Here is a 55,809-nt window from a genome sequence, read left to right as displayed (position 1 = left end):
TATGGGACTTTTTGTGTACACTTAAAAAGCTCTATAATCTCTACAGTGGTTTTACCCACTACAGAAATTATAGAGCCCTTTTTTTGTACCTTAAAGAAAAAATCTGACAAATATCAATTTTAAGTTAGAAACCCTGAAAAAGCTATTGTATCAATCTTTCTAGCGATCTCCTTGAAAAAAGTTTTAGCTATCAAACAATATGAAAATGAGAATTGAAAACCTATGAAATAGGCGTGTTACAAAATATTTCTAATGTTACTGTTATGTTAAAGATATTTTATGAAAAAACAATTAATTCGAGAAATAGTTAGAAAATAATGATATAATGTAATTGTTTGAAATCGGATAGATTTCAGTCTGATTTTGACAAATAAAATCACGGGGAAAATTATAATGGAAAAAAAGGTACACTATAAGCTTCATAAAGTTAAGAAGCAATGGGTTACAATTGCAGTTGCATCTGCAGCGCTCGCTACTGTCGTAGGGGGCTTTTCTGCAACAACATCTTCAGTTTCAGCGGATGAGACACAAGACAAGACTGTAACGCAACCAAATTCAGATACAACAGCAGACTTAGTTTCGTCTACTGAAGTAACTTCAACAGAAGCAACAAAAGAAGTCGCTAAACATACTAATACAAAAGAAGCAGATATTTTAATACCTGCAAAAGAAACAAATGCAGTAGAAGCAGGGGCTACAACTAACGTACAAGCAACAGCTGATGTAGCTACAACAGCAACAACTACTACTGATGTAGCAGTGGCAGCTGTTCCAAATAAAGAAGCAGTTGTAACAACAGATGCACCAGCTGTAACAACTGAAAAAGCAGCAGAACAGCCAGCTACCGTCAAGGCTGAAGTCGTCAATACAGAAGTTAAAGCTCCTCAAGCTGCTTTGAAAGATTCAGAAGTGGAAGCAGCACTTTCTTTGAAAAACATCAAATACACTGATGGTAAATATTACTATGTTAATGAAGATGGTTCACACAAAGAAAACTTTGCCATTACTGTAAATGGTCAATTGCTTTACTTCGGCAAAGATGGCGCCCTTACAAGTTCATCAACACACTCTTTCACACCTGGAACAACAAATATTGTTGATGGTTTCTCAATCAATAACCGTTCCTACGATTCATCTGAAGCAAGTTTTGAATTGATTAATGGTTATTTGACTGCTGATAGCTGGTACCGTCCAGTTTCTATCATCAAAGATGGTGTGACTTGGCAAGCATCAACTGCAGAAGATTTCCGTCCACTTTTGATGGCTTGGTGGCCAAATGTAGATACGCAAGTTAATTACTTGAACTACATGTCTAAAGTCTTCAACTTGGAGGCTAAGTACACAAGCACAGATAAGCAAGCAGACTTAAATCGTGCTGCTAAGGATATCCAAGTTAAGATTGAACAAAAGATTCAGGCTGAAAAATCAACACAATGGTTGCGTGAAACTATCTCTGCCTTTGTTAAGACACAACCACAGTGGAACAAAGAAACTGAAAACTATTCAAAAGGTGGAGGAGAGGATCACCTTCAAGGTGGAGCCCTTCTTTATGTGAATGACTCACGTACACCATGGGCAAATTCTAACTATCGTCTTTTGAACCGTACGGCTACTAACCAGACTGGTACGATTAATAAGTCAGTTCTTGATGAGCAGTCTGACCCAAACCACATGGGTGGCTTCGACTTCTTGCTTGCTAATGACGTAGACTTATCTAACCCAGTTGTTCAAGCGGAACAATTGAACCAAATTCACTACCTTATGAACTGGGGTTCAATTGTTATGGGTGACAAGGATGCTAACTTCGATGGTATCCGTGTCGATGCGGTAGATAATGTCAATGCTGACATGCTTCAACTCTACACAAACTATTTCCGTGAGTACTATGGTGTAAATAAATCTGAGGCGCAAGCTCTTGCTCATATCTCAGTTCTTGAAGCGTGGAGTCTTAACGACAACCATTACAATGACAAGACTGATGGTGCTGCGCTTGCCATGGAAAATAAACAACGTTTGGCCCTCCTTTTCTCATTGGCTAAACCAATTAAGGATCGTACACCAGCTGTAAGTCCTTTGTATAACAATACTTTCAATACGACTCAACGCGATTTTAAGACTGACTGGATTAACAAAGATGGAAGCACTGCCTACAACGAAGACGGTACAGCTAAACAGTCTACAATTGGTAAATACAATGAGAAATACGGAGACGCGTCAGGAAACTACGTCTTTATCCGTGCCCATGATAACAACGTTCAAGATATTATTGCTGAAATCATTAAGAAAGAAATCAATAAAAAATCAGATGGTTTCACTATCTCTGATTCTGAAATGAAGCAAGCATTTGAAATTTACAACAAAGACATGCTCAGCAGCAATAAGAAATATACCTTGAATAACATCCCTGCAGCTTATGCTGTAATGTTGCAGAACATGGAAACGATCACTCGTGTCTACTATGGAGACCTTTATACAGATGACGGTCACTATATGGAAACTAAATCACCATATCACGACACCATCGTTAACTTGATGAAGAACCGTATCAAGTATGTATCTGGTGGACAAGCGCAACGTTCTTACTGGTTGCCAACTGATGGTAAGATGGACAATTCAGATGTTGAACTTTACCGCACAAGTGAAGTCTACACTTCAGTACGTTATGGTAAAGACATCATGACAGCTGACGATACAGAAGGTTCTAAATACAGCCGTACCTCTGGTCAGGTAACTCTTGTAGTGAATAATCCAAAATTGACTTTGCATGAGTCAGCTAAACTTAATGTTGAAATGGGTAAAATCCATGCCAACCAGAAATACCGTGCTTTGATTGTTGGTACAGCTGATGGTATCAAGAACTTTACATCTGATGCAGAGGCAATCGCAGCAGGTTACGTGAAAGAAACAGACAGCAATGGTGTCTTGACTTTCGGCGCTAATGACATCAAGGGTTATGAAACATTTGATATGTCAGGTTTCGTAGCAGTTTGGGTTCCAGTCGGAGCTTCAGATGATCAAGATATCCGTGTAGCACCTTCAACAGAAGCTAAAAAAGAAGGCGAATTGACCCTTAAAGCGACTGAGGCTTATGATTCACAATTGATCTACGAAGGATTCTCAAACTTCCAAACTATCCCGGATGGTTCAGATCCTTCAGTCTATACTAACCGTAAGATTGCTGAAAATGTTGATTTGTTCAAATCATGGGGCGTAACATCATTTGAAATGGCACCACAATTTGTATCTGCCGATGACGGTACCTTCCTTGACTCAGTTATCCAAAATGGTTATGCCTTTGCAGATCGTTATGATCTTGCCATGAGTAAGAACAATAAATATGGTTCTAAAGAAGATCTTCGTGATGCTCTTAAAGCCCTTCACAAAGCGGGTATCCAAGCAATCGCTGACTGGGTTCCAGACCAAATTTACCAATTGCCAGGTAAAGAAGTCGTAACAGCGACTCGTACTGACGGTGCAGGACGTAAGATTGCAGATGCTATCATTGATCACTCACTTTATGTAGCTAACTCTAAGTCATCAGGTAGGGATTACCAAGCTCAATATGGTGGCGAATTCTTAGCTGAACTTAAAGCTAAGTACCCTAAAATGTTCACGGAAAACATGATCTCAACTGGTAAACCAATTGATGATTCTGTTAAATTGAAACAATGGAAGGCTAAATACTTCAACGGAACAAACGTTCTTGACCGCGGTGTTGGCTATGTACTTAGCGATGAAGCAACTGGTAAATATTTCACTGTCACTAAAGAAGGTAACTTCATTCCTCTTCAATTGACAGGAAATGAAAAGGCTGTTACTGGGTTCTCAAATGATGGTAAGGGAATCACTTACTTCGGTACAAGTGGTAATCAAGCTAAATCTGCCTTTGTTACTTTCAATGGAAATACCTATTACTTTGATGCACGTGGTCACATGGTTACAAATGGTGAATACTCACCAAATGGTAAAGATGTTTATCGTTTCTTGCCAAATGGTATCATGTTGAGCAATGCCTTCTATGTTGATGCTAACGGTAATACTTACCTTTATAACTATAAAGGTCAAATGTACAAGGGTGGTTACACTAAATTTGATGTAACTGAAACTGATAAAGATGGTAATGAATCTAAGGTTGTGAAATTCCGTTACTTCACTAATGAAGGTGTCATGGCTAAAGGTCTTACTGTTATCGATGGTTCCACACAATACTTTGGTGAAGATGGTTTCCAAACTAAAGATAAGTTAGCAACCTATAAAGGTAAGACTTATTACTTCGAAGCTCATACTGGTAATGCTATCAAGAACACTTGGAGGAACATCGATGGTAAATGGTACCACTTCGATGAAAATGGTGTTGCCGCTACAGGTGCTCAAGTTATCAATGGTCAAAAACTTTACTTTAATGAAGATGGAAGTCAAGTTAAAGGTGGCGTTGTTAAGAATGCAGATGGTACTTATAGTAAGTACAAAGAAGGTTCTGGAGAATTAGTTACTAACGAATTCTTCACAACTGATGGAAATGTATGGTACTATGCAGGCGCTGACGGTAAGACTGTTACAGGTGCTCAAGTTATCAATGGACAACACCTCTACTTTAAAGAAGATGGAAGCCAAGTTAAAGGTGGCGTTGTTAAGAATGCAGATGGTACCTATAGCAAGTACGATGCTGCAACAGGTGAACGTTTGACTAATGAATTCTTCACAACAGGTGATAACAATTGGTATTATATTGGTTCTAATGGTAAGACAGTAACTGGTGAAGTTAAAATCGGTGCTGATACCTATTACTTCGCTAAAGATGGTAAACAAGTAAAAGGACAAACGGTAACTGCTGGCAATGGTCGTATTAGCTATTACTATGGTGATAGTGGTAAGAAAGCCATCAGCACATGGATAGAAATCCAACCAGGAATCTACGTTTACTTTGATAAGACTGGTATTGCTTACCCACCTAGAGTGTTAAACTAATAGAATAAAATAAAAAGGAGAACTTCGGTTCTCTTTTTCTACCATTTGCCAAGTCTATCAAGGCTTTAAGTAAAAAAAGAGATAAGATAGTGGCTATTCTGAGGTTACTGTCTTATTTTTAACACTTTTTGATCCATAAATGGGCATGCTAAAAAAACACCTCATCTGGTATTTTTTGAAACAAGGTGTTACCATAATACGGCATAGACAGCCTTATCGATTTTGGGTCAAAGAGTAATCGTAAAGTTTGTTATGCGTAATGAGGTAATACATTGTTCGAATGAGACGATGTATAGAGGAAATCGTATGTGGCTTAGTTGAAGCTATTGTCGATTGTCTGTTTCGTTTCTCATAGAAATCTGCGATATGACAAGGATTGGTATGGCTAGCTGAAGCGATATTGCGAATAGATTTGTACAGAATTTTTCTTGCACAAGGATTCCCACGCTTAGTAATATGCTCTTGACCTAGGAAATCTCCCGACTCATAGTGTTTGAGATCAATACCGATAAAAGCGTTGATTTGATTAGCAGACGTAAAGCGACGAATGTCTCCTAATTCGCCAATAACGCTTGTACCCGTTGTCTCTGCGATGCCAGGAATAGAGAGAAGAATCACATATTCAGGTAGAGGTTTAGCTAACTCTATCAACTGTTCTAAAACTTGTTCTCGACGGCTTGTCAACCTTATAAGTTTCTGTGCATTATACTTAACCTCTTCTATTATAGGAGAGGTTTTTGAAATGGCAGAATAAGATTGCTTTACCAGTCCAACTAGCTTCTCAGCCAAGTTACCTACTCTGTTCTCTGAAATGCGTTTAGAGGTTGACTGGCGAATAGTCTCTTTCAACTCAACTTCCGATAATTCCAGCACCTAATGCTTTGTTGGGAAGATGGACACGAGATTCTAATATTGCTCACCTGCAGGAGTAGATAGTAGAATCTCGATTTCTGGGAAGGCGACTTGAAGAACTTTGTGCAGCCTATTCTTCGTCCTTACGATATCCTCTGTCAGATTTTGGTAGAACCGGCTAAGATCATGCAAGTTTTGATAGACTTTTTCTTGAACATAAATTGGCTTACGGTTTAAAACGAATTGTGACGAAGCTAGTTTCCCTGCGTCAATTTTATCGGTTTTCCGGACTCGTAAGCTGTCAAGTTGCTTTTTAGCTTCCAAAGGATTAAGACGTGTATAGTCATAGCTGTTTTCTTCTAGAAAAGCCTGAAGTCGACAAGAGTAGACACCATTAGCTTCGAAAATAATTTCGGGGTTTCTCACGGTCTTTAGTCCTTCAGTAGACGAGAAAATCCGATAATGTCATTAGACATAGTATAGCCATGAACCCTTTCACCATTCACAAGAATAGCGACTTCTGAGCTTGCTTTACTCACATCAATTCCAAAAACTGTCCGCATTATGTTTACCTCTTTGTCTTGAATGATTCCTTATTTTAGTGATTTCATTTTCAATACTCGACGTCTAGCGTCCAACATACTTTGATAAAATTCCATCTAAAACAGGTGTCTTGCCAGTTTTTTTACGGCGTCTAGCGCCAAAAGAAGCCACGACTTCACAAGACACCTCTACTTTAACACAAAGAAAAAGTAGTGAGTACTCACTCCCGTCGGAGATTTCTTCACTACTAATCTTAGTATGTTTTCTACAGGCGGCAGGTCTAGTTGATGACCATGAGAATGATTGTGAATGGAAAAGCGGAAGTTAGTGAGTGCAGCGTTTAATTATCTGAGAATAGAGAAAAAGCTGAGAAACTCATCTCAGCTTTTTATACATACTATTAAATTTGTTAAAGTGAAGTCAAAAAAGTGAGTCCACCCAAAATCACACCAGCTGAGTTTGGAATAATTAGTATCCAATCTTTCTTGGGTTCTTTTGTCCATCCATAAAGAACCCAAATTAAACAAGATACTGCTGCGGATAAAGGCTGGAATGGTTGAGCTTTGTTGCCTTGTAAATTGGCAAAAATTTGTGGGATGTAGGCGATAAATACAATAATCCCGATAAAGGCCCCAATGGAACCGACAATTTGATTTATTTTTTGTTTAGTCATATATACCTCCAATTGTAGAGTATCAAAATGATTGAAAATAGGCAAGGAATATGGTCATTTGTTGTTATTTTCTGTACAAAATAGAATAAAATGTTTATATCTATATTTTGCAGAGGATAGTATACAATATGTTCTGTAAACACAAAAAGGAATAAATCCGTTATAGTAGAGTTGCGAAACATTACTAGAAAGAGATTTATTCCTATGACTCAGTTTAGCACAGAACTACTTAACTTCTTAGCCCAAAAGCAAGATATTGATGAATTTTTCCGTACTTCTCTTGAAACGGCGATGAATGATCCGCTTCAAGCAGAATTGTCAGCCCTTTTAGGGTATGAGCCTTACGATAAAGTAGGCTATAATTCTGGTAATAGTCGTAATGGAAACTTTAGTCCAGCTTTGATCCCCTCTTATGGACGTCGAGATGACCACTTGGAAGAGATGGTTATCAAACTCTATCAAACCAGCGTAACGACTCGAGAAATTAGCGACATCATCGAGCGAATGGATGGTCATCACTATAGTCCTGCCACAATTTCTAATATCTCAAAAACAACTCAGGAGAATGTCTCTGCTTTTCATGAGAGAAGCTTAGAAGCCAATTACTCTGTTTTATTTCTTGATGGAACCTATCTTCCATTAAGACGTGGAGCCGTTAATAAAGAATGTATTCATATCGCACTTGGCATTACACCAGAAGGACAGAAGGTTGTTCTTGGATATGAAATCGCCCCAAATGAAAACAATGATTCATGGTCCACCCTGTTAGATAAGCTTCAAAAACAAGGCATTCAACAGGTTTCTCATGTAGCGACCGATTGCTTCAAGGGGCTTGAGCAGATGATCAGTCAGGCTTACCCATTAGCTAAACAACAACGTTGCTTAATTCATATTAGTCGAAATCTAGCTAGTAAAGTGAAACGAGCAGATAGAGCGGTTATTTTGAAGCAATTTAAAACGATTTATCGTACTGAAAATTTAGAAATAGCAGTCCTAGCTTTGGAGGACTTTATCGCTGAATGGAAACCAAAGTATAGGAAAGTCATGGAAAGTCTGGAGAATACGGATAATCTTTTAACTTTTTATCAGTTTCCCTACCAGATTTGGCACAGCATTTATTCGACAAACCTCATTGAGTCTCTTAACAAAGAAATCAAACGTCAAACGAGGCTGGGACAATAGTCCTAGCCTCTTAATTGTCTTTGGATTGTCGAGCAAGACGCAGTGGTTGAGTGGGCTCTACTACGCTGATTTCATCAGTTTTTACAGCCCTACTCAACTGTGCGGAGGTGTGACGACGAAATCGACTTCTAACGAATTACCGATTTCTGTCCCACTCTCCTAACGAGGAGGCTCTGGAACGTTATTTAGTTACTTTGTTTGAAAATTATAATTTCAAGCAAAGTCAACGTATCCACAAAGGGTTTGGCCAATGTGCTGACACACTTGAAAGCTTATTTGATTAACATTCTTCAACTCTACTTGAGTGTTTACACAAAATTATTGACAGTATCCAATTCGATTACATGACAATTATTTAATCTTTCATTAAGATAGTAAAAAACTCGTTAAAATAAGATTTATCAAGTTTTTTTGGCGCTAAAAAATGATATAATGAATGAGTCTTTAAGGTGTAGATTTTTAGACAAAAAATATATTGGGGAAAAATTGAATATGGAAAATAAAGTACGCTATAAACTGCACAAAGTGAAGAAGCAATGGGTTACTTTAGCGGTTGCTTCAGTAGCCTTGGCTACCATTGTTGGTGCTAGTGTTACCACGTCTTCACTTGTTTCGGCAGAAGAAATAAATAATACTAATGGATCACCTTCAACAACTACAGTCGGGGAAAATACAAATCCTGTGGTTGAAAAAGAGGTAGGCACAACAACAGAGGTGGCAAATACTTCAAATGCCACAACAACAGACCGAGCAGCAGTTACTGCTGATAAACCAGCTGAAACGACAGTTCAACCAAATTCAGGAGCAACTAGTGATAGAGCTGCAGCAGTAGAGGTTGAAGCCAAACCTGAAACGACTGCTAAGCCAGAAGTAGCCGCTAAACCAGAAACAGCTACAACATCTGAAGTAGCTGCAAATGCTGGAGTAGCCGCTCCAACGACTGAGAAGTCTAAAGAGCTTTCTGAAGCTGAAATTAAAGCTGCAGTCTCACTCGATAATATTAAAAAAGAAAAAGATGGTAAATATTACTATCTTTTAGAAGATGGATCACATAAGAAAAACTTTGCCATTACTGTAAATGGTCAGGTCCTTTATTTTGATGAGAATGGTGTCCTTTCAAGCACATCAACTTATTCATTCACACAAGAAACAACAAATCTTGTCACTGATTTTACTAAAAACAATGCTGCTTACGATTCAACAAAAGCAAGCTTTGAACTTGTTGATGGTTATTTGACAGCTGATAGTTGGTACCGTCCAAAAGAAATCCTTGAAGCAGGAACAACTTGGAAAGCGTCAACTGAAAAAGATTTTCGCCCACTTTTGATGTCTTGGTGGCCTGATAAGGATACTCAAGTAGCTTACTTGAACTACATGACTAAGGCTCTTAGCAATGGTGAAGAAACAAAAGATGTCTTTACGATTGAAAATTCTCAAGCTAGCTTGAATGCCGCTGCTCAAATCATTCAACGTAAGATTGAGGTTAAGATTGCTGCTAATAAGTCAACAGACTGGTTGCGTCAGTCAATCGAGGCCTTTGTTAAAGACCAAGATAAATGGGACATTAACTCTGAATCTCCAGGTAAAGAACACTTCCAAAAAGGGGCTCTCCTCTTTGTTAATAGTGATTTAACGAAGTGGGCTAACTCAGACTACCGTAAACTTGACCAAACGGCAACAAGTCGTTTGGCAAACGATAAGATCAAGAGTGGTAGTGATGCTGGTTATGAGTTCTTGCTATCAAGCGATATCGACAACTCAAACCCAATTGTGCAAGCTGAAATGCTTAACCAATTGTATTACTTCATGAACTGGGGACAAATCGTCTTTGGTGACAAGGACAAAGATGCTCACTTTGATGGTATCCGTGTTGATGCTGTGGACAATGTCAGCATCGATATGCTTCAATTAGTGTCTTCATACATGAAGGCTGCTTACAAGGTCAATGAGTCTGAAGCACGTGCCCTTGCTAATATCTCAATTCTTGAAGCTTGGTCTCAAAACGACCCATATTATGTGGACGAACATAATACAGCTGCCCTTTCTATGGATAATGGTCTCCGTTTGTCTATTGTTCATGGATTGACTCGTCCAGTAACTAATAAAGGTACAGGTGCTCGTAATGCATCAATGAAGGACCTTATTAACGGTGGTTATTTCGGTCTTTCAAACCGTGCGGAAGTTACATCATATGATCAACTTGGTTTTGCAACCTATCTCTTTGTTCGTGCACACGACTCAGAAGTTCAAACGGTTATCGCAGACATTATCAGCAAAAAAATTGATCCTACAACAGATGGATTTACTTTTACATTAGATCAATTGAAACAAGCTTTTGACATTTATAATGCTGATATGTTGAAAGTGGATAAGGAATATACGCATTCAAATATTCCTGGAGCTTATGCTTTGATGCTTCAAACAATGGGTGCAGCAACACGTGTTTATTATGGAGACTTGTATACTGATAATGGTCAGTACATGGCTAAGAAATCACCATACTTTGATCAAATCACAACTCTTCTTAAAGCGCGTCCTAAATATGTAGCTGGTGGACAAACATCTTATATCCACAATCTTGCTGGAGATGGCGTATCGTCTGCTAAAGACAATAAAGAAGTTTTGGTTTCTGTCCGTTATGGTCAAGATTTGATGTCTAAGACTGATACAGAAGGTGGAAAATACGGTCGTAATTCTGGTATGTTGACCCTCATTGCTAATAACCCAGATTTGAAATTAGCAGATGGTGAAACAATTACTGTAAATATGGGTGCAGCCCACAAGAACCAAGCCTACCGTCCACTCTTGCTTGGTACGGATAAAGGTATCGTGTCCTCATTGAATGATTCAGATACTAAGATTGTTAAATACACAGATGCACAAGGAAATCTTGTCTTCACAGCTGATGAAATCAAAGGCTTTAAGACTGTTGATATGAGTGGTTACCTTTCAGTTTGGGTACCAGTAGGTGCGACTGACGATCAAAACGTTCTTGCCAAACCATCAACAAAAGCCTACAAAGAAGGGGATAAGGTTTATAGCTCTTCTGCAGCACTTGAAGCACAAGTGATTTACGAAGGTTTCTCAAACTTCCAAGACTTTGTCAAAGAGGATAGTCAATATACTAACAAATTGATTGCAGCTAACGCAGACCTCTTCAAGTCATGGGGTATTACGTCATTTGAGATTGCACCTCAATATGTCTCATCTAAGGATGGCACTTTCCTTGATTCTATTATTGAAAATGGTTATGCCTTCACAGACCGTTACGACTTTGCCATGAGCAAAAATAATAAATATGGTTCAAAAGAAGATCTTCGTGATGCCCTCAAGGCTCTTCACAAACAAGGTATTCAAGTCATTGCTGACTGGGTTCCAGACCAATTGTATACTCTCCCAGGTAAAGAAGTAGTGACAGCTACTCGTACAGATACGCATGGTAAGGTGCTTGATGATACTAGCTTGGTTAATAAGCTCTATGTGACAAATACCAAGTCATCAGGAAATGATTTCCAAGCACAGTATGGTGGGGCCTTCCTCGACAAACTTCAAAAACTTTATCCAGAAATCTTCAAAGAAGTTATGGAAGCGTCAGGTAAGACAATTGATCCATCTGTGAAGATTAAACAATGGGAAGCTAAGTACTTTAACGGTACAAACATCCAAAAACGTGGTTCAGACTACGTTCTCAGCGATGGTAAATTGTACTTCACCGTTAACGATAAAGGTACCTTCCTTCCAGCTGCCTTGACTGGTGATACAAAAGCTAAAACTGGATTTGCTTATGATGGTACAGGGGTAACTTATTATACAACATCTGGTACTCAAGCTAAGAGTCAATTTGTGACATATAATGGCAAACAGTACTACTTTAACGATAAGGGTTACCTTGTAACTGGTGAACAAGCTATCGACGGTTCAAACTATTTCTTCTTGCCAAATGGTGTTATGTTTACTGATGGTGTTATTAAAAATGCCAAAGGTCAATCATTGGTTTATGGTAAGTCAGGTAAATTGACGACTCAAACTGGTTGGAAAGAAGTTACTGTTAAAGATGATAGTGGTAAGGAAGAGAAATTCTACCAATACTTCTTCAAAGGTGGCATCATGGCTACTGGTTTGACTGAAGTAGAAGGTAAGGAAAAATACTTCTATGACAATGGTTACCAAGCTAAAGGCATCTTCATTCCTACAAAAGACGGCCACTTGATGTTCTTCTGTGGCGATTCAGGTGAACGTAAGTACTCAGGCTTCTTTGAACAAGATGGTAACTGGTACTACGCTAATGATAAGGGCTATGTTGCCACTGGATTTACTAAGGTAGGTAAACAAAACCTTTACTTCAATGAAAAAGGTGTTCAAGTTAAGAATCGCTTCTTCCAAGTTGGTGATGCCACTTACTATGCAAATAACGAAGGTGATGTTCTTCGTGGTGCGCAAACCATCAATGGTGACGAGCTCTACTTTGATGAGTCAGGTAAACAAGTTAAAGGTGAGTTTGTGAACAATCCTGATGGTACGACTTCATACTACGATGCCATTACAGGTGTGAAACTTGTGGATACATCACTAGTAGTTAATGGTCAAACCTTTAATATCGATGCTAAGGGTGTTGTGACTAAGGCACATACACCAGGCTTCTATACTACTGGGGACAACAACTGGTTCTATGCAGACTCACATGGACGTAATGTCACAGGTGCTCAGGTCATCAATGGTCAACACCTCTACTTTGATGCAAATGGTCGTCAAGTTAAGGGTGGCTTCGTAACGAACACTGACGGTAGTCGTTCATTCTACCATTGGAATACTGGTGATAAATTGGTATCAACCTTCTTCACTACCGGTCATGATAGATGGTATTATGCTGATGATAAGGGAAATGTCGTTACAGGAGCTCAAGTGATTAACGGTCAAAAACTCTTCTTTGCTACTGATGGTAAACAGGTTAAAGGTGACTTTGCAACAAATGCGAATGGCAGCCGTTCATACTACCATGGAGCTACTGGTAATAAGTTAGTCTCAACCTTCTTCACTACTGGAGACAACAACTGGTACTATGCTGATGCCAAAGGTGAACTTGTTGTTGGCGAACAGACGATCAACGGCCAAAACCTTTACTTTGACCAAACTGGTAAGCAAGTGAAAGGTGCAACAGCTGCGAATCCTGATGGCTCAATCTCTTACTATGATGTTCATACAGGGGAAAAGGCTATTAATCGTTGGGTTAAAATTCCTTCAGGGCAATGGGTATACTTTAACGCTCAAGGAAAAGGCTACGTGTCAAATTAAGATTAATGAATGAAAGAAGTCAATCACTTTTTGTGGTTGCTTTTTTCGTAAAAAATTGTCAAACTTTTATACATTCAGGTCATTTGTCTGGCCAAAAAGTGGTATAATAACTCTTGCTAAATCTTTATTTTGGAGTACACATGGCTAAGTCAAAAAATACTATTGAAAGTCGGATAGATTACTCGATTCTCTTGCCAGTCCTTATTCTACTACTGGTTGGTCTGGTCTCGGTATTTATCGCGACAAATTTTGATTACCCAAAGAATCTTGTGCAAGTCATGTCTCAGCAAGTACTATGGATTTTTCTAGGTTCAGTACTTGCTTTTGTTGTCATGTTATTTAATACAGAGTTTCTTTGGAAGGCAACCCCCTGGCTCTATATTTTTGGCCTGGGACTTATGGTTCTACCTCTCGTTTTCTATTCACCTGCTTTGGTTGCCTCGACAGGGGCAAAAAACTGGGTCAGCATTGGATCAGTCACCCTTTTCCAACCATCAGAATTTATGAAGATATCCTACATCCTTTTTCTTTCGAGAATAGGTGTTTGGGCTAAACAAGGAAAGGAAGTAACTGAACTTCAAGATGACTGGTTGCTACTTTTCCAATATGTAGCGGTCACGCTTCCTGTCCTAGGTTTACTGGTTCTTCAAGGTGATATGGGGACAGCCTTAGTCTTCCTCGCTATTTTAGCAGGTATAATAGTTGTTTCGGGGATATCCTGGCGTATTATCTTGCCGGTAGTTCTAGCTTTTGCAGTGGGATTAGGCTTGTTTGTAATGGTATTTACCACAGATTGGGGTAAGGAAGCCATGCTCAAGATGGGGGTGCAAACCTACCAGATTAACCGTATCTCAGCTTGGTTGGATCCTTTCACTTATGCAGATGGTATCGCCTTTCAACAGACACAGGGGATGATTTCGATTGGTACTGGAGGAATCTATGGTAAAGGCTTTAATCATCTGGAGTTGAACGTACCGGTTCGTGAGAGTGACATGATTTTCACAGTTATTGCGGAAGACTTTGGTTTGGTAGGTGGTGGATTGGTTCTTCTAACCTATCTCTTCCTTATTTATCGCATGTTGCGGGTGACATTCAGGTCTAACAATCGTTTCTATACCTTTATTTCGACAGGTTTTATCATGATGATTGTCTTCCATATTTTTGAAAATATTGGGGCAGCAGTGGGAATTCTTCCTTTGACAGGTATTCCTTTGCCCTTTATTTCTCAAGGGGGGTCATCACTCATCTCTAACTTGATTGGTGTTGGTTTGGTGCTTTCAATGGCTTATCAAACCAACCTCAACGAGGAAAATAAAATTCTCCTGGCTATGTCTCGTCGTATGCGTACGTCTGGAACTAGTCAAGTGAAACCTGTTTCTAAGAGCAAGTCTAAGAAAAATAAGCCTTCGAAGAGTGTTACTAAGGCCTCTCAAGAATTGGTCAAGGCTAAAGATAAGGTTGATAAGGCCACTGAGAAAATGCGTCAAACCATTTCTCAAAATACGCCAAGCATTCATCAAGGCAAGCGTCGTAAGGGTTCGAAAAAGAAACCGACACGTAAACATTAAGAGAAAACAAGTTGGTTAATCCAACTTGTTTTTCTTTGAAAAAAATTAAGGTCTGTGACCTTTTCTTTGCCCCTGCCTGTGGTATAATAAAAGTTGACTATTTTGAAAAGGGGTTTGCTATGATAGAGACAGCCAAACAGCAAGAACGTGCTATTTTAGTAGGTGTTGAATTGCAAGAAACAGAGCATTTTGACATGTCAATGGAGGAACTTGCCAGTCTTGCCAAAACTGCAGGAGCAGAGGTTGTAGCTAGCTATACCCAAAAACGTGAACGCTATGATAGTAAGTCTTTCGTAGGTTCAGGAAAATTAGAAGAAATCAAGGCCATGGTGGATGCGGATGAGATTACTACGGTCATTGTCAATAACCGTTTAACACCTCGTCAAAATACCAATCTTGAAGCAGCATTTGGCGTAAAAGTTATTGATCGTATGCAATTAATTTTGGATATCTTTGCCATGAGGGCTAGAAGCCATGAAGGGAAACTTCAGGTTCACCTAGCTCAACTAAAATACATGTTGCCCCGTTTAGCTGGTCAAGGGATTATGCTCAGCCGTCAAGCAGGGGGCATTGGTAGCCGTGGACCTGGTGAAAGTCAATTGGAGCTCAATCGTCGTTCGATTCGTAACCAGATTGCTGATATTGAACGCCAGTTAAAGATTGTTGAGAAGAACCGAGAAACCATTCGCGAAAAGCGTGTTGATTCAAGTACCTTTAAAATTGGTTTGATTGGTTATACCAATGCTGGGAAATCAACGATCATGAACCTTATGACGGATGATAAGCAATATGAGGCTAATGAACTTTTCGCGACCTTGGATGCAACAACTAAGAAAATTTACTTAAAGGATCAGTTTCAAGTGACCTTGACAGATACGGTTGGTTTTATCCAGGATTTGCCAACAGAATTGGTTGCTGCCTTTAAGTCAACGCTTGAAGAAAGTCGTAATGTGGACCTCCTTTTGCATGTCATTGATGCGAGTGATCCTAATCACGAAGAGCATGAAAAGGTGGTCTTAGACATTCTCAAAGACTTAGACATGACTGATATTCCTCGACTAGCAATCTACAATAAGATGGATGTAGCTGATAATCTAGTAGCAACAGTCTTTCCTAATGTTCGCCTCTCAGCACGTGACAAGGGAAGTCGTGAGGCCCTCAGAAGACTCTTGATTGATGAAATTCAACAGATTTTTGAACCCTTTAGTATTAAGGTACATCAGGATCAAGCTTATAAACTTTATCAGTTGAGTCAATTGGCCTTGCTAGATAGCTACACTTTTGAGACAGAAGTGGAAGAAATTACAGGTTATATTTCACCGAAAAATAAATGGAAATTGGAAGAATTTTATGACTGATTATATGGATTTAGCTTTAAAATATGGTGGTTTTACAAGTTTAGATAAGGTCTATTTAGAAAATACCTTGTCAGACCTTTCTGACAGTCAAAAATTGGCTTTCATTACGCCACCACCAAGCGTGATTAATGCTTATTTTGCAGAGATTTACCAAAAACAATCTCCTGAAGCAGCGACGGAATACTATTTGGACCTTTCAAAGGAGTTGAACCTCTTTAACCCTGAACCATCTTTTGATGAGCACAAGCCTTTTATTCGTCTCAATCTGTCAGGAAAATCTTATGGATTTTGCTATGAAAATGCTGATGAGGTGGCCTTAGTCTTTGCCGAGCATTTAGAGGTTCCAACGGCTAGCATTTTGTTTGAGCTTGCTCAAGTTTTCCCGCAGTATAAGGTTTATCTTGAAGGCACTCAAATTAAGATGACCAAGGTTGATTTTGATGAAGAAGTATTGGAAGAGTTAACACCTGAGACACAGTTACTTAGTCGTGTAACTAAATTGAAGGGAAATGTCATTAAGTTGGCTAGCTTCAATCAAGACGAATTAGTGGAACTTTTGTCTCAATATAAAGGGCAAACTGTTTATTATGGCTTTGCTCAGCGTGAATGCCTGGCTTATATTGTCCAGAAATAAGAAGAACGATAGATAGAAAGTATAGGAAGTCATGGAATTACAATTTTTAGGGACGGGTGCCGGGCAGCCCTCCAAGGCCCGTAACGTGTCGAGTCTGGTTCTGAAGTTACTCGATGAAATCAATGAGGTCTGGATGTTTGACTGTGGAGAAGGTACCCAACGTCAGATTTTAGAAACAACAATCAAACCTCGTAAAGTTAAAAAAATCTTTATCACACATATGCATGGAGACCATATCTTTGGCCTACCTGGTTTCTTGGCTAGCCGTTCTTTCCAATCGAGTGAAGAACAAACAGATTTAGAGGTTTATGGTCCAGTCGGCATTAAACAATATGTTATGACTAGTCTTCGTACCTCTGGAACACGCCTCCCTTACCATGTGCATTTTAAGGAAATTGATGAGCATAAGCTTGGCTTGGTTATGGAAAATGACAAGTTCGCTGTTTATGCAGATAAGTTGGATCATACCATTTTTTGTATTGGTTACCGTGTGGTTCAAAAGGATCTTGAAGGAACCTTGGATGCTGAGGCCCTTAAAGCAGCAGGTGTACCATTTGGTCCGCTTTTTGGTCAAATTAAGAATGGGCAAGATGTGGTCCTTGAAGATGGAACAAAAATCATTGCCAAGGACTTTATTTCCGCACCTAAGAAAGGTAAGGTTATCACTATCTTAGGTGACACTCGTAAGACGAATGCCAGTGTTCGTCTTGGCTTGGGAGCAGATGTCTTGGTGCACGAGTCTACTTATGGTAAAGGTGACGAAAAAATTGCCAAGAGCCATGGGCATTCAACCAACATGCAAGCAGCACAGGTCGCTAAAGATGCGTCAGCTAAACGTCTTCTTCTAAATCACGTATCAGCACGTTTCTTAGGGCGTGATATCGGTAAGATGGCAGCAGATGCTAAAACAATTTTCGAAAACACCCACATCGTTCGTGACTTGGAAGAGGTAGAAATTTAATGGCTAAACAACGTATTATTGCTATTACTGGTGCCTCAGGAGGCCTTGCTCAAGAAATTGTCAAGCAGCTCTCACCCAGTGATGGTATTATCCTCTTAGGACGAGACAAGGACAAACTTGAGAAATGTTATCGTCATGTGGAAAATAAAACCTGCCTTGCCATTGACCTAAGAGACGACAAGGCCATTAAAGAGATGGTCGATTATCTCTATCAACGATTTGGACGTATTGACGTCTTTATCAATAATGCTGGTTTCGGTGAATTCAAGTCTTATGATAACTACACTAGCCAAGAAGTACGTGATATGTTTGATATCAATACCTTTGCGACGATGACCTTTTCACGTTTGATGGCTGAGAAAATGGTGGAGCAAGGCCATGGTCATATCATCAACATCGCCAGTATGGCGGGGAAAATTGCGACAGCCAACTCAAGTGTCTATGCAGCGACAAAGTTTGCGGTAATTGGTTTTTCAGATGCCCTGCGTCTAGAGCTGGCTGATAAAGGAGTCTATGTGACAACAGTCAATCCTGGTCCAATTGAGACATCTTTCTTCAATCAAGCTGATCCCTCTGGAGCTTATCTTGAGAGTGTTAAGAAATTTGTCCTCAGTCCAAAATACGTGGCTAAAAAGATTGTCCGTATTCTGGGTAAAAACAAACGTGAAGTCAATCTACCACGACTCTTAGCAGTTGCCCATAAAGGCTATACGCTATTTCCACACATCTCGGACAAACTAGCTACCAATGTGTTTAACTACAAATAGGAGGATACTAGATGGCAGCTAATATTCAAGCCTATTTAGAAAATCTCCAGCAACCCTGGGGTCAAATCTATTATGATATTCTTTTTGACCAATTACAGGACATCAAGGGAAAGCGAATGCTTGATTTTGGCAGTGGCTTTGGCCCTGTATCCAACCACCTAGCGTAAGAAAATAGAGTCCTAGCTGTGGAACCCAATGAGGAAATGGTAGGTTTACGGGCTCAGGAAAACCCCTATTAGCAACTAGTCGGAAGTTTGGAGAGGAGTTAAGATGTTAAATTATAAAAAAGAGATTCCAGCGATAACAGACCTACTCGCACTGTACAGTTCAGTCGGCTGGACCAATTATACTAACAATCCAACCATGTTGGAAGAAGCTGTCAAAGCCAGTCTCTGGCAGTTGGCGGTCTATGATAAGGAAGAGTTAGTAGCCTACATTCGCTTAGTAGGAGATGGCCATTCTGTCATTTTTGTACAGGACCTCTTGGTGCGACCAGATTACCAGCGCCAAGGCATTGGCACGAAACTCTTAGAAGAGGCTTTAGCGACTTTCCCCAATGTCTATCAACGGCTCCTTGCCACTGATCGTAGCGAGAAAAATTTAGCCTTTTACCAATCCTTGGGATTTGTCGAACTTTCAGAGCAAGCTTGTACAGGGATGATTTATAAATATTGATGTAGAGGATTTCCAAATAGGGGATCTTTTTCTTGTTTTTCCTAATACTACTTGAAAATGATAGTAGAATAGAGTTAGTTAACGTAAAGAGGAGAAGGGAATATCTGAGAAAACACAAGTCAAAAAGGGCACAATATCCAGACTATTATTTTGTCTAGAAAAGCAGGTCTTGATTGGAAATGTACCACGAGTCTAAACACCTTCCGATGTTTTCCATTTTCTTTTTAGGAAACTTAGGTTTCTATCCACTATGATAAATTTATTCATGTTATAATATGATGACTAGAGAACAGGGAGAAAATATAAGTAACATGATTACATCAACGTATGATTGGAAAATAAACACAAAAGAGCCAGATGCTGGCTTTTTTAAACTTGCCAAAGAACATGGGCTGGCAGAAACTGCAGCCAAGATTGCCTATGAACGGGGCATTACGACAGAAGATGCTCTTGAAGACTTTCTAAAGGCTGATTTATCACACCTTCATGATCCTTATCTTCTTCATGATATGGATAAGGCAGTGGCTAGAATTCGTCAGGCCATTGAAAATTATGAACAAATCTTAGTCTATGGAGACTATGATGCAGATGGTATGACATCAGCATCGATTGTCAAGGAAGCTCTTGAAATGATGGGCGCTGAGGCTCGAGTTTATTTGCCTAACCGTTTCACAGATGGTTATGGGCCAAATGAAAGTGTCTACAAGTACTTTATTGAGCAGGAAGGCATTTCACTCATTGTTACAGTGGATAATGGGGTAGCGGGTAATGAGGCTATTGCTTATGCGCAGGAGCAAGGTGTAGACGTTATCGTTACAGACCATCACAGTATGCCGGCACAGCTTCCAGATGCCTATGCCATTGTCCATCCAGAGCATCCAGATGCCGATTATCCTTTTAAGTATTTGGCAGGTTGTGGTGTAGCTTTCAAATTGGCAACTGCCCTCCTTGAAACTATTCCTACTGAGATGTTGGACTTGGTAGCTATTGGTACCATTGCTGATATGGTTAGCCTAACGGATGAAAATCGTATTATGGTCAAGGTCGGCCTGGAAATTCTAAAGACTACTGAGCGTATTGGACTGCAAGAGTTACTCCGTATTTCAGATGTAGACCCAACAACGATTTCTGAAGAAACGGTAGGATTTAAGCTGGCCCCTCAACTCAATGCCTTGGGGCGCTTAGATGATCCAAATCCAGCCATTGAACTGCTGACCGGATTTGACGATGAAGAAGCCCAAGCCATTGCTCTGGAAATCAATGCTAAAAATGAAGAACGTAAGGAAGTTGTTCAAAAAATCTTTGATGAAGCCATGACTATGGTGGATTTGGATAAACCTGTTCAGGTTTTGGCCAAGGAAGGTTGGCATCCTGGCGTTCTAGGTATTGTGGCGGGGCGTATCATGGAACAAATCAGTCAGACAGTAGTGGTTTTGAATATTGAAGATGGCTTGGCTAAGGGTTCCGCTCGTAGTTTGGAATCTATCAATATCTTCCATGCCCTTGATGACCACCGAGACATCTTTACTGCTTTTGGAGGACATGCTGGAGCGGCGGGGATGACCCTTCCTGAAGAAAATCTTGGACGACTATCAGAGATTTTGTGTCATTATGTCTACGATAATGACATTGATACGAGTGCCAAAAATACGTTAAATTTAGACGAGGAGCTCCAACTCAGTGAGCTTAGCTTGGATACCATTAAGAGCCTAGAAAAACTAGCACCTTTTGGTATGGATAATAAAAAGCCAGTCTTTTGGCTACATGATATTACCGTTACTCAAGCTAGGACTATGGGACAAAACGGAGCCCATCTTAAGTTTAAAGTTAAGCAAGGCAAGGATAGCTTTGATGTTGTCGCTTTTAACAAAGGTAATCTTCTTCAAGAATTCCAACAAGCTCAGGGTTTGGAATTGGCAGTGACCTTGTCTGTTAATGTTTGGAATGGTCAGACAACGCTCCAGCTCATGCTAGAAGATGCGCGTGTGGATGGTGTTCAATTATTTGATTTTCGCTCAAAAAACATGGCACTGCCTGAAGGCCTACCAACGGTAGAAGAAGCATCAGACACTGAACCTGCGGTTGTCCTCAACACCTTACCTGATTCAGCGACAGAAGTAAAAGAGTGGTTTGAAGGTAAGGATTTCCAAGCGATATACTTTAAGAATAGCATCAAACAGGCCTATTATCTGACCGGCTATGGAACCAGAGAGCAGTTCGCAAGGCTTTATAAGACCATCTACCAATTCCCAGAATTTGATGTCCGCTATAAACTAGATGACCTCAGTCATTACCTTAAAATTGATAAAATTCTCCTTATCAAGATGATTCAGATTTTTGATGAATTGGATTTTGTGACTATTGATAATGGTGTTATGACAGTCAATAAAGAAGCTGAAAAACGTGAGATTGAGGACAGCAAGATTTTCCAAGATCTTAAACATCTCGTCAAGTTCCAAGAACTTATGGCTTTAGGGACACCACAGGAAATTTATGACTGGCTTTATAAGTAGGGGGAGTACTTAATCCAAAGGATTCGTCTCGAAATGAGGGTTAGCATTTTCTAAATCTGAAGATTCATGCTATAATGGTATGTAAATATTTTTTGGCGAAAAGCCTATAGGAAGAACAAATGAAATTAGAAGATTATATTGCATCTATTGAAAACTACCCTAAAGAAGGGGTTACTTTCCGTGATATTAGTCCTTTGATGGCTGATGGAAATGCTTATAGCTATGCTATCCGTGAAATCGTTCAGTATGCGACTGATAAGAAGATTGACATGATTGTTGGTCCTGAAGCGCGTGGTTTCATCGTTGGTTGTCCAGTTGCTTTTGAACTTGGTATTGGCTTTGCTCCAGTTCGTAAACCTGGTAAATTGCCACGTGAAGTGATTTCAGCAGATTACGAAAAAGAGTATGGTGTTGATACACTTTGTATGCATGCTGATGCAATCAAACCAGGTCAACGTGTACTTATCGTTGATGATCTCTTGGCGACTGGTGGTACCGTCAAAGCTACAATTGAAATGATTGAGCGCCTAGGTGGTGTCGTTGCTGGCTGTGCCTTCTTGATTGAGCTTGATGGTCTTAATGGACGCAAAGCTATTGAAGGTTACGATACTAAAGTATTGATGAACTTCCCAGGATAAATCTATCTATGAATTAACCAAAGGCCTTAGGGCCTTTTTAACTCTTTTAAAACAAAGGTGGCCTCTCAATATAGTTAAAAGCTATAGCTAACTAGAGAAAATATATATTTGATAACAATACCTCCCCGGTTTATAATATGAAGATAGAATAAATAAGGATGGAGATATTGTTATGCCTATAAAACTTGATAATAAGTTACCAGCTCTTGATGTATTGCGTTCGGAAAATGTCTTCATCATGGATGAGAACAGAGCTAGTAGCCAGGATATTCGACCAATGGAGGTCTTAATCCTAAATCTTATGCCAACTAAAGAAGTTACAGAAACTCAGTTACTTCGTCTTTTAGCTAATACGCCACTTCAAATTAACGTCGAGTTTCTTTATATGGCTAGTCATAAGTCAAAAAATACACATGCCGAACATATGGAAACCTTCTATAAGACTTTTGATGAAATTAAGCATAAGTATTATGATGGTCTCATTGTAACAGGTGCACCTGTTGAGCAAATGCCATTTGAGGAAGTGGATTATTGGCAAGAATTAACACAAGTTTTTGATTGGTCTAAAAAGCATGTTTATTCAACCCTCCATCTGTGTTGGGGAGCTCAAGCAGGTCTCTATTATAAGCATGGAGTCGACAAGGTTCCATTGTCAGAGAAATTATCTGGTATCTATAAACAAACGGTTGACATGCCTGAAAACTTCCTTATGAATGGCTTTGATGATAGCTTTGTGTCACCACACTCACGCTATACTGAGGTTAGGCTCGAGGATATTAAAAACAAGACGGATTTAGATATTGTTGTGTCAGGACCAGAAGTTGGCTTATCCATTCTAGCAAGTAAGAATCTTCGTGAAGTATATAGTTTTGGTCATTTTGAATATGACCGTGATACTCTGGCAAGAGAATACCGAAGAGATTTAGATGCAGGCATTAATCCAGATGTACCGGCAAACTATTTCCCAGAGGATGATCCAAGTCAGGAGCCTAAACTTCGTTGGAATCTTGCGGCATCTGCTTTCTTTAGCAATTGGATTAACTATGCGGTATATCAAGAAACACCTTATCGTTTAGAAGAGTTGGAAGACGATTTTTCATTCTACGGTTATTTGTAGTAGACAGTCTCAAAAGACTTATGTGAGAGCATTTGACTTTTTGGGGTGTCTAGCTACTCTGAAAGGTAAATATGAGTTTTTTTGAACAGTATCGATCAGGTAATCTGGTCCTTCCTAATGCTTTATTTTTCCACTTTAAGGATATTTTCCCATCTGCGGATGACTTTCTGGTTTGGCAGTTTCTCTATCTACAAACGACAACTCAGATTGGAGAAGTGGCTTCTAGTCAGATCGCGCAAGCAACTGGGAAGACGCCAACTGAAGTTAATAAAAGTATTACGACATTGACTGAGGCTGGACTTCTTGATTTCACGACTATTAAGATTAACAATGAAATTGAGATGGTTGTAGATGCCTCACCTGCCTTGGCAGTGTTGGACAAGTTAGTGAGCAATGAAAAGACAACGGCAGGGCCTGTCGTTGGTCAGCCAACAAATACCCAGCTCATCAAGCAATTAACCGATGAATTGGAACAAGCTTTGGGAATCTTGAATCCTATGGTTGTCGAAGATTTAAACAAGGAAATCCAAGAAGAACATACTGATCCCGAACTTATCCGTGAGGCTTTGAAAGAAGCAGTATTTAACCGCAAGACAAATTGGAATTATATAAAAGGAGTTCTTCGTAACTGGAAATTAAGTGGTATTACAACTAAAATTCAAGTTGAAGAGCGTCGCTTGGAGCATCAAGGTAAGAAGCACCATCATCAGGTTTCGGATGACTTCAAAACAGGAATGGATGCCGTCCGTCAATTATGGGGTGGCCAATAATGTTAGGAAGAAAACGTGTTAATGAGGCTCTAGCTCTCATGGGAGAGATGTTTCCCAATGCTCATGGAGAGTTGGAGTGGGAAACGCCTTTCCAACTATTAGTTGCTGTTATTTTATCAGCCCAGACAACCGATAAGGCTGTTAATAAGATTACACCAGCCTTGTGGGCGCGTTATCCAGAAATTGAGGATTTGGCTTCGGCTAATCTTGATGACGTTGAGATGTGTTTGCGAACGATTGGTCTATACAAAAATAAAGCAAAGAACATCATCAAGACTGCTAGAGCTGTTTTAATGAATTTTGATGGACAGGTTCCGAAAACGCGTAAGGAATTGGAAAGTCTACCTGGTGTGGGACGAAAAACGGCTAATGTGGTTTTAGCTGAGGTTTATGGCATTCCTTCGATTGCAGTAGATACGCACGTCTCACGTGTTTCCAAAAGGCTAAATATCGCCCCAGAGGATGCTAGTGTAGAGGAAATCGAAGCAGAATTGATGAAGAAAATCCCAAAGAAGGATTGGATTATCAGCCATCACCGTATGATTTTCTTTGGACGTTATCATTGCTTAGCTAAGAATCCGAAATGCCAGACATGTCCTCTTCAAAGTTATTGTAAGTATTATAAAGAAACAACCAAGAAATAAGCTGGAGAATGTGATTTTCTTCGGCTTTTTACAACTGTAAGAATTTGTTACAAACTAGTAACTTGACAAAAGTCTCAGGCTTTAAGAAAATAGAAGAAACGATTTAGAAGCAGGAGCGATTTAGTGAATGGCTGAATTCAGTAATGAAGAGTATCTGAGAGCCTTAGCTGATAATGGTGATAGAGAAGCAGCCAAAGAATATGAGCAAGCTTTGGATAATCGTATTTTTCAGTTGCAGATTTCATTGGCTCAAACGAGTGATCCACAGGGTCGTAGGGAAGTGCAAAAGCTCTTGGAACAAGAGGAAAAGAAAAAAAGGGACTACTTTCAAGAAAAAGAGGAAAAAGCTGTGAGCGAATTTAGACGTCGTAAAAATGAAACTACAAAGGGAAGAAAAGTTTCGAGTTTTGACAAACTCAAAGATCCTAAGAACATTAGATGGGTAATTGGAGTTGTTGCAGTACTTGCAGTGGTTATTCCTGTTGTTACCTTGATGTGGTATAGTAATAACCAAAAAGAGAGTGAAACAAATCCATGGAAAAACGGTCAGTTGGCAAAAAGTAAGGAAGCAGCTGCAGCATCATCTGATAATCAATCCTCTCAAGTTGATACCTCATCTTTGTCTGATCAACAGTTAGAAGACTGGGTTGTTTCTACCTATGCTAAAGAACAAGGTTCAACTGGAGAAAATTATAAAAATCTTGGTTGGAATGTTTATTCATGGACGGATGATGATGATAACCTAGTTTATGCTCAACTTTATGATGCCTATGGTAATGATGTTCTTCTTTTCCGTGTAGATAAGAAGGGACAACTCGAAGCCTATGGTGGTATTGACGGTTCAAGCGATTCTTGGGACGTTGTTTCAAAAACTTATACAACTGATTAATGAAACTATATAAAACACCTGACTATGGTGGTTGAGGCTGTCTTTTGACAGTCTTTTTTGGTATAATTTAAGGTAATCGTGTATACAATTAAAAAGCCGACTGAGAAGATTTGGGGATGATAGTTCTGCAGAACTTTTTTAATGTCTTCAGGTTTTCAAGGATAGCTTAAATAAAGGAGAGTTGTCGTGTCAGACTATTTATCGGTCACATCCTTAACCAAATATTTGAAAATGAAATTTGACCGTGATCCTTATCTAGAGAGGGTATATTTGACGGGGCAGGTTTCAAATTTTCGTCGACGCCCGAGTCACCAATATTTTTCGCTAAAGGATGAAGGAGCTGTTATTCAGGCGACGATTTGGGCTGGAGTTTTCAAAAAGCTTGGTTTTGAACTCGAAGAAGGGATGAAGATCAATGTCGTTGGTCGGGTCCAGATTTATGAGCCTAGTGGTTCTTATTCCATTATTATCGAGAAGGCAGAGCCAGATGGTATTGGGGCTTTGGCCATCCAGTTTGAGCAGCTTCGTAAAAAATTGACTGCAGAAGGCTACTTTGATGATCGTCATAAGCAAGCGCTGCCTAATTTTGTCAAAAAAATTGGGGTTGTCACGAGTCCTAGTGGTGCGGTTATTCGAGATATTATTACGACCGTTAGTCGTCGTTTTCCTGGGGTAGAAATCTTACTTTTTCCTACCAAGGTTCAAGGTGAAGGAGCTGCACAGGAAATTGCTGAAAATATCCAAAAAGCCAATCAAAGGGATGACCTAGATTTACTTATCGTTGGTCGTGGTGGAGGTTCTATTGAAGACCTCTGGGCTTTTAACGAGGAAATTGTAGTTCAGTCGATTTTTGAGAGTCGTCTCCCTGTGATTTCAAGCGTTGGCCACGAAACAGATACGACTTTGGCTGACTTTGTTGCAGATCGTAGAGCTGCTACGCCTACCGCAGCGGCAGAACTTGCTACTCCGGTATCAAAGGCTGATACCTTGGTTTGGATTCGTGAAAGACAAAATAGAGCCTATCAAGCCTGTTTGAGACGTATACAATATAATCAGGAACGCTTGGCCAAATTGTCACAATCTGTTGTCTTTAGACAACCTGAACGCCTTTACGATGGTTATCTACAAAAGTTGGATCGACTAACAACAAGGCTTGAAACCTTTATGAGTCAAGATTTCGCACGCAAACAAAAAGAAGCGGAACTTTTGAGACAACGATTACAAGGCTTAAATCTTCTAACTAGTGTTCAGAACTACCAAGACCGTCGAGAGTCTTTGCAACGTTTATTGGTGACTACAACTAGGAACACCATTAATGGTAACCGTGTGAGATTAGAAAAGGCACAGGATGCCTTATTGTCTCTAGATACTAGTCGTATTGTTGCAAGGGGTTATGCCATTGTCAAGAAAGATGATAAACCTTTAACAAGTACCAAGAATATTACCGAAGGTGATCAATTAACCGTCCAAATGAGAGATGGAGAACTAGAAGTAGAGGTGAAAAATGTCAACTAAAAAAACATTTGAGGAAAATTTACAGGACTTAGAAGCTATCGTCACTAAGCTCGAAACAGGTGATGTTGCTCTTGAGGATGCTATTGCTGAGTTCCAAAAAGGTATGGCCTTGTCTAAAGATTTGCAGAAGACCTTGAAAGATGCTGAAAAAACACTGGTTAAGGTTATGCAAGCAGATGGTACAGAAACGGAAATGGATGCCTAATGAGCAAGCTAAATAAAATTGATGTGGCTATCCGTGATTACTACCAAAAAAAGAATCTTCCTGTATCAAGTGATTTAATCACTGCCATCCTTTATTCAGTTGATAGTGGAGGCAAGCGTATTCGTCCACTGATTTTCTTAGATTTACTTGAAGGATTTGGTTTAGAGCTTACTCCTAGTCATTTCGATGTCGCAGCAAGTCTTGAAATGATTCATACCGGAAGTCTTATTCACGATGATCTGCCGGCCATGGATGATGATGATTACCGTCGAGGACGTTTAACCAACCATAAGAAATTCGATGAAGCAACGGCAATCTTGGCTGGAGATTCTCTCTTTTTGGATCCATTTGACCTCCTGGCTCAAACAGACCTATCCGCAGAAATTCGAGTTCAATTGATTCAAGCATTGTCTCATTCTTCAGGCACCTTCGGTATGGTAGGTGGTCAGATGCTGGATATGAAGGGTGAAGGTCAGGAACTTGATTTATCGCAACTGGCTAAGATTCATGAGCATAAGACAGGTAAGCTTTTAACCTTTCCTTTTGTGGCGGCTGGTATTGTTGCTCAAAAAGATGAACAGGTCTTGGAAAATCTTCAAGAAGCTGGTCGCCTAATTGGTCTTGCCTTTCAAGTACGTGATGATATTTTGGATGTGACTGCTGATTTCGAAGAACTTGGGAAGACACCTGGAAAAGATGTAGTAGCTGGAAAATCAACCTATCCGGCTCTGCTTGGTCTGGAAAAATCACATGCTATCCTCGAGGAATCACTTGATAAAGCTGAAGCAATTTTTCAAAATCTAGCTGATACTCAAGGTTTCAAGAAAGACAGTATTATAGAAATCATAGAAAGGTTACGACTCCATGCCTAAGGAAAGAGTAGACGTTTTGGCTTATAAACAAGGCCTTTTTGAAACACGAGAACAAGCTAAACGTGGCGTTATGGCTGGTTTAGTTGTTAATGTTATCAATGGTGAACGTTACGATAAACCCGGTGAAAAAATCGACGACGGTACAGAGTTGAAGCTTAAAGGAGAAAAACTCAAGTATGTGAGCCGTGGAGGACTCAAACTTGAAAAAGCTTTGGAAGTATTCAATCTGTCAGTTAAAGGCATGACGACCATCGATATCGGAGCTTCAACAGGTGGGTTTACCGATGTTATGCTTCAAAATGGGGCTAAACTGGTTTATGCTGTGGATGTCGGCACTAATCAGTTGGTTTGGAAATTGCGCCAAGATGAGCGTGTTCGTTCCATGGAGCAATATAATTTCCGTTATGCTGAACCTGTCGATTTCACAGAAGGACTACCGTCTTTTGCATCAATCGATGTCAGCTTCATCTCTCTTAATCTGATTCTACCGGCTTTGGCTAAGATATTGGTTGATGGGGGGCAAGTTGTTGCTCTTGTGAAACCACAATTTGAGGCTGGCCGTGAACAAATTGGGAAAAACGGGATTGTCCGTGAGAGCAGTGTCCATGAAAAAGTGTTAGAAACAGTGACTGCTTTTGCGATTGACTATGGCTTTTCAGTTAAGGGGCTGGACTTTTCACCTATCCAAGGTGGTCATGGTAACATTGAGTTTCTCGCACACTTGGAGAAGACAAATTCTCCTCAAAATGATGCTCAAACCTCTATTAAGGAAGTTGTAGCACAAGCACACAAGGAGTTTAAAAAGAATGAAGAAGAATGATCGTTTGGAGTTAATCCGAAAGATTGTCCAAGAAAATAAAATTACGACTCAAGGAGAATTGGTAAAATTACTCCAAAATGAGGGATTAAAGGCTACTCAAGCGACTGTATCGCGTGATATCAATGAAATTGGTATTACCAAAGTACCAACTGAAGATGGTTCTTACATCTATGGGCTCTCAACTGCTCCTAGACGAGTAGGTGGAACCTCTGTTGCGACTCGTCGCTTGTTGCGCGTTGATCGTCAACATGCCTTTATGAATATCGTTGTTCAACCTGGGACAAGTCGCCTCATCAAGAAGATTCTTTTAGATGAGTACAAGCATTTGATTTTTAGTGTTATTGCTGATGATGATACCCTCTTTTTAGTGGCTCAGTCAGAGTTAGCAGCTATCGAACTACAGGGGCAAATCATTAAGTGGGTTGAAGAATAGGAGGGCCTATGCTTCTCGAAATTACGATAAAGAATTTCGCAATTATTGAAGAGATTTCTCTAAACTTTGAGAATGGTATGACCGTCCTTACTGGTGAAACAGGTGCAGGAAAGTCCATTATCATTGATGCCATGAACCTTATGTTAGGTGCACGTGCCTCTAGTGAAGTTGTCCGTCATTCAGCACCTAAGGCTGAAATTCAGGGCTTCTTTTCAATCGAACAAAATCCTGCTTTGGTTAGTATTCTAGAAGATAATGGGATTCCTGTTGAGGATGAATTGATTATCCGTCGTGAAATCTTCCAAAATGGTAGAAGTGTTAGTCGCATCAATGGACAGATGGTCAATTTAACGACGCTTAAAGCTGTTGGGCACTTCTTGGTAGATATCCATGGACAGCATGACCAGGAAGAACTTATGAAACCTGCTCTGCATATTACCATGCTTGATGCCTTTGGTGACAAGGAATTTTTCCAAACTAAGAAAGAGTACCAGGAGTATTTTGACCGCTATCGTGAGTTAAGAAAAGCTGTTCTTGAAAAGCAGAAAAATGAGCAGGAGCATAAGGCTCGAATTGAAATGTTAGCATTTCAGATTGCAGAAATTGAAGCAGTCTCTCTAAAATCAGGAGAAGATTTGGCATTGATGAAGGAGCGAGACAAGCTTCTTAACCATAAGCAGATTGCTGATACCTTAACAAATGCCTATGTCATGCTGGATAATGAAGATTTTTCAAGCCTTTCAAATGTTCGTTCTGCCATGAATGACCTCCAGTCTCTTGAAGAGTATGACTCTGATTACAAAGAACTCTCTGGAAATCTATCAGAAGCCTATTATGTTTTGGAAGATGTCACTAAGCAACTAGGTGATTTTTTGGATAATCTGGACTTTGATGCTGGACGTTTGCAAGAGATTGAACACCGCTTAGATACGATTAATGCAATTACTCGTAAATATGGTGGAACTGTTGATGACGTCCTAGATTATCTGGAAAATTCAAGTAAAGAGTACAATCTTTTGACTGGCAATTCCAGCTCGTCAGATGCCATGGAACAAGAGCTTAAGCAACTTGAAAAAGACCTGCTTGCATCTGCAGAGACCCTACAAACGGCACGCCATCAAATTGCTACAGCCCTTGAAGCTGAGATTAAGAACGAGTTATGCGACCTTTACATGGATAAGGCTGATTTTAAAGTTACCTTTACTAAAGGGAAATTTAACCGTGATGGCAATGAGCAGGTTGAGTTTTACATCTCAACCAATCCAGGTGAAGGCTTTAAACCGCTTGTTAAGGTTGCTTCAGGAGGAGAATTATCTCGACTCATGTTAGCGATTAAGTCAGCCTTTGCCCGCAAAGAAGACAAAACAAGTATCGTCTTTGATGAGGTTGATACTGGCGTTTCAGGTCGTGTTGCCCAAGCCATCGCTCAGAAAATTCATAAGATTGGGAGTCATGGTCAGGTTTTGGCCATCAGTCACCTTCCGCAAGTTATTGCAATTGCTGATTATCAGTTCTTTATCTCTAAGGAAAGTGATAATGAGACAACTGTCTCTCGTGTGCGTCTCTTGACACCTGAGGAAAGGGTGCAAGAAATCGCTAAGATGTTAGCAGGTGATAATGTGACGGAGGCTGCCTTGAGCCAAGCAAGAGCCTTGTTAAAGGTAGATGACTCTCTTTAGAAAAAGACTTGGGAAAAGTTTTCCAGTCATGCTATAATAGAATAAAAATTTGTGTTAAGCGAGAAAAATATGAGTAAAATCAGAATTGTAACCGATTCGTCAATTACGATTGAACCAGAATTGGTTGAAAAATATAATATCACTGTTGTTCCATTGTCGGTTATGGTGGACGGTGTTATCTATTCAGATAGTGATCTTCGAGAAGAAGGTCGTTTCTTGGATATGATGAAGCATAGTAAAGAGTTACCAAAGACAAGCCAACCACCAGTAGGTTTATTTGCAGAGACATATGAAAAGCTTGTCAAAGAAGGTGCAGAACAGATTGTGGCTATCCACATCATGCACACTCTCTCTGGGACATGTGAAGCCTCACGTCAAGGCGCTAGCCTTTCAGGAGCAGATGTAACCGTCATCGATTCAGGCTTTACAGATCAGTGTCTAAAGTTTCAGGTTGTTGAAGCAGCTAAACTAGCCGAAGCAGGAGCTAGTCTTGATGAGATTGTAGCACGTGTGGAAGAAGTGAAAAGTAAATCTGAACTTCATATCGGTGTGTCTACCCTTGAGAATCTTGTCAAAGGCGGCCGTATTGGACGTGTAACAGGTCTACTATCTTCATTGCTCAATATCCGTGTCATTATGGAGTTGAAAGACTATCAGTTGAATACCATTGCTAAGGGTCGTGGTGCTAAGACGTTCACGAAATGGTTAGATTCTTATATTAATGGTATCAAGGATAAGGACCGCAAAGTGGCAGAAATTGGTATTTCTTATGCAGGGACACCTGATTTTGCACATGAAATGGCTGAAAAACTTGAGGTTTTGGGCGCTCCAATTTCAATCCTTGAGACTGGTTCCATCATTCAAACGCACACTGGTGAAGGCGCCTTTGCCGTAATGGTTCGTTATGAATAAGTGGAAAGAATCAGAATTAGTTAGAAGCCTCGTAGGCTTCTTCTTGCTTTTTCTCTTATTTGTCGGCCTCTTCATTTTTATCGTTCCTAGTACGAATCAGTCATCAAAAATTGCAGAAAAGATTAAATCTATCAAAAATGAAAAGGTCACCTATGTTGCTATCGGTGATTCCCTTACGCAAGGTGTAGGTGATAGTAGTAATCAAGGGGGCTTCGTTCCTGTTTTGTCTCAGGCCTTAGAGTCAGATTTTGACTGGCAAGTGACTTCTCGCAACTATGGTATCGCAGGAAATACGAGCAATCAAATTCTCAAGAGAATGCAAGAAAAGAAGGATATTCAAAGAGATCTCAAAAAGGCTAAAGTGATGACTCTTACAGTTGGAGGTAATGATGTGATCCATGTCATTAAGGACAATATCACTAATCTTAATGTAGACACCTTCACTAAGCCTGCTCAGGCCTATCAAAAGAGATTAGGACAGATTATTGAGCTAGCTCGTAAGGATAATAAAACATTGCCAATTTATATTGTTGGTATTTACAATCCTTTTTATCTTAATTTTCCAGAGATGACAGAAATGCAAACCATTGTAGATAATTGGAACCAATCTACTGAAGAAGTGTGCAAGAAGTACGATAATGTCTATTTTGTTCCTGTAAATGATTTGCTTTATAAGGGAATTGACGGTAAGGGCGGTGTTACAAGCTCTGGCGATTCGTCTCAATCTAGTAACTCTTCTCAAGATAGCCTGAATGATGCTCTTTTTGAGGATGATCATTTTCATCCAAATAATACAGGTTATCAAATTATGTCAGATGCCATTTTGAAGCGTATTAACCAAACAAAGAAGGAGTGGTCAGGTGAGTAAGATATGGAAGTGGTTATTTTTAGGACTCTTGGCCTTTAATCTAGCCTTAGTAAGTGTTGTGGCCTATAGAATCATGACTCCAGTGGAGACGACGAGTTCTGTACCCCTACCTAAGGGAGCAACTAAAATTGGTAAGTATAGTATGACAAGGGAGGAGCTTGACGCTGCTCTTACGGGCTTTGCCCAAGATTATTCGACCGATAAGATGCGTTTCAAGGTCAAGGTTACCAATTCTAAAATTGTTTTCGAAAGTAGTTATAAGGTTTTAGGTCACCCTGTCCCTCTTTATGTCTACTTTACGCCGGTTGTTAGTGAATCAGGAGCAATTGTACTTCATGTTTCTGAGCTTTCGGCTGGAACCTTGAAACTGCCTGTTTCGGATGCCCTTAAGATGATTAAACGTTCAACTAACCTTCCTGATTACATCGTCATCGATAGTAAGAAGGGAAAGGTTACCCTAAATATTCAGTCTATGAAGAATGAGAAGGGGATTACAGCACGTGCTCAAAGCCTTGATTTGGTTAATGACCGTATCGAATTTGACATCTATAAGACAATAAATTAAAAAGCCTTTACTTTTTGCAAAAAAGCGATTAAATTAGCGTTTATTACTTGACCTCATAGGTCTTTTAGGATAAGATAATACTTGTTCAAGCGCTAAAAAAACTATTCGCTTAGAAATAAATTGGAGGATTGTTACAATGGCTAACAAACAAGATTTGATCGCTAAAGTTGCAGAAGCAACTGAGCTTACTAAAAAAGATTCAGCAGCAGCTGTAGATGCAGTTTTCGCTTCTATCGAAGAATTTCTTGCTGCAGGTGAAAAAGTACAATTGATCGGTTTCGGTAACTTTGAAGTACGCGAACGCGCTGCTCGTCAAGGTCGTAACCCACAAACTGGTGAAGCTATCTCAATCGCAGCTTCTAAAGTTCCTGCATTTAAAGCTGGTAAAGCTCTTAAAGACGCAGTTAAATAATGTAAAAACCCCTAAGATTTTAGGGGTTTTGATTTATACGAAATAAGTTAAGGAAATCTATGAAAACCATAACAGTGGTAGTGATTTTTCTTTTGGTTTTTACTGTTATTAAACTATCAGGTATTGTTGCTATTAGCAAACTGATGAAGCCAAGTGAAGAACAAATTGAAGAAGCGCGTCAGAAACGTCTTCAAGCTGAAAAAGAGGGCAAGGACCCTTTTGAAGATTGGGATGAACGCGATGATGATGGTCTTGTCTAATAAGAGAATCTTCATCAAATAACAAAAAAAGTTTGGAAGATTTTCCAAACTTTTTTTATAGACTAGTCGATGTAGTGAAGTTTTCCTCGGAAGTCTTCAAGAGTTTCGTAACCTTTTTCTTCCATGATTTCTTTAAGTTCTTTAGTAATACGGTCAAAAATAGCGACACCTTCTTTTTGAAGGGCAGTACCAACTTGTACCATACTTGCGCCACAAAGGATGTGTTCAAAAGCATCACGACCAGATTTTACACCACCAGTACCAATAATTTGGATTTCAGGTTTCAAACGTTGGTAGAAAGCATGAACGTTTGCCAAGGCAGTAGGTTTGATGTAGTCACCACCTATACCACCAAAACCATTCTTAGGTTTGATGACAACAGACTCATCTTCAATGTAAAGGCCATTACCAATTGAGTTCACACAGTTAACAAAGACAAGTGGGAATTGGTTGAAAACGGCAGCAGCTTGGTCAAAGTGGACAATATCAAAGTATGGTGGTAATTTCACACCAAGAGGTTTCGTAAAGTAAGAAAAGACTTCAGTTAGGATCTCGGTTGTTGTTTCAAAATCGTAAGCGATTTGAGGTTTACCCGGAACGTTAGGACATGAAAGGTTGAGTTCAACCAGCCCTTCATAGTCACTTTCTTGAACTTTTTTAAGAATGGTGTGTGTTTCCTCAGGTGAAAGACCAACGAGAGAAAGAAAATGATTTTTTGTATTGGGTTGCTTTTGTAATTCAATGACATAGTCAAGGTAGTATTCGAAACCGTTATTTGGCAATCCCATTGAGTTGATTGACCCAAGAGGTACATTCACATAACGTGGTTCAGGATTACCGGGACGGGCTTCAAGTGTTCCTGTTTTTGTGACAAATGAACCTGCAGCTGAAGCATCAACCTCTGCCAATTCTTCCTTAGTCATGCAATGAACACCAGCGGCATTCATAAGACAGTTATCAAACGTAAACTGACCAACTTTTGTAGCAGTAGAAACCATAAGATCCTCCTTAAAGATCACAAAGTAAAATGTTACTATTTCATCTCATTTTAGCATGAAAAGGGGCCTAAAACAAGGAAATATTGGACGGGCTAGAGCCTCTAAAACGAAATTCTGATATCGTCTCTTTTTGCCAAGACAAGAAGCAATAGAATTTTACAGAATTTTTTGGATTTTGCTAGCTTTTTCAAGGTTTTTTGGGTAGAATAGATACAGTAAATGGGTTTAACCCAAAATAAAAAGGAGACATAACTAATGGTAAAATTGGTTTTCGCTCGCCACGGTGAGTCTGAATGGAACAAAGCTAACCTTTTCACAGGTTGGGCTGACGTAGATCTTTCTGAAAAAGGTACTCAACAAGCTATCGACGCTGGTAAATTGATTAAAGAAGCTGGTATCGAATTTGACCAAGCATACACTTCAGTATTGAAACGTGCGATCAAAACAACTAACTTGGCTCTTGAAGCATCTGACCAACTTTGGGTTCCAGTTGAAAAATCATGGCGCTTGAACGAACGTCACTACGGTGGTTTGACTGGTAAAAACAAAGCAGAAGCTGCTGAGCAATTTGGTGATGAGCAAGTTCACATCTGGCGTCGTTCATACGATGTATTGCCTCCAGCAATGGATCGTGATGATGAGCACTCAGCACACACTGACCGTCGTTACGCTTCACTTGATGACTCAGTAATTCCAGATGCTGAAAACTTGAAAGTGACTTTGGAACGTGCCCTTCCATTCTGGGAAGATAAAATCGCTCCAGCTCTTAAAGATGGTAAAAACGTATTCGTAGGTGCACACGGTAACTCAATCCGTGCCCTTGTAAAACACATCAAACAATTGTCAGATGACGAAATCATGGATGTTGAAATTCCAAACTTCCCACCATTGGTATTCGAATTTGACGAAAAATTGAACGTTGTTTCTGAATACTACCTCGGAAAATAATTATAAAAGATAAAAGGCGGGATTTATTCCGCCTTTTTTTGAGAAGTGACTCTCGGTTCGTCTCACTTTGTAAGGTGAGATGAACCAAGGAGATAATTAGTCTAGAGTTTCGATATACTCCAGTCCCCAACTTTCAATGGCATCTAGGACACCTTGAAATTTTCTACCCATTTCAGTTAGACTGTATTCGACCCGTGGGGGAACTTCAGCATAGACTTTACGCTCCACGATTTTATCCTTCTCGAGCTGTCTGAGGTGTCGTGTTAGAATGGTTTGGGTAATGCCAGGAATTAGACGTTGTAGTTCGTTAAAACGCTTAGTCCCCGTACTGAGTTGATAGATGATGACTAGAGCCCATTTGCCTGTTAGTACACGCTGCGTCGTGGCAAAAGGACAAATTCCGTATTCACTGACTTCGGTTACCATAATTCCTCCAAATTTTTTAAAATTATTCTCTTATTTGACAATAATAGTATCGTATTTGATACTAGATAACAATAAAGTGCCTACTTGTCTTTTTGTTAGTAAGTGATAATATTATATCATAAATAAAAGAAACGAGGAGTAACTCATGTCAGTAAATTTAGAAATTTTCAATGCATATAACAATGGTCTTATAACAGGTGATTTTCCAGCTGTTTTTGAGACTATGGCAGATGATATCATCTGGCACCAGCCAGGTCAGCATAGTAATTCCGGTACTGTTGTTGGAAAAGAAGCACTTGGAGCACACTTGGCTCAATTTTCAGAAAAAACAAACGGTACCTTCAAAGTATTGACTAACTGGGTGTCTGAAAATATTGACCTTGTAGCAGCTAATGTGACCTTTGTCGGAACTCGCCCAGACGGCGAGGAACTCAACATGAATGGTATTGATCTTTTTCGCATGGATGAAGGAAAGATCAAGGAAGTTTGGCTCTTTTCATCAGATCAAGCAGTAGAAGATGCTTTCTGGGGTTAGACAGTAAATTAATCTATAATCTGAAATGAAATTTGATTTATGGATCGTGATGATGAGCACTCAGCACACACTGATTGTCGTTACGCTTCACTTGATGACTCAGTAATTCCAGATGCTGAAAACTTGAAAGTTACTTTGGAACGTGCCCTTCCATTCTGGGAAGATAAAATCGCTCCAGCTCTTAAAGATGGTAAAAACGTATTCGTAGGTGCACACGGTAACTCAATCCGTGCCCTTGTAAAACACATCAAACAATTGTCAGATGACGAAATCATGGATGTTGAAATTCCAAACTTCCCACCATTGGTATTCGAATTTGACGAAAAATTGAACGTTGTTTCTGAATACTACCTTGGAAAATAAGCTGAGATAGGTAGTTATCATTAACAAATAAAAAGTTGACTTTGGTCAGCTTTTTTGTTTTCTTGAAAATAAATGTAAATAGTGGTCAGAAAAGTCAGTCAATTCAGTAATTTTTCCTTGACTTTCAACTTGGAAAGATGTATCATATTAACCAAGATACATCGAAAGGAAATGAGTCAAATGACATTCGCAACTACAACTGTTTTGCTATTGCGTAATGAGGGCTAGTGCAAAAGCATTAGTCCTGTTTGGCTTACCAAGCGGGAGGGAAAAACATCTCGCTTGGGTTTCCGAGTGAGATGTTTTTTTACTACTATCGTTTTTACTTTTAGAAAGAGGATTGTCTATGCGTAAAGTTGAATTTTTTGATACAAGTCTTCGTGATGGGGAACAAACACCTGGAGTTAACTTCTCAATCAAAGAAAAAGTTGCTATTGCTAAGCAACTTGAAAAATGGGGAATTTCTGTAATTGAAGCAGGTTTTCCTGCAGCTAGCCCAGATTCATTTGAGGCAGTAAAACAAATTGCAGAAGCTATGACAACAACTTCTGTTACCGGCTTGGCTCGCTCAGTAAAATCTGATATTGATGCTTGTTATGAGGCTTTGAAAGATGCCAAGTATCCACAAATTCATGTCTTTATCGCAACAAGTCCGATTCACCGTGAGTTTAAATTGAAGAAATCAAAAGAAGAAATTCTTGAAGCTGTAAAAGAGCATGTGACTTATGCGCGTGAACGTTTCGATGTTGTTGAGTTTTCACCAGAGGATGCTACTCGTACTGAGCTTGATTTCTTGACTGAAGTTGTTCAAACAGCGGTTGATGCTGGTGCATCATATATTAATATTCCAGATACAGTAGGATTTACGACTCCAGAAGAGTTTGCACGTATTTTTGATCATTTGACTGAAAATATTAAATCAGACCATAAAGTTGTTTTTGGTGTTCACTGTCACGATGACCTCGGTATGGCAACTGCAAATACTTTGACAGCAATTAAACACGGTGCTGGACGTGTACAGGGAACTGTTAATGGTATCGGTGAACGTGCGGGTAATGTTGCTCTTGAAGAAGTAGCTGTTGCCTTGAAAATTCGTGAAGACTTTTTCCAAGCAACAAGTGATATTGTTCTTAATGAAACAATGAATACTTCAGAGCTTGTTTCTCGCTTCTCTGGAATTCCTGTTCCTAAAAATAAAGCTGTTGTTGGTGGAAATGCCTTCTCTCATGAATCAGGTATCCACCAAGATGGTGTTCTTAAGAACCCACAAACTTATGAAATTTTCACACCAGAATTGGTAGGTGTGAAGAGTAACAGTCTTCCTCTTGGTAAATTGTCAGGACGTCATGCCTTTGTTGAAAAATTGAAAGAACTTGAGCTTGACTTTGTGGAAGAAGATATCAAACCACTCTTTGCCAAATTTAAAGTCTTGGCTGGGAAAAAACATGATATTACTGATGCAGATATTCGTGCACTTGTTGCTGGTACAAGTGTAGATAATCCAGAAGGTTTCCACTTCGAAGATCTTCGTTTGACTACTAATGTTGATGAAACAATCACTGCTACAGTAAGCTTGGCTAATGAAGATGGTGAATCTGTTGAATTTTTGGCAAATGGCCAAGGGTCAGTTGAAGCTATCTTCAATGCTATTGACAAATTCTTCAACCAAACAGTTCGCTTGACTTCTTATAATATTGACGCAGTAACTGATGGTATTGATGCGCAAGCGCGTGTACTTGTAACTGTAGAAAATGTAGATACAGATACTATTTTCAATGCATCTGGTTTGGACTTTGATGTCTTGAAAGCATCAGCAATTGCCTATATCAATGCTAATACATTGGTTCAAAAAGAAAATGCTGGTGAGATGGCACGTAAGGTTTCTTATCGTGACCTTCCATAAGCCGAAGAGGAGTTAAACATGACAAAGAAAATTGTAACACTTTCAGGTGATGGAATTGGACCTGAGATTATGGCAGCAGGTCTTGAAGTTCTTGAAAAAGTAGCTTCAAAAATTGGATTTGATTACGACATCGATGCTAAACCATTTGGTGGTGCTGGCATTGATGCCGAGGGTCATCCACTTCCTAAGTCAACTTTGGATGCTGCTAAATCAGCAGATGCTATCCTCTTGGCTGCAATTGGTGGACCTAAATATGACAATGCGCCAGTTCGTCCTGAACAAGGACTTTTGGCCATTCGTAAGGAGTTGAATCTCTTTGCTAATATCCGTCCTGTCCGCATCTTTGATGCTTTGAAACACTTGTCACCTCTTAAACCTGAGCGTATTGAGGGCGTAGACTTCGTCGTTGTTCGTGAGCTCACAGGTGGTATTTATTTTGGTGAGCACATTTTGGAAGAAGATAAGGCTCGCGATATCAATGATTATTCAGCAGATGAGATTCGTCGTATCATGCGTCGTGCCTTCAAGATTGCTCAAGGTCGTGGCAAAAAGGTCACTAGCATTGATAAACAAAATGTTTTGGCAACTTCTAAATTGTGGCGTAAGGTTGCTGATGAAGTTTCTTTGGAGTTTCCAGATGTCACCCTTGAACATCAGCTCGTTGATAGTGCCGCAATGATTATGATTACCAACCCAGCTCGTTTTGATGTGGTTGTGACAGAAAACCTTTTTGGTGATATCTTGTCTGATGAATCAAGTGTCCTTCCAGGAACTTTAGGTGTTATGCCATCTGCCAGTCACTCTGAAAATGGTCCAAGTCTTTATGAACCAATCCATGGTTCAGCACCAGATATCGCTGGTCAAGGTATTGCCAATCCAATTTCAATGATTTTGTCAGTAGCTATGATGTTACGTGAAAGTTTCAATGAAACTGAAGGGGCAGAATTGATTGAAAATGCTGTTGATAAGACCTTGAATCAAGGCATCTTGACACGTGATTTGGGTGGTCAGGCTTCGACTGCTGAAATGACAGCAGCTATTATTGGCAATCTCTAAACTCATGACACTGAAATTAGTGTTACTAAGTGTTTTGTTGGTGTGGAATCTAGTCGTCTTATCCGTTTATGGCCTTGATAAACATAAGGCTATCCGACATAAGAGACGGATTTCTGAGAAGGCATTATTATTACAGACACTGATCTTTGGTGGTATTGGTGCCTTTCTAGGTGGGAGACTTTTTAGACATAAAATTAACAAATGGTACTTTAAGCTTTGCTGGCTTATAGGAATTGTTATAGATGTCTTTCTTTTATACCTTATTCTAACAAGACTTTCGGATTAGCTAATCCTTAGATTATAATTGGAGTATTTTATGAGCGGAAAATCAATTTTTGATAAACTTTGGGAACGCCACGTCGTTACTGGAAACGAGGGCGAACCACAATTAATGTATGTGGATCAGCATTATATTCACGAGGTTACAAGTCCACAGGCCTTTCAAGGACTTCGTGATGCTGGACGTAAAGTTCGTCGCCCAGATTTAACTTTTGGTACGACAGACCACAACGTCCCTACGGTTGATATTTTTAACATTCGTGACCTTATTTCTAAAAACCAAATTGATACTTTGGCGAAAAACGTTGAGGAATTTGGTATTGATGCGGCTACCCACGGTACTGCTCGTCAGGGGATTGTCCACATGGTTGGTCCTGAAACAGGTCGTAGTCAACCAGGAAAATTTGTCGTTTGTGGAGATAGTCATACGGCTACTCATGGTGCCTTTGGTGCTATTGCCTTTGGTATTGGTACATCTGAGGTAGAACATGTCTTTGCGACACAATGTTTGTGGCAAGTGAAACCGAAGAAAATGAAGGTTGAATTTGTTGGTAAACCACAGCCAGGTGTTTATTCAAAAGACTTTATTCTTGCACTCATTGCACGCTATGGCGTTGATGCTGGTGTAGGATACGCAGTTGAATATTGTGGTGAAGCTATCGATGCTCTTTCAATGGATGAACGCATGACCATCTGTAACATGTCTATTGAATTTGGTGCTAAGATGGGTCTTATGAATCCAGACCAAAAAACTTATGATTATGTTGAGGGGCGTCCATGCGCACCTAAGGGTGAGAAATTCGAAGAAGCAGTAGCCGACTGGAAAACTTTGGTTTCAGATCCAGATGCTGAATATGATAAAGTGATTACTATTGATGTTTCAGAATTGGCACCTATGGTTACATGGGGAACTAACCCTGAAATGGGTGTTGAGTTTGATCAACCATTCCCAGAAATCAAGGACTTTAATGATGAACGTGCCTACGAGTATATGGACGTTAAGCCTGGTGAATATGCTAAAGATATTGATCTTGGCTATGTCTTCATTGGTTCTTGTACTAACGCACGTCTTAGCGACCTTGAGTTAGCCGCTAAATTCGTTAAAGGAAAACATATCTCATCGACATTGACAGCTATTGTTGTTCCAGGTTCGCGTCCAGTTAAGAAAGAAGCTGAACGTCTTGGTTTGGATAAAATTTTCATGGATGCAGGATTTGAATGGCGTGATCCAGGTTGTTCAATGTGTCTTGGTATGAACCCAGACCATGTTCCAGAAGGTGTGCACTGTGCATCTACAAGTAACCGTAACTTCGAGGGACGTCAAGGATATGGTGCTCGTACTCACCTTTGTAGTCCAGCAATGGCAGCAGCTGCAGCAATCGCTGGTAAATTTGTAGATGTCCGCGATATGCCAGAAGTTCAAGCATAAGGGAGAAGATAATGGAAAAATTTACTGTCTATACAGGGAAATCAGTACCTTTGATGAATGATAATATCGATACGGACCAACTCATTCCCAAACAATTCTTGAAAGCTGTTGATAAAAAAGGTTTCGGTAAGAATTTGATGTTTGAATGGCGTTACCTTAATGATGATTACGATGAAAATCCTGATTTCGTCTTCAATAAACCTGAGTATCGCGATGCGACCATTTTGGTTACTGGTGATAACTTTGGTTCGGGGTCATCTCGTGAACACGCTGCATGGGCATTGGAAGACTACGGTTTCCGTTGTGTTATTGCTGGATCATTTTCAGATATTCACTATAACAATGAATTGAAGAATGGTATGTTGCCAATCGTTCAACCCTTGGAAGTCCGTCAAAAATTGGCTGCTCTTCCTGCAGGTGAGGAAATTACGATTGACCTTCCAAATCAAGTGATTAAATCTTCAGCAGGAGAGTTTCCATTTGATATTGATCATGAGTGGAAACGTAAATTGGTTGAAGGGCTTGACGATATTGGAATCACTCTTCAATATGAAGATTTGATTGCTGCCTATGAAAAACAACGCCCATCATATTGGCAATAAGAAACAATGATGTGTTTGTAAAATAATAATGAGGACTTAAAAGAATGGGATAAGGACAATGTTTAAGGTGTTGTTCTATCTCATTCTTTTTGTTTGAAACAGTTAACATGGTAGAGGCGTTTTTACAAGGAGCGTATGCTATAATAGAAGGATAGAAAGGAGGCCTTCATGTTTGCACAATTGGATACAAAATCTGTCTATAGTTTCATGGATAGTGTTGTAGATTTGACCACCTACATTAAGCGTGCCAAAGAGCTTGGCTATCAAGCCCTTGGTTTGATGGATCGTGACAATCTCTATGCTGCTTATCATTTTGCTCAGTTTGCAAGTAGCAAGGGTTTACGTCCTTTGATTGGTATGGAAGCTAATCTATTTTACGAGGGAAGAAAAATTCCTTTTCGTCTATTAGCAAAAAATAATCAGGGCTATAAAAATTTGATGAAGTTGGCAACAGAGCTCTCCTCAGGGCAACGCGAGTTTACAGCTTTTTCGGACTATCTGAATGCTATTGCCCTCATCCTTCCGAGTGAAGACTGGGAGCCAGGGATGACTCTTGGTTCAGAGGTTTTTATTGGGGTAAGGCCAGAAGATGCTGGTAAAGAGTTTGATTATCCTGTAATTCCTTTACATACAGTGCGTTATTTTGAGAATGTAGATCGCTCGACGATTCAGATGTTACACGCCATCTCACAAAACGTTTCCTTGTCAGAGGCCTCTATTTGTCCTATGAATCAGCTTCTTTTCTCGCCTCAAGAAATGGAAAGTGCATATAGTGATATTCCAGAGGCTTTGAACAATTTGGAGCAACTTGTTTCAGACATTACTTATCAATTTGATACGGATTTGAAGCTTCCCCGTTTTAATCGTGATATGCCAGCAGTTGACCAATTACGTCAATTAGCCCAATCTGGATTAGAAACAAAAAAGTTAAGCGAAGCAGTTTATCAGGAACGTTTAGACAAAGAATTGTCTATCATTCATCAGATGGGATTTGATGATTATTTCTTGATTGTCTGGGACTTATTACGCTTTGGGCGTAGCCGTGGTTATTATATGGGAATGGGACGTGGGTCTGCTGCAGGAAGCTTGGTGGCCTATGTCCTTGATATTACTGGAATTGATCCCGTTAAAAATGACTTGCTTTTTGAGCGTTTTCTAAATGAAGAACGTTATAGCATGCCTGATATAGATATCGACTTGCCTGATATCTATCGAAGCGAGTTTCTTCATTATGTTAGGGACCGTTATGGTAGTAAGCACTCTGCTCAGATTGTTACTTTTTCAACTTTTGGGGCCAAACAGGCTATCCGAGATGTTTTTAAACGTTTCGGAGCCAAGGAATTTGAACTGTCACAACTTAGTAAAAAGATTTCTTTTCGTGACACCTTGATCTCTGTCTATGAGAAGAATATGTCATTTAGACAGTTGATTAATCAAAGACAAGAATTTCAGAGGGCTTTTGAGATTGCTAAGGCTATTGAAGGCCAGCCAAGACAGACCTCAATCCATGCTGCTGGTATAGTGATGAGTGACGATGACCTAACCAACCATATTCCTCTAAAAGCTGGTGAGGATATGATGGTTACTCAGTACGATGCCTCCGCAGTCGAAGCCAACGGCTTGCTTAAGATGGATTTCTTGGGTCTCCGTAATTTGACCTTTGTTCAAAAAATGAAGGAGAAACTTGAAGAAGAGCAGGGAGTCGCTATAGATATCAAATCAATTGATTTGGAAGATCCACAGACCCTAGCTCTTTTTGCCAAGGGGAAAACTAAAGGAATATTTCAGTTTGAGCAGGCGGGTGCTATTAACCTTCTTAAACGGATTAAACCCGCTAAGTTCGAAGAAGTGGTAGCGACAACCTCTCTTAACCGACCTGGAGCTAGCGATTATACAGATAATTTCATCGCTCGTAAGTATGGTAAGGAAAAAGTAGATTTGATTGATCCAGTAGTTGCACCAATTCTTGAGCCTACGTATGGCATCATGCTTTATCAGGAGCAGGTTATGCAGATTGCCCAAGTATTTGCAGGCTTTACACTCGGAAAAGCCGATTTGCTTCGTCGGGCAATGTCGAAAAAAGATGCCAATGAAATGTCCAAGATGTCCGAAGAGTTCATGAAGGGAAGTCGTCGGTTGGGACGTAACCCACAGATTGCTGAACGACTCTTTAGTATGATGGCTAAGTTTGCAGGTTATGGCTTTAATAGAAGTCATGCCTATGCTTATTCAGCACTAGCCTTTCAATTAGCCTATTTCAAAACGCATTACCCTCAGATTTTCTATGACATCATGTTAAACTATTCGTCTAGTGATTACATTAAGGATGCAATTGAAAATGGCTTTTCTCTAGCCAGACTTGATATTAATAGAATTCCCTATCTGGACAAGATTTCAGATGGAAAGATTATATTAGGTCTTAAGACTATCAAAGGCTTGCCAAGAGATTTTGCCCTTTGGATTATTGAGGATCGCAAACAAAATGGTAAATACATTTCTATAGAAGACTTTTTGACACGTATTCCTAGCAAATATCAGAAAGTCGATAGTCTGACACCTCTTATCCAGATTGGTTTGTTTGATATTTTTGAACCAAATCGTCAGAAAATCATTGGTAATTTAAGCAACCTCTTTACTTTTGTCAATGAGTTAGGAAGTTTGTTTGCAGAGTCATCTTACTCTTGGGTTGATTATGAAGACTATAGCCAGAAGGATCGTTATAATTTAGAACAGGAGTTACTAGGAGTTGGGCTTAGCCCCCATCCTTTACACTTGGCTCAAAAAATGGCCTCTCGTCCCTATCAAGCCATTTCTGATTTGGCTGTTAATACTAAGGCAACGGTTTTGGTTCAGATAGAATCCGTTCGAATTATCAGAACTAAAAAAGGTGATCAGATGGCCTTTCTGAACGTCACTGATGGGATCAATAAACTTGATGTTACCCTATTTCCAGAAACTTATTTCTATCATAAGGATAAATTAAGTGAAGGTGGTCTCTTTTATCTTGATGGACGGACCCAGGAGCGTGATGGACGCATTCAGTTAATCTTGTCAAACATGGAGGAAGCTAGCACGGAGCGTTTTTGGATTTTACTTGAGAATCATGATAAAGACATAGAAGTTTCTCAAATATTAGCTAAGCATCCTGGACACATTCCTGTCATTATCCGTTATCAAGGAAGTAAGGAAACTATCGTTAGTCAAAGATACAGAGTAACTAAGAACGAGGAACTTAATCGGGAATTAGCACCTTATGTGTTGAAAACGGTTTTACGGTAAAAAAACAATAAATCTTTTCAAATTTAAAGCCATTTAGAATTCTTTGTGTTATAATGAAAATGTTAAATATATAAAAGGAGTATCAGGAATAATGAAACGTATTGCTGTTTTGACTAGTGGTGGAGATGCCCCTGGTATGAACGCTGCCGCTCGTGCAGTTGTTCTCAAAGCAATTTCTGAAGGAATTGAAGTCTTCGGTATTAACCGTGGATACGCTGGTATGGTTGAAGGAGATATCTTCCAACTTGATGCAAAAGGCGTAGACAACATCCTCAGCCGTGGTGGAACTTTCCTTCAGTCTGCTCGCTATCCTGAGTTTGCCCAACTTGAGGGTCAACTTAAAGGTATTGAGCAACTTAAAAAACATGGAATCGAAGGTGTAGTAGTTATTGGTGGAGATGGTTCTTACCATGGTGCTATGCGTTTGACTGAACATGGTTTCCCAGCTGTTGGTCTTCCAGGAACTATCGATAACGATATCGTTGGTACAGACTACACAATTGGTTTTGATACTGCTGTTGCAACAGCAACAGAAGCTATCGATAAGATTCAAGACACTGCTTTCAGTCACGGACGTACTTTCGTCGTTGAAGTTATGGGACGTAACGCTGGTGATATCGCTCTTTGGGCTGGTATTGCTTCTGGTGCAGACCAAATTATCGTACCTGAAGAAGAGTATGATATTAATGAAGTTGTACGTAAAGTTAAAGAAGGTTACGAATCAGGTGCTAAAACTCACCATGTAATCGTAGTTGCTGAAGGTGTCATGGGTGCTGAAGAATTTGCAGCTAAAATGAAAGAAGCTGGAGATACTTCAGATCTTCGTGCAACAAACATTGGACACGTGGTTCGTGGTGGTTCACCAACTGCGCGTGACCGTGTTCTTGCTTCATGGATGGGGGCACATGCGGTTGACCTCCTTAAACAAGGTATTGGTGGTGTAGCTGTTGGTATCCACAATGAAGAGCTTGTTGAAAGCCCAATCCTTGGTACAGCAGAAGAAGGAGCTTTGTTCAGTCTTACTGAAGACGGTAAAATTATCGTCAACAATCCTCACAAAGCACGTCTTGACTTTGCAGACCTTAACCGTTCATTGTCTAACTTGAGCTAATCTCAGTTACTTAAATTATTGTTAATCCGTCGCTAATGCGACAAAAAATATAAGGGAGTTTTATTTATCATGAATAAACGTGTAAAAATCGTTGCAACACTTGGTCCTGCGGTTGAAATCCGTGGCGGCAAAAAATTTGGTGAAGATGGTTACTGGGGTGAAAAACTTGACCGTGAAGCATCTGCTAAAAACATTGCTCAATTGATCAAGGAAGGTGCCAACGTTTTCCGTTTCAACTTCTCACATGGTGACCACGCTGAACAAGGTGAACGTATGGATGTCGTTCGTATGGCAGAAGACCTTGCTGGTCAAAAAGTAGGTTTCCTTCTTGATACAAAAGGACCTGAAATCCGTACTGAATTGTTCGAAGGTGATGCTAAAGAGTATGCATACAAAACTGGTGAACAAATTCGTGTTGCTACTAAACAAGGTATCAAATCAACTCGCGACGTTATCGCTTTGAACGTTGCAGGTGCACTTGACGTTTTTGACGATGTAGAAGTTGGTAAACAAGTTCTTGTCGATGATGGTAAACTTGGTCTTCGTGTTGTAGACAAAGATGCTGAAAAACGTGAATTCATCGTTGATGTTGAAAATGATGGTATCATCGCTAAACAAAAAGGTGTAAACATCCCTTACACTAAAATTCCTTTCCCAGCACTTGCTGAACGTGATAACGCTGATATCCGTTTTGGTCTTGAACAAGGTCTTAACTTTATCGCTATCTCATTCGTACGTACTGCAAAAGATGTACAAGAAGTTCGTGCTATCTGTGAAGAAACTGGTAATGGTCACGTTCAATTGTTGGCTAAAATCGAAAACCAACAAGGTATCGATAACATTGATGAAATCATCGAAGCTGCTGACGGTATTATGATTGCTCGTGGTGACATGGGTATCGAAGTACCATTCGAAATGGTTCCAGTTTACCAAAAAATGATCATCACAAAAGTAAACGCTGCTGGTAAAGTTGTTGTTACAGCTACTAACATGCTTGAAACAATGACAGAAAAACCACGTGCAACTCGTTCTGAAGTATCTGACGTATTCAACGCAGTTATCGATGGTACAGATGCTACAATGCTTTCTGGTGAATCTGCAAATGGTAAATACCCAGTTGAATCAGTTCGTACAATGGCTACAATTGATAAAAACGCTCAAACTCTTCTTAAAGAGTATGGTCGTCTTGATTCATCAACATTTGACCGTTCAACTAAGACTGAAGTAGTTGCGTCTGCAGTTAAAGATGCTACTAACTCAATGGATATCAAACTTGTTGTTGCTCTTACTGAATCAGGTAACACTGCTCGTTTGATTTCTAAATACCGTCCAGAAGCTGATATCTTGGCTGTAACATTCGATGAAATTACTCAAAAATCATTGATGCTTAACTGGGGTGTTATTCCAGTAGTTACTGAAAAACCAAGCTCAACTGATGATATGTTTGATGTTGCTGAAAAAGTTGCATTGGAATCAGGTCTTGTAGAATCTGGTGATAACATTGTTATCGTTGCTGGTGTTCCAGTAGGTACAGGTGGTACAAACACTATGCGTATCCGCACAGTAAAATAATTTAAGTAGAACTTAAATTGAAAGAAGGTCTTTAGGATCTTCTTTTTTTGGCTCTATAATCGATTTAGTAGGTTAAACTATTGAAGAGATTATAGAGCTTTTTGCGTAGGTAGGTAAATCAATTGGATAATAATAACAAGTGAAAAAGTGAAGAATATCATACTTATTCCGAATGGTTTAAAGCAAGATGGCTGATTTGGTTTGTATTTTCAACAGATTTAGTTCTAAGTGTCATATGACTTAGAAGGTATTTAGCGAAGAGGGAAATTATCTTTTCAAAGAAATTTTGCTTTTCTTGAAAACAACAGGATAAAAAATGTCGTTAAATAGGCTTCTAAACTATAGTTAAGATGGTTATAAGCTATATTTTTTAGAAGGACTGAGTTGATAACCAACCATTTTTATTTCAATAATGACTTACTAATTTAAAAGTTCTAATGAATTATTAATTCTGAAAATCGATTTTTGAAAAAAATGAAATCATAAGTTTCTTTTTACTGACAATTCTAAAAGTAAATAAATATAAAATATTAATTGAAACGTTTATAAAAATAGTGATATCTATAATCATTCTATTGTTTACATGATTATTTTTAAGTGAACCTTATAAAAAATTTGAAAATAAGAGCATTTCTTTTCACAAATATTAGGAATTTTGTTAAAATATTTAACGATTAGTATTTTTAAATACTTTTAATCTCATTGAGGGGTGAGATACTTAATAGTATAAGTGTGGAGGATTACCAAAGTGGGTAAAGATTTATTTAATGATCGTATAAGTCGATTTTCGATTCGTAAGCTGAATGTAGGGGTTTGCTCCGTTCTTCTTGGAACTCTGGTTATGGTTGGTACTGCTAGTCAAGTATCTGCCGATGAAACAGCTAACCAAGTCCAAGCAGGAGATGTAGCTAGCACTACTTCTACAGTGAGTGATGAGACATCTTCTCAGAATGCTGTTGCTGCTCAAGCTTCGACGGAAGTCGCAAATATTTTATCTAGTACTGAGACTAATAGTCAGTCTCAAACCGTTTCAAATGCTAGCGCAGCTACTTCTGAAACGTCTACAACACAAGCTTCTAGTGAGACAACATCTCAAGCAGCTTCGTCAACGTCAGCAACTACTGCAGCATCTACCACTAGTGTTGCTGGCTCTACAAGTGTAGGCAATACTACGGGAGTTTCAACGACAGCCTCTGTTACATCAGCATCATCTGAGACACCTGCTTCAGAAACAGCATCTGAAGCACAAGGTGTGGACGTTCAAGCAGAAGCTTCTACAACGAATGCTCTTTCAAGTGGTGCCGAAGCGTCTGCTGTAGTGCAACCTGTTGTAACAGCAGAAACTTCTGGTCGCCGTCGTACACGTCGTGCCCTTGGTGATGCCAATGATCCAAACTTGATTGGTGATGATGTAGAAGACGCAACCTCAACTCCAAAAGTTGAAAAACCAGGCTTTACTACAAATGTTGATGCCAAATCAATGGCTAGCCAAATCTCATGGTTGGACTTTGGAGATGTAGCTAACTGGACAGGAACTACTACAGTATTAGTTCCTAAAAGTGAAGTTAAACCAACTGAGAACTTAGAAGAAAAATTGGCTCTTCAAGTTGGGTCTACCTATACCAAGGAAATCATGCCTGGTTATGTAGTTACTGTAAAAGTCAAATCTTTGAAACCTTTCCAAGCGACTGAAATCTATAAGAAACGGATGGAAAATCAAGGGGCTACAGAAGCTGAAAAAGCAACCTATGATCCAAATGCAAAAAATGGTTATGTAAGTGGAGTCACTTCAAATGCTGCTAAGCAAGCTTTTAACAATGGTGAAGAGGCCAAAATCGTCGCTGATGCCCAAAATAATTGGACTGAAATCAGATTTGAGAATATTGATACGAAAACCAAGAAGACTACCATAAGTTCAGCTTTGAATGGTGGAAATATTGGAGTTCAGTTTGAAATCTCTGCAACCTTCCGTGGTAAGACAGTTAAGCCAGCTATTGTTATGGCTGATGGGGAGTCTGCTAACCCAGGTGAATTAGTTATGTTTACTACCAATGGAGAAAGTTGGCAGCATATTGGAGAATGGAAAAAGTTTACCAGACCAAGTACTTCTGTAACATATTCACCACAAGATACTGAAAATCTTTTTGGACCTAATCCTAAATTTAATAATACCAACTTAAACCAACTTCGTAGATCTACTCAAGTTGGACCAGAAAAGAAACCAGTAGCTTGGAAGTATTTTGGAAATCCTGACCAAGTTACAGGTGGTCTAGGAACCGGTATCTTTGGACCAAACATTTCTGAAGGTAATTATACTGTTCCAATCGTTATGACGCGTGGTGCCTCTGAAGTTGGACTTTATGTCGCTTCAGGTGGTAAACAGTCAGCAATGCTAGGATTCTTCCCAATTGATGAAGGGGACGCTCCTGAGTCATACGGAAAAGCTATGCATACCATTGCAACTGTAGATGGTATAACTGGTGCTAAAGTAAATCAACCATATATTGGTAATGTGAGCCCAGATATGGATGAGAATACTGTTCTTGACTGGTTCGGTGATGATAAGGCAACTACGGCCGATGAAGGAATTGACCAATTGCTTCCAGATGAGCTTAAAGGTTCAACCAATGAGATGATCAAGATGGATCGTACACGCCCAGGTAACTACAAGCTGTCAATAGAAGCCCATACAGATGGAGCTTCAGAAGCTTATATCTACGGTTGGATAGACTTTAACCAAAATGGTACCTTTGATGAAGATGAACGCTCTAATCTTGCAAGAATCACAAATGACGGCACCGTTGAGTTGACCTTTGCAAATAGCAAGACTTATATCGACCCTAGCGTTAAAGAACTAGGTGCTCGTGTTCGTATTGCCAAGAAGGCTACCGAGATTGAGAGCCCAACTGGTATGGCCTTCTCAGGGGAAGTGGAAGACTTCAGAACTCAAATTACGCACCCACCAAAAGGGGAATTCAAGGAAACAAGTGGTCTTCAAGGGGCGAAGCAAACTGCAACTGTAACCTTTACAGCACGTGGAGAACACAAGTATGAGCTTAATTCTAGTGCCGTTATTGACGAAACGGTAGAACCATACATCGTTGATAAAGATGGCAACCGTGCAACTCTTGATGCGGACGGTTACTATGTCGTTCCAGGACAAGGTAAGTATAAGATTACTGCCAACGGTAAAGATGTAGACGTTGAATTTATTCCTGAAGATAACTTCCTTGGAACAGCTGATGGTATTTCTATCCGTCGTTCAGATAACAACGGTTATGATACTGGTTGGTCAACAAAATTCCCAGATCAAGAACCAAACATTAATGGTCAGTTGAATACCATGGATGGTCAATACGTTCCAACAGTCACTCCAATTGAAATCGAAGGAGTTGACAAAACTTCGACTGATGTTCAAGGGGCGACTCAAAAAGAAACTCCGACCTTTAACACAACTGAGACTAACTCAAATGGTGACAAGATTGCAATCACTCCAAGTGCAGAATATCCTGCTAAGTTGGTGGATCCTGCCACAGGTCTCACTACTGATGCGCCATCTGTAACAGTTGAAGGGGAAGGAACTTACACCATTAATCCTTCAACGGGTGAAGTAACCTTCATTCCAGATCCAAGCTTTACTGGTACAGCCAAAGGTGTGGATGTTACATTGTCAGCGCCAGTTGGTAGAAACAAAGATGGTAAGATCCAACAGGATTACATCAAGACTGCAACAGCTAAGTACACACCAACAGTCACACCAATCACAGTGACTCCTACAGACAAGGTTTCTGCGGATGTTCAAAACGTTCCTCAAACCCAAACACCAACCTTTGATTTGAGTAATGATAAGACTGCTGAAATCACAAGCAAGAAATTGGTAGATCCAGCAACTGGTCAACCAACTGATGAAACAACAGTGACAGTAGCAGGTGAAGGTAGCTATACTATCGACCCAACGACTGGAGCAGTAACATTTACGCCAGAAAAAGACTTTGTTGGTACTGCAAAAGGAGTAACTGTTCAGGCAACTGCTACTATTACAAATGCTAATGGTAAGACTGCAACCATTACTTCAGATGCGACCTACACACCAACTGTTGTGCCAGCAGTTCCAACTGCAAACCCTGCAACTTCTAAAGATGTTCAAGGTGCAACGCAAACAGGGACACCAACTTTTGCAGGAACAACTGTTCAAGTGAATGGTGAAGATAAAGCTATTACGATCAAAGATAGTAGCTACACACTCTTGGATAAAGAAGGTAACGAAGTTTCAAGCACACCAGCTTATGCCGCTGATGGTACAACTGAAATTGGTACTTACTCAATTGATTCAGCCACTGGTCAAGTAACTTTCACACCGACTGACAAATCATACACTGGTGTGGTAACTCCAGCCAAGGTTCAAGCGGAAAGTTCAAACGGTATCAAGGTGGATACAACATACACACCTGAAATCGTTCCAGTAACACCGACAGCAACACCAGCTGAAACAGAAGATATCCAAGGTGCAACGCAAACTGGTAAACCTGAATTCAAGGGTGGAACTGTAACGGTTGATGGCGTTGAGAAGACTGTTGAAATCAATGAAGATGTTCCAGCGACATTTGACGATGGTTCAACGACTAAGACAGTTGACGGCGTTGGTACTTACACAGTAGCAGCCGACGGTACGGTGACATTTGTTCCTGAGAAATCATTTGTCGGAACTGCACCGGCTGTTACGGTTGTTCGTGAAGACAAGAACGGAACCAAAGCCTCTGCAACTTATACACCAACTGTGACTCCAGTAACTCCAACTGCAACACCAGTTGAAACAACAGATATCCAAGGTGCTACACAAACTGGTAAACCTGTATTTACTGAAGGCGATAGCCGTGTGCCAATGAACGATGATGTTCCAGCAACATTTGATGATGGCTCAACGACTAAGACTGTAGACGGTGTTGGTACCTACACAGTAGCAGCAGACGGTACTGTTACATTTGTTCCAGAACCAAGTTTTACAGGAACAGCACCAGCGGTTACAGTCGTTCGTGAAGACAAGAACGGAACAAAAGCTTCAGCGACTTACACACCATCAGTAACACCAATTACAGTGACTCCTACAGACAAGGTTTCTGCGGATATTCAAAACGTTCCTCAAACTCAAACACCAACCTTTGATTTGAGTAATGATAAGACTGCTGAAATCACAAGCAAGAAATTGGTGGATCCAGCAACTGGTCAACCGACTGATGAAACAACTGTAACAGTAGCAGGAGAAGGTAGCTATACTATCGACCCAACGACTGGAGCAGTAACATTTACGCCAGAAAAAGACTTTGTTGGTACTGCAAAAGGAGTAACTGTTCAGGCAACTGCTACTATTACAAATGCTAATGGTAAGACTGCAACCATTACTTCAGATGCGACCTACACACCAACAGTTGTAGCTGCTGTTCCAACAGCTCAACCAGCTACATCTAAAGATATCCAAGGTGCCACTCAAACAGGCACACCAACCTTCTCAGGAACAACTGTTCAAGTGAATGGTGAAGATAAAGCTATTACGATTAAAGATAATAGCTACACGCTTTTGGATAATGATGGCAATGAAGTGACAAGTACACCAGCTTATGCTGCTGATGGTACAACTGAAATCGGTACTTACTCAATTGATTCAGCTACTGGTCAAGTCACTTTCACACCGACTGATAAATCATACACAGGTGTAGTAACACCGGCCAAGGTTCAAGCTGAAAGCTCAAACGGTATCAAGGTGGACACAACTTACACGCCTGAAATCGTACCGGTAACACCGACAGCAACTCCAGCTGAAACAAAAGATATCCAAGGTGCTACTCAAACTGGTAAACCTGAATTCAAGGGTGGAACAGTAACTGTTGATGGTGTTGAGAAAACAGTAGCTATCAATGAAGATGTTCCAGCGACATTTGACGATGGTTCAACGACTAAGACAGTTGACGGAGTTGGTACTTACACAGTAGCAGCTGACGGTACGGTGACGTTTGTTCCTGAGAAATCATTTGTCGGAACTGCGCCGGCTGTAACGGTTGTTCGTGAAGATAAGAACGGGACCAAAGCCTCTGCGACTTACACCCCAACAGTAACACCAGTTACACCAACAGCGACACCAGTTGAAACAACAGGTAAACAAGGTCAAACCCAAACAGGTAAGCCTGAATTTACTGAAGGTGACAGCCGAGTGCCAATGAACGATGACGTTCCAGCAACCTTCGACGATGGTTCAACTACCAAGACAGTTGATGGCGTTGGCACCTACACAGTAGCAGCCGACGGAACTGTAACTTTTGTTCCAGAGAAATCATTTACTGGAACAGCTCCAGCTGTGACGGTTGTTCGTGAAGATAAGAACGGAACCAAAGCCTCTGCGACTTACACACCAACTGTGACTCCAGTAACTCCAACAGCAACACCAGCTGAATCTACGGGACCTCAAGGTTTGGTTCAAACTGGAACAGTAACCTTCACAGAAGGTGATGAAGTAGCGCCAATTAACAAGGATTCAATTACCCTTCTTGATGAAAATGGTCAGCCAGCAGCATCAGTAGAAGCGAAATCACCAGCAGGTGATGTAATCGGTACCTTCACCGTTGATAAAGAAACAGGTGTTGTGACCTTCACCCCAACAGATAAATCTTATTCAGGTGATGTTGTCCCAGTTAAGGTTCAAGCAGCTGATACAAATGGTACAACAGTAGA

Annotated in this window: 39 protein-coding genes and 6 pseudogenes; 41 read left to right on the top strand and 4 right to left on the bottom strand. The window is 39.9% G+C overall.

All coding sequences use genetic code 11. The features are described from left to right. The first annotated feature begins 393 nt into the window (after positions 1–393). A complete protein-coding gene (locus H7U02_RS09095) occupies positions 394–4,968 on the top strand; it encodes a glycoside hydrolase family 70 protein (RefSeq protein WP_110980945.1) in 4,575 nt (1,524 codons plus the stop codon). A 213-nt stretch (positions 4,969–5,181) separates the two neighbouring features. Here H7U02_RS09095 and H7U02_RS09090 read toward each other — a convergent pair. Further along, a pseudogene (locus H7U02_RS09090) lies at positions 5,182–6,383 on the bottom strand (IS110 family transposase). A gap of 242 nt (positions 6,384–6,625) precedes the next feature. Here H7U02_RS09090 and H7U02_RS11630 point away from each other — a divergent pair. After that, a pseudogene (locus H7U02_RS11630) lies at positions 6,626–6,691 on the top strand (DNA-3-methyladenine glycosylase I); the annotation flags it as partial. 81 nt (positions 6,692–6,772) lie between these two features. Here the strand turns inward: H7U02_RS11630 and H7U02_RS09085 are convergent. Further along, positions 6,773–7,036, bottom strand: a complete 264-nt coding sequence (locus tag H7U02_RS09085; RefSeq protein WP_037599404.1) for a SemiSWEET family transporter — start codon at positions 7,034–7,036, stop codon at positions 6,773–6,775. Between the two features lie 204 nt (positions 7,037–7,240). On the opposite strand from H7U02_RS09085, the pseudogene H7U02_RS09080 reads away from it, so the two are divergent. From H7U02_RS09080 to H7U02_RS08950, 27 genes and pseudogenes are all read left to right on the top strand, one after another. Continuing rightward, a pseudogene (locus tag H7U02_RS09080) lies at positions 7,241–8,207 on the top strand (IS256 family transposase); the annotation flags it as partial. 156 nt (positions 8,208–8,363) lie between these two features. Then, a pseudogene (locus H7U02_RS09075) lies at positions 8,364–8,502 on the top strand (IS256 family transposase); the annotation flags it as partial. Positions 8,503–8,710: 208 nt separating this feature from the next. Next, positions 8,711–13,510: a glycoside hydrolase family 70 protein gene (locus tag H7U02_RS09070; RefSeq protein WP_060972383.1), complete on the top strand. Its 4,800-nt coding sequence runs from the start codon at positions 8,711–8,713 to the stop codon at positions 13,508–13,510. 140 nt (positions 13,511–13,650) lie between these two features. Then, a pseudogene (locus H7U02_RS09065) lies at positions 13,651–14,820 on the top strand (FtsW/RodA/SpoVE family cell cycle protein); the annotation flags it as partial. 377 nt (positions 14,821–15,197) lie between these two features. Beyond that, complete coding sequence (gene hflX, locus H7U02_RS09060) at positions 15,198–16,436, top strand: GTPase HflX (protein WP_003096966.1); 1,239 nt, start codon at positions 15,198–15,200, stop codon at positions 16,434–16,436. Further along, a complete protein-coding gene (locus tag H7U02_RS09055) occupies positions 16,429–17,070 on the top strand; it encodes a hypothetical protein (RefSeq protein ID WP_021144310.1) in 642 nt (213 codons plus the stop codon). The genes hflX and H7U02_RS09055 overlap by 8 nt, the downstream gene beginning before the upstream one ends. 31 nt (positions 17,071–17,101) lie before the next feature. Beyond that, on the top strand, positions 17,102–18,031 hold the full coding sequence (gene rnz / locus H7U02_RS09050) for a ribonuclease Z (RefSeq protein WP_002884122.1): 930 nt from the start codon (positions 17,102–17,104) through the stop codon (positions 18,029–18,031). Next, positions 18,031–18,798 carry an SDR family NAD(P)-dependent oxidoreductase gene (locus tag H7U02_RS09045; protein ID WP_201043218.1) on the top strand — a complete coding sequence of 256 codons (768 nt, stop codon included), beginning with the start codon at positions 18,031–18,033 and terminating at the stop codon, positions 18,796–18,798. The genes rnz and H7U02_RS09045 overlap by 1 nt, the downstream gene beginning before the upstream one ends. A gap of 11 nt (positions 18,799–18,809) precedes the next feature. After that, the gene (locus tag H7U02_RS09040) at positions 18,810–18,965 is read left to right on the top strand and encodes an SAM-dependent methyltransferase (RefSeq protein ID WP_201043216.1); all 156 of its coding nucleotides are present in this window, start codon (positions 18,810–18,812) and stop codon (positions 18,963–18,965) included. 103 nt (positions 18,966–19,068) lie between these two features. After that, on the top strand, positions 19,069–19,473 hold the full coding sequence (locus H7U02_RS09035; RefSeq protein ID WP_201043215.1) for a GNAT family N-acetyltransferase: 405 nt from the start codon (positions 19,069–19,071) through the stop codon (positions 19,471–19,473). A 311-nt stretch (positions 19,474–19,784) separates the two neighbouring features. After that, a complete protein-coding gene (gene recJ, locus H7U02_RS09030; RefSeq protein WP_201043214.1) occupies positions 19,785–21,986 on the top strand; it encodes a single-stranded-DNA-specific exonuclease RecJ in 2,202 nt (733 codons plus the stop codon). Positions 21,987–22,105: 119 nt separating this feature from the next. Further along, on the top strand, positions 22,106–22,624 hold the full coding sequence (locus H7U02_RS09025; protein WP_002890753.1) for an adenine phosphoribosyltransferase: 519 nt from the start codon (positions 22,106–22,108) through the stop codon (positions 22,622–22,624). Positions 22,625–22,796: 172 nt separating this feature from the next. After that, positions 22,797–23,741, top strand: coding sequence for a homoserine O-acetyltransferase MetA (gene metA, locus H7U02_RS09020; RefSeq protein ID WP_060972377.1), 945 nt, complete (start codon positions 22,797–22,799; stop codon positions 23,739–23,741). Between the two features lie 71 nt (positions 23,742–23,812). Then, a complete protein-coding gene (locus tag H7U02_RS09015) occupies positions 23,813–24,511 on the top strand; it encodes a DnaD domain-containing protein (RefSeq protein ID WP_110980940.1) in 699 nt (232 codons plus the stop codon). Next, positions 24,511–25,155, top strand: a complete 645-nt coding sequence (gene nth, locus H7U02_RS09010) for an endonuclease III (RefSeq protein WP_110980939.1) — start codon at positions 24,511–24,513, stop codon at positions 25,153–25,155. Before H7U02_RS09015 ends, nth begins: the two co-directional genes overlap by 1 nt. A 127-nt stretch (positions 25,156–25,282) precedes the next feature. After that, positions 25,283–26,044: a hypothetical protein gene (locus H7U02_RS09005; protein WP_002890759.1), complete on the top strand. Its 762-nt coding sequence runs from the start codon at positions 25,283–25,285 to the stop codon at positions 26,042–26,044. 186 nt (positions 26,045–26,230) lie between these two features. Further along, positions 26,231–27,559, top strand: coding sequence for an exodeoxyribonuclease VII large subunit (gene xseA, locus H7U02_RS09000; protein ID WP_013990727.1), 1,329 nt, complete (start codon positions 26,231–26,233; stop codon positions 27,557–27,559). Then, positions 27,549–27,764, top strand: a complete 216-nt coding sequence (locus H7U02_RS08995; protein WP_110980938.1) for an exodeoxyribonuclease VII small subunit — start codon at positions 27,549–27,551, stop codon at positions 27,762–27,764. The genes xseA and H7U02_RS08995 overlap by 11 nt, the downstream gene beginning before the upstream one ends. Next, positions 27,764–28,636 carry a polyprenyl synthetase family protein gene (locus H7U02_RS08990; RefSeq protein ID WP_110980937.1) on the top strand — a complete coding sequence of 291 codons (873 nt, stop codon included), beginning with the start codon at positions 27,764–27,766 and terminating at the stop codon, positions 28,634–28,636. The genes H7U02_RS08995 and H7U02_RS08990 overlap by 1 nt, the downstream gene beginning before the upstream one ends. Then, positions 28,629–29,456 carry a TlyA family RNA methyltransferase gene (locus tag H7U02_RS08985; RefSeq protein WP_110980936.1) on the top strand — a complete coding sequence of 276 codons (828 nt, stop codon included), beginning with the start codon at positions 28,629–28,631 and terminating at the stop codon, positions 29,454–29,456. The genes H7U02_RS08990 and H7U02_RS08985 overlap by 8 nt, the downstream gene beginning before the upstream one ends. Beyond that, on the top strand, positions 29,443–29,889 hold the full coding sequence (locus H7U02_RS08980) for an arginine repressor (protein ID WP_002890762.1): 447 nt from the start codon (positions 29,443–29,445) through the stop codon (positions 29,887–29,889). Before H7U02_RS08985 ends, H7U02_RS08980 begins: the two co-directional genes overlap by 14 nt. An 8-nt stretch (positions 29,890–29,897) precedes the next feature. Then, positions 29,898–31,568 carry a DNA repair protein RecN gene (recN, locus tag H7U02_RS08975; protein ID WP_110980935.1) on the top strand — a complete coding sequence of 557 codons (1,671 nt, stop codon included), beginning with the start codon at positions 29,898–29,900 and terminating at the stop codon, positions 31,566–31,568. A 69-nt stretch (positions 31,569–31,637) separates the two neighbouring features. After that, positions 31,638–32,480: a DegV family protein gene (locus tag H7U02_RS08970; protein WP_021144300.1), complete on the top strand. Its 843-nt coding sequence runs from the start codon at positions 31,638–31,640 to the stop codon at positions 32,478–32,480. Continuing rightward, complete coding sequence (locus H7U02_RS08965; RefSeq protein WP_021144299.1) at positions 32,473–33,348, top strand: SGNH/GDSL hydrolase family protein; 876 nt, start codon at positions 32,473–32,475, stop codon at positions 33,346–33,348. Before H7U02_RS08970 ends, H7U02_RS08965 begins: the two co-directional genes overlap by 8 nt. After that, positions 33,341–33,913, top strand: coding sequence for a YpmS family protein (locus H7U02_RS08960; protein WP_021144298.1), 573 nt, complete (start codon positions 33,341–33,343; stop codon positions 33,911–33,913). The genes H7U02_RS08965 and H7U02_RS08960 overlap by 8 nt, the downstream gene beginning before the upstream one ends. Before the next feature lie 136 nt (positions 33,914–34,049). Further along, complete coding sequence (locus tag H7U02_RS08955; protein ID WP_002884048.1) at positions 34,050–34,325, top strand: HU family DNA-binding protein; 276 nt, start codon at positions 34,050–34,052, stop codon at positions 34,323–34,325. 59 nt (positions 34,326–34,384) lie between these two features. After that, positions 34,385–34,585 carry a hypothetical protein gene (locus H7U02_RS08950; protein WP_110980934.1) on the top strand — a complete coding sequence of 67 codons (201 nt, stop codon included), beginning with the start codon at positions 34,385–34,387 and terminating at the stop codon, positions 34,583–34,585. Positions 34,586–34,647: 62 nt separating this feature from the next. On the opposite strand, the gene H7U02_RS08945 is transcribed toward H7U02_RS08950, so the two are convergent. Beyond that, positions 34,648–35,583 (bottom strand): dihydroorotate oxidase, encoded by a 936-nt coding sequence (locus tag H7U02_RS08945; RefSeq protein ID WP_037597706.1) that lies wholly within the window; start codon positions 35,581–35,583, stop codon positions 34,648–34,650. 255 nt (positions 35,584–35,838) lie between these two features. Here H7U02_RS08945 and H7U02_RS08940 point away from each other — a divergent pair, with 255 nt between their 5' ends. Next, a complete protein-coding gene (locus H7U02_RS08940; RefSeq protein ID WP_000240128.1) occupies positions 35,839–36,531 on the top strand; it encodes a phosphoglycerate mutase in 693 nt (230 codons plus the stop codon). A 96-nt stretch (positions 36,532–36,627) separates the two neighbouring features. On the opposite strand, the gene H7U02_RS08935 is transcribed toward H7U02_RS08940, so the two are convergent. Then, positions 36,628–36,957, bottom strand: a complete 330-nt coding sequence (locus H7U02_RS08935; protein ID WP_201043213.1) for a winged helix-turn-helix transcriptional regulator — start codon at positions 36,955–36,957, stop codon at positions 36,628–36,630. 145 nt (positions 36,958–37,102) lie between these two features. Here H7U02_RS08935 and H7U02_RS08930 point away from each other — a divergent pair, with 145 nt between their 5' ends. The 11 genes and pseudogenes from H7U02_RS08930 to H7U02_RS08880 all read left to right on the top strand — a co-directional run. Next, on the top strand, positions 37,103–37,492 hold the full coding sequence (locus H7U02_RS08930; RefSeq protein WP_201043212.1) for a nuclear transport factor 2 family protein: 390 nt from the start codon (positions 37,103–37,105) through the stop codon (positions 37,490–37,492). 39 nt (positions 37,493–37,531) lie between these two features. Beyond that, a pseudogene (locus H7U02_RS08925) lies at positions 37,532–37,855 on the top strand (2,3-bisphosphoglycerate-dependent phosphoglycerate mutase); the annotation flags it as partial. Positions 37,856–38,201: 346 nt separating this feature from the next. Next, positions 38,202–39,758 carry a 2-isopropylmalate synthase gene (locus H7U02_RS08920; RefSeq protein ID WP_110980933.1) on the top strand — a complete coding sequence of 519 codons (1,557 nt, stop codon included), beginning with the start codon at positions 38,202–38,204 and terminating at the stop codon, positions 39,756–39,758. 18 nt (positions 39,759–39,776) lie between these two features. Continuing rightward, positions 39,777–40,814: a 3-isopropylmalate dehydrogenase gene (gene leuB / locus H7U02_RS08915; RefSeq protein WP_002890787.1), complete on the top strand. Its 1,038-nt coding sequence runs from the start codon at positions 39,777–39,779 to the stop codon at positions 40,812–40,814. A gap of 4 nt (positions 40,815–40,818) precedes the next feature. Beyond that, positions 40,819–41,100, top strand: coding sequence for a DUF1294 domain-containing protein (locus H7U02_RS08910; RefSeq protein ID WP_125411889.1), 282 nt, complete (start codon positions 40,819–40,821; stop codon positions 41,098–41,100). A 30-nt stretch (positions 41,101–41,130) separates the two neighbouring features. Then, positions 41,131–42,522 (top strand): 3-isopropylmalate dehydratase large subunit, encoded by a 1,392-nt coding sequence (leuC, locus tag H7U02_RS08905; RefSeq protein WP_110980931.1) that lies wholly within the window; start codon positions 41,131–41,133, stop codon positions 42,520–42,522. An 11-nt stretch (positions 42,523–42,533) separates the two neighbouring features. Next, positions 42,534–43,124: a 3-isopropylmalate dehydratase small subunit gene (gene leuD, locus H7U02_RS08900; protein ID WP_002890790.1), complete on the top strand. Its 591-nt coding sequence runs from the start codon at positions 42,534–42,536 to the stop codon at positions 43,122–43,124. 168 nt (positions 43,125–43,292) lie between these two features. Beyond that, positions 43,293–46,403 carry a DNA polymerase III subunit alpha gene (locus tag H7U02_RS08895; RefSeq protein ID WP_110980930.1) on the top strand — a complete coding sequence of 1,037 codons (3,111 nt, stop codon included), beginning with the start codon at positions 43,293–43,295 and terminating at the stop codon, positions 46,401–46,403. Positions 46,404–46,494: 91 nt separating this feature from the next. Then, positions 46,495–47,514 (top strand): 6-phosphofructokinase, encoded by a 1,020-nt coding sequence (pfkA, locus tag H7U02_RS08890; RefSeq protein ID WP_013990713.1) that lies wholly within the window; start codon positions 46,495–46,497, stop codon positions 47,512–47,514. A gap of 69 nt (positions 47,515–47,583) precedes the next feature. Continuing rightward, positions 47,584–49,086 carry a pyruvate kinase gene (gene pyk / locus H7U02_RS08885; protein WP_002890793.1) on the top strand — a complete coding sequence of 501 codons (1,503 nt, stop codon included), beginning with the start codon at positions 47,584–47,586 and terminating at the stop codon, positions 49,084–49,086. Between the two features lie 748 nt (positions 49,087–49,834). After that, the coding region (locus H7U02_RS08880) for a CshA/CshB family fibrillar adhesin-related protein (RefSeq protein ID WP_201043211.1) at positions 49,835–55,809 on the top strand (5,975 nt) is incomplete at its 3' end.

Origin of the sequence: Streptococcus sp. 3.1, assembly GCF_016648915.1 — a bacterium.
Lineage (GTDB): Bacteria > Bacillota > Bacilli > Lactobacillales > Streptococcaceae > Streptococcus > Streptococcus salivarius_E.
Note: the sequence above shows the minus strand (reverse complement) of the source record. Positions and strands in the feature narration are given on the sequence as shown.

Bases quoted from the DNA above. Each gene is read 5' to 3' on its own strand.
- H7U02_RS09095 (WP_110980945.1), top strand. From the start codon at position 394: ATGGAAAAAAAGGTACACTATAAGCTTCATAAAGTTAAGAAGCAATGG.
- H7U02_RS09085 (WP_037599404.1), bottom strand. From the start codon at position 7,036: ATGACTAAACAAAAAATAAATCAAATTGTCGGTTCCATTGGGGCCTTT.
- H7U02_RS09070 (WP_060972383.1), top strand. From the start codon at position 8,711: ATGGAAAATAAAGTACGCTATAAACTGCACAAAGTGAAGAAGCAATGG.
- hflX (WP_003096966.1), top strand. From the start codon at position 15,198: ATGATAGAGACAGCCAAACAGCAAGAACGTGCTATTTTAGTAGGTGTT.
- H7U02_RS09055 (WP_021144310.1), top strand. From the start codon at position 16,429: ATGACTGATTATATGGATTTAGCTTTAAAATATGGTGGTTTTACAAGT.
- rnz (WP_002884122.1), top strand. From the start codon at position 17,102: ATGGAATTACAATTTTTAGGGACGGGTGCCGGGCAGCCCTCCAAGGCC.
- H7U02_RS09045 (WP_201043218.1), top strand. From the start codon at position 18,031: ATGGCTAAACAACGTATTATTGCTATTACTGGTGCCTCAGGAGGCCTT.
- H7U02_RS09040 (WP_201043216.1), top strand. From the start codon at position 18,810: ATGGCAGCTAATATTCAAGCCTATTTAGAAAATCTCCAGCAACCCTGG.
- H7U02_RS09035 (WP_201043215.1), top strand. From the start codon at position 19,069: ATGTTAAATTATAAAAAAGAGATTCCAGCGATAACAGACCTACTCGCA.
- recJ (WP_201043214.1), top strand. From the start codon at position 19,785: ATGATTACATCAACGTATGATTGGAAAATAAACACAAAAGAGCCAGAT.
- H7U02_RS09025 (WP_002890753.1), top strand. From the start codon at position 22,106: ATGAAATTAGAAGATTATATTGCATCTATTGAAAACTACCCTAAAGAA.
- metA (WP_060972377.1), top strand. From the start codon at position 22,797: ATGCCTATAAAACTTGATAATAAGTTACCAGCTCTTGATGTATTGCGT.
- H7U02_RS09015 (WP_110980940.1), top strand. From the start codon at position 23,813: ATGAGTTTTTTTGAACAGTATCGATCAGGTAATCTGGTCCTTCCTAAT.
- nth (WP_110980939.1), top strand. From the start codon at position 24,511: ATGTTAGGAAGAAAACGTGTTAATGAGGCTCTAGCTCTCATGGGAGAG.
- H7U02_RS09005 (WP_002890759.1), top strand. From the start codon at position 25,283: ATGGCTGAATTCAGTAATGAAGAGTATCTGAGAGCCTTAGCTGATAAT.
- H7U02_RS08995 (WP_110980938.1), top strand. From the start codon at position 27,549: ATGTCAACTAAAAAAACATTTGAGGAAAATTTACAGGACTTAGAAGCT.
- H7U02_RS08990 (WP_110980937.1), top strand. From the start codon at position 27,764: ATGAGCAAGCTAAATAAAATTGATGTGGCTATCCGTGATTACTACCAA.
- H7U02_RS08985 (WP_110980936.1), top strand. From the start codon at position 28,629: ATGCCTAAGGAAAGAGTAGACGTTTTGGCTTATAAACAAGGCCTTTTT.
- H7U02_RS08980 (WP_002890762.1), top strand. From the start codon at position 29,443: ATGAAGAAGAATGATCGTTTGGAGTTAATCCGAAAGATTGTCCAAGAA.
- recN (WP_110980935.1), top strand. From the start codon at position 29,898: ATGCTTCTCGAAATTACGATAAAGAATTTCGCAATTATTGAAGAGATT.
- H7U02_RS08970 (WP_021144300.1), top strand. From the start codon at position 31,638: ATGAGTAAAATCAGAATTGTAACCGATTCGTCAATTACGATTGAACCA.
- H7U02_RS08965 (WP_021144299.1), top strand. From the start codon at position 32,473: ATGAATAAGTGGAAAGAATCAGAATTAGTTAGAAGCCTCGTAGGCTTC.
- H7U02_RS08955 (WP_002884048.1), top strand. From the start codon at position 34,050: ATGGCTAACAAACAAGATTTGATCGCTAAAGTTGCAGAAGCAACTGAG.
- H7U02_RS08950 (WP_110980934.1), top strand. From the start codon at position 34,385: ATGAAAACCATAACAGTGGTAGTGATTTTTCTTTTGGTTTTTACTGTT.
- H7U02_RS08945 (WP_037597706.1), bottom strand. From the start codon at position 35,583: ATGGTTTCTACTGCTACAAAAGTTGGTCAGTTTACGTTTGATAACTGT.
- H7U02_RS08940 (WP_000240128.1), top strand. From the start codon at position 35,839: ATGGTAAAATTGGTTTTCGCTCGCCACGGTGAGTCTGAATGGAACAAA.
- H7U02_RS08935 (WP_201043213.1), bottom strand. From the start codon at position 36,957: ATGGTAACCGAAGTCAGTGAATACGGAATTTGTCCTTTTGCCACGACG.
- H7U02_RS08930 (WP_201043212.1), top strand. From the start codon at position 37,103: ATGTCAGTAAATTTAGAAATTTTCAATGCATATAACAATGGTCTTATA.
- H7U02_RS08920 (WP_110980933.1), top strand. From the start codon at position 38,202: ATGCGTAAAGTTGAATTTTTTGATACAAGTCTTCGTGATGGGGAACAA.
- leuB (WP_002890787.1), top strand. From the start codon at position 39,777: ATGACAAAGAAAATTGTAACACTTTCAGGTGATGGAATTGGACCTGAG.
- H7U02_RS08910 (WP_125411889.1), top strand. From the start codon at position 40,819: ATGACACTGAAATTAGTGTTACTAAGTGTTTTGTTGGTGTGGAATCTA.
- leuC (WP_110980931.1), top strand. From the start codon at position 41,131: ATGAGCGGAAAATCAATTTTTGATAAACTTTGGGAACGCCACGTCGTT.
- leuD (WP_002890790.1), top strand. From the start codon at position 42,534: ATGGAAAAATTTACTGTCTATACAGGGAAATCAGTACCTTTGATGAAT.
- H7U02_RS08895 (WP_110980930.1), top strand. From the start codon at position 43,293: ATGTTTGCACAATTGGATACAAAATCTGTCTATAGTTTCATGGATAGT.
- pfkA (WP_013990713.1), top strand. From the start codon at position 46,495: ATGAAACGTATTGCTGTTTTGACTAGTGGTGGAGATGCCCCTGGTATG.
- pyk (WP_002890793.1), top strand. From the start codon at position 47,584: ATGAATAAACGTGTAAAAATCGTTGCAACACTTGGTCCTGCGGTTGAA.